We start from the raw sequence: 55,538 nt of genomic DNA, 5'->3' as shown, positions 1-55,538 counted from the left end.
CGAGCCGTCTCAGCCCTGGGCCGGGTTTTGCCGGGTTGCGGGCGATCGGATTGGGCAAGGTAACGGCAAGAAGTGCCGCCTGCCGGCGCGACAGTTGCTTAGCCGAAATGCCGAAATGGTGCTGCGCCGCCGCCTCGATGCCATAGATGCCCGGACCCCATTCGGCGATGTTGAGATAGATTTCCATGATGCGGCGTTTCGACATCACCGCGTCGAAATAGACCGCCAGCGGCAGTTCGACAACCTTGCGCACGGTCCCCAGCGGCCGTGACCAGAGAAAAAGGTTTTTCACCGTCTGCATGGTGATGGTCGAGGCACCGCGCGTCGCCTCGCCGGCCAGCGCATCGTCGACGACGCCGCGCAGTTCACCGAGATCGACGCCGCGATGGAAGCAGAATTGTCCATCCTCCGACATGATGACCGAATGGGCGAGCACCGGCGCGACATCGTCGATCGATACCCAGCGCCGGTCATAGCCGGAGAATGTCGCCAGGTCCTTCAGCATCAGCGTCGACACCGGATGCACGAAGGACGGCAGGTAAAGAAAGGTCAGCACTGTCGGGATCAACGCCAGCACGGCGGCCACGACAATGCAGCGCCGGACCCAGCGCCTGAGACTGCGGCGGTTCAAGCCGCGCGATCTCGTCGCCATGTCCAGCTTTTCGGTTTCATGATCGACGATCGGTTCCGCCAAGCCGCCCAACCCGTACATCTGCCTGCTCCGGCATAATGGCGCTTGCCTTCTTGCGCAACGTCTGAGTGTCGGCTACCGCTCCCGGCCATGACGAATGACGACGAAATGGCGTTCGAAATGGCGCTCATCCGGCGGGCGGCCGCCGTCGAGGTGCTGCTGCGGCGGTTGCTCGACGACCGCCCGCTTTCGGGCGAGATCGCGCGGCCCGAGCGGCTGATGGCGGCGATGCGCCACGGCGTGCTGAACGGCGGCAAGCGCCTTCGCCCCTTCCTGGTCATGGAAAGTGCGGCCTTGTTTTCCGCCGATGGCGAGGCCGCGCAGCGCGTCGCCGCCGCACTCGAATGCGTGCATTGCTATTCGTTGATCCACGACGATTTGCCGGCGATGGACGACGATGATCTGCGCCGCGGCCAGCCGACGGTGCACAAGGCCTTCGACGAGGCAACCGCCATCCTGGCCGGCGACGCCTTGCTGACGCTGGCCTTCGACATCATCGCCGATGAGGCGACCGTGCTGCCGGCGGAGCGGCGGGCTGCTCTGGTGCTGGCGCTTGCCCGGGCTGCCGGCGCCGGCGGCATGGTCGGCGGCCAGAAGCTCGACCTCGAAGCCGAACAGACGCCGCCGGATGAGTCCGGCATCATAAGGCTGCAGGCGATGAAGACCGGCGCACTGATCCGCTTCGCTTGCGAGGCGGGCGCCATCATTGCCGGCGCTCCGGCCGAGGACCGCGAAAGACTGGCCGAATTCGGCTCCGCGATCGGCCTTGCCTTCCAGCTTGCCGACGACCTGCTCGACCTGACAGCGGACGCCGGCCAGATGGGCAAGGCGACCGGCAAGGACGCCGCCGCCGGCAAGGGAACGCTGGTGGCGCTGCACGGCGCGAACTGGGCGCGCAGCCAGTTGCAAGGCCTTGTTGACCAGGCGCACGCGCTGCTTGAGCCCTTTGGCGACAAGGCGGCCCTGATGAAGGAAGCTGCGACCTTCGTCGCCGCGCGGAAGAGCTGACAGCCAAAACTGGCCGGTCCAAGCATCGGTTTCAGGCCAAGCGGGACTGGACAGCCCTCACGCGAAGGCGATCTGCACCTTCATCGCCTGGCTGCGGTTATTGGCGAGGTCGAAGCCGGTCAGGGCGCCATCCAGTGCCACTGTGTGGGTGATCAGCGGCTTCACGTCGATCAGCCCCTTGCGCATCAATTCCACCCCTACAGCGAATTCCGGATGAAAGCGGAACGACCCGTTGAGCGTCAGTTCCTTGGTGGTGATCGCCGTCATCGGCAGCGCCATCTCGGCACCGCCGAGACCGAGTTGGACGATCGTGCCGCGCGGACGCAGCGCGGCAATGCCTTGCGCCAGTGCCGCCGCCGCGCCCGAACATTCATAGAGGATATCGAACGTCCCCTTGTCGGCGAGATAGGGCGCCAGCCCCTGCGGGTCGGTCCGGCTGTTGATCGCCTTGTCGGCGCCGGCGCGCAGCGCCATCGACAGGGTGAAGTCGGTCAAGTCGACGGCGACGATCTCGGCCGCACCGGCGCGTCGCGCGCAGAGGATCGACAGCAGGCCGATCGGCCCGCAACCAGTCACCAGCACGCGCTTGCCCAGCATCTCGCCGACCCGCCTTGTGGCGTGGAGGCACACTGCCAGAGGCTCGGCCATCGCCGCTTCGCCTGATGTCAGACCATCAGCCGGTACGCATTGCGGGGCATCCGCCACCAGCATTTCGCGGAATGCGCCCTGGATGTGCGGGAACGGCATGGCGCTGCCATAGAAGCGCATGTTGAGGCATTGATTGTGCATGCCTTCGCGGCAATAGCGGCAGCTGTAGCAAGGCCGCGATGGCGAGACGGCGACCAGCTGGCCAGGCTCCAGGCCAGTGACCCCGGAGCCAACCTTCTCGATGTGGCCGGAGACCTCATGGCCGAGGATCATCGGCTCCTTCAGGCGCACCGTTCCGAAACCGCCATGATTGTAGTAGTGCAGGTCGCTGCCGCAAATGCCGCCGGTAGCGAGACGCAACAGCACCTGGCCCGTGCCCGGCTCCTCGACCGGACGGTCCTCGATGCGCAGGTCCCTGGCGGCATGGATGACGATCGACTTCATGGCAGGCGAACTCCTCGAGCAAGTCGACCAGCATATTCGGCGAGTTCGTCGTATACCAGCTTGCGTATCACCTTGCGTGCCTGCCCGATTTCGCTTCACTTCATGGCGTTCAGCAACGAGAGGCCGTCGGTAAAATGTCATCCACCTTGTTCGATCTCAGCGGGCGCCGGGCGCTCGTAACCGGCTCGTCGCAAGGCATCGGGCTCGGCCTGGCCAAAGGCCTGGCGCAAGCCGGCGCCACGGTGGTTCTCAATGGCCGCGACGCGGCAAAGCTTGCCGCAGCGGCGGCACAGATCCCCGCGGCGGAAACGCTCGCCTTCGACGCCACCGACCATGACGCGGTCCGTTCCGCGATCGACAATTTCGAGCTGACCAGTGGGCCGATCGACATATTGGTCAACAATGCCGGCATGCAGTTCCGCACGCCGCTCGAGGATTTTCCCGCCGACGCGTTCGAGCGCCTGTTGCAGACCAATGTCGCCAGCGTCTTCCATGTCGGCCAGGCGGTGGCGCGCCACATGATCCGACGGGGCCGCGGCAAGATCATCAACATAGCCTCCGTCCAGACCGCACTCGCCCGCCCGGCATCGCGCCCTATACAGCGACGAAAGGCGCGGTCGGCAACCTGACCAAGGGCATGGCGACGGACTGGGCCAGGTATGGCCTGCAATGCAACGCCATCGCGCCCGGCTATTTCGACACGCCGCTCAACGCAGCCCTTGTCGCCGACCCGACTTTCAGCGACTGGCTCGAAAAGCGCACGCCGGCCGGCCGCTGGGGCAAGGTGGAAGAGCTGGTCGGGGCCTGCGTGTTCCTGGCCTCCGATGCCTCGTCCTTTGTCAACGGCCATATCCTGTATGTCGACGGCGGCATCACCGCATCGATCTGACCTCCCGCGCCACCTCACGGACGAGCAATCGCGGTGGTCGCGCGAACGAAATCTTAATGTAAATGAAGCGTAATCCCGGTCGTTAAAATAATGCGTATGTGTTGGGGTTGCGCATGCCGGAATATTCTTCCTTCATCCGGTTTGTCCGGATTCGCTATCTTTCAGGATTGCTGATTTTCGCGCTGGCTTCCACGGCCGTCATGGTTGCGCTCAACCGCGTCAATTCCTTCCGTCATGAGATCGATGCGCTGAGCAGCAACCTCGTCGTCTTCACCCGCGACCTGCGCAACGCGACCAGCTTTGCCGAGACGACCGGCTCCGCCTGGCGCAACGAAACGCGCGATGCGCTGACCGCTTCGGCGCGCGACCATTCCGAACGTCTGACCGGCGAGATCGACACGCTGACCGCCCAGTTCGCCGCGATACGCTCACGCCTTTCGGCCAAGACCATCAACGAACTCGAAACCGCCTCGGTCAACGGCGACCTGTTCTGGTCGGCGCATGACATGGTGCGCAATTTCAACCTGATGTCGGTGGCGCATAAGGCCGATGAATGGAGCTACCGGGAAATCCGCAACCAGAACGACCTGTTCGTCCAGCCGATGCTGGTTCGCTTCCGCACCGCCATGGACGAAGAGCGCCATCTGGCCGACGCCTCCAGCGACCGGTTGCTGCTGTGGGCGAGCGGCCTGTTGTTCGCTGTGCTGGCCATCGTCGCCTTCTGGGTCTTCCGACCGATGGAACAGGCGATCCGCCGCGCCTTTGCCCAATCGGCCGAATCCCTGTTCAAGGCCGAGGCCGCCGACCGCGCCAAGTCCGAATTCCTGGCCAATATGAGCCACGAGATCCGCACGCCGATGAACGGCGTCCTCGGCATGGCCGAACTCTTGGCCAAGACCGATTTGACCCCACGCCAGAAGACCTTCACCGACGTCATCGTCAAATCCGGCAATGCGCTGCTCACCATCATCAACGACATCCTCGATTTCTCCAAGATCAATGCCGGCCAACTCACTCTGGACCCTGCCCCTTTCCGCCTCACCGAAGCGGTCGAGGATGTGGCGACGCTGGTCTCGGCGCGTGTTGCCGAAAAGAACCTCGAACTGATCGTACGTGTCGATCCGCGCCTGCCGACCCATGTCGTCGGCGACGCCGGCCGCTTCCGGCAGATCGTCACCAATCTGGTCGGCAATGCGGTGAAGTTCACCGAGAAAGGCCATGTGCTGATCGATGTCGGCGGCGAAACCGTCAATGACGTCGTCCAGCTCAAGCTGCGGGTCGAAGACACCGGCATCGGCATTCCGGCCGAAAAATTGCAGAACGTGTTCGAGAAATTCGCGCAGGTCGACGGCTCCTCGACCCGCCGCCACGAAGGCACCGGCCTTGGGCTTGCCATCGCCGCCCGCCTCGTCGATTTGATGGCCGGCAAGATCGGTGTCGAGAGCGAGATCGGGCGCGGCTCCGTCTTCTGGTTCGGAGTGCCGCTGCCCGTGCACCATGCCGAGGCGCGCGATGCGATCGTGCCGGTCGACGTCACCGGAGCGCGCGTGCTGGTCATCGACGACAATCCGGTCAACCGCGAGATCCTGCTCGAGCAGCTCAAGAGCTGGAGCTTCGACTGCGCCGCCGCCGAAAGCGGCGCCATGGGGCTGGCCTTCCTTGATCGCGCCTGCCAGTTGGGCGCCAGCGTCGACTGCATCATACTCGACTACCAGATGCCTGGCATGAACGGCGCCGATGTCGCCCGGGCCATCGCCGCCGACAGCCGGCTGTCGGCCATCCCGATCGTTATCCTGACCTCGGTCGACCAGGTCGATTTCGGCAAGATGATCATCGACTTCGGCATATCAGCCCATCTGACCAAGCCGGCGCGCTCGGCGGTCCTGCTCGGCACGGTCATCTCGGTCATCCAGAAGGCCCGCTCACAAGTCGGCAAGGCGCATTTCGTTCGCGAGCCGGTCCAGCCGATGCCGCAGCCGGCTCCGCCTGCCTTCACCGTCATCCGTGGTCCCGCAATACCGGTCGCGACAGCACCGGAATCGACCGCCACGCCAAACGGCCCGATCGATATCCTCATCGCCGAGGACAATGATGTGAACCAGTTGGTGTTCGGCCAGATCCTCAACGGGCTGGGCCTGAGCTACCGCATCGCCGGCAATGGCCGCACGGCGGTCGAGATGTACCGGTCGCTGCATCCGAAACTGATCCTGATGGACGTCTCGATGCCGGAGATGAACGGCTACGAGGCAACCCGCGCCATCCGTGCGATCGAGGCCTCGTCGGGTGGCCACATCCCGATCATCGGCGTCACCGCGCATGCGCTGAAGGGCGATCGCGACAAGTGCATCGAGGCCGGCATGGACGACTATCTGCCCAAGCCAGTCTCGCCCGATCGCCTCGGCGCCAAGATTGGCCCATGGCTCAGCGAAACGGTGATTGCCAAGACGGCCTGACCCGCCTCACTGCGTCAAGCGGGCTGCGTCCAGACGATAGCGGCGCCTCCAGTCGAGGCTTATCTCGTCAGCGAGCTTTGCAACGCCCGGCCGCACATCTTCGGCATTCGGGGGCGGAACGCCGAGGGCCTCGCAGATGCCCAGCAAGATCGCCGCCGGGTCGGCGGAAAGATGCTCGTAGCCAATGCGCAGCGGGGTCAGGCCTTGCGCTGCGAACCAGATGTTCCAGGCCGCATCATGGGCTTCGAGCTCGGCCAGCTCACCCTTGATCCGCCCGAAATCATAGTGCGGCACCTGCGGCGGTGCGACCCTTTCGATCTCCGAGCCATCGGGAGCGATGTGCCACAGACCGGTCTGCTCCGCCTTGATCAGGGAGACAGCCTGCGAGAGCTTGTTTTCACGCGACAGGTGGATGTAGAGGATACGGCCAAAGGCCTTTTCGAAACGCGCTGTGTCCGACGCAAGCCCGGGGAAAATCTGGTCGAGGATCGCCGAAAGCTCATCCAGGTTCTCGCGCATCAGGCGCAGGCCGAAGACATCCGTCCCGCCCTTGCCCGCAGTGATCGCCGCATCGAGATAGGCGGCGTCGAACTCAAGCGCGCCCATCGTGTCGCGACCGGGCAGTTTCCACTCCTGCGCCCACTCTGACACATCCTGCCGCCGATAGAATGAGTGAGGATCGCCGGAAGTCCCGGTGGATGCCAGGAGCTTGCACAGCAAAGTGCTGCCGGTTCTCGGCGTGCCGCAGATAATGTAGGCGTCGAACATCCCGCTCCCTTGTCGCCATGGAAGGCCCCCCAGTACACGGGGCGCTCCTATAACCCAAATTCCGGAACGGGGAAGCCGAACCCCGAAATGTCCTGCAAATCAGCCGCGCCGGAAGGGATAGAGGAATTGCCGCCAATATCCTTTCGGCACGGGGTGGCCGTGAATGCCATAGCCCTTCGGCCACCGTCCCTCAGGCAGATGGTAAGTGCCGAACAGCCGGTCGAGCAGCGGGAAATGGATGGCGAAGTTGACGTCGATCGCCTCTTTCTCGAGGCCGTGATGCCAATGATGATAGCGCGGCGACACCAGCAATTTTTCGGCCGGGCCAAAACTCGTGCCGATGTTGGAATGGATGAACGACGAATAGACGTAGACGATCAGGATATAGGTCTGGATCGCCGATTCATCGAACCCCAGCACGAACATCGGCGTGGCGGTCAGGCTGCGCAGCACGATGATTTCCAGGAAATGCATCCGCGCGCCGGCAATCCAGTCCATCGACTTGGCTGAATGATGCACGGCATGAAAATTCCACAGAAACGGAATGCGGTGGAAGGCCCTGTGCACCCAATATTGGGCAAGATCCGTCAGGAACATCACCGCCACCAACTGCACCAGCCAAGGCAGGTCATGGACCCAGGCGCGCACCGAACCAAGACCGCCCTGCGCGTTGACCAGATTGGACGGCGCGAGCGTCAGGTAGGTCAATATCTGCACCAGCAGCGACGAGACCAGATAGTAAAACAGGTCTTCGCGCCATTCGTCGCGGAACACCGTCTGGTCCTTGTTGCGGGCGAGAATGCGTTCGAGCGGAACGAACAGCACGCCCATGAAAAGGGCGTTCAGAATGAAGAAATCGAGGCCGAAGAAGACGCCGTCAATCTGCAGCTGATGACGAACCGGCAGCATGCCGAGCAGCGATGCCAGCAGCACGGTGAACATCGCCGCCGCGCCGAGCGTCTTTTCCCTGCGCAGCATCATGCTCAGTATGGCCAGGATATAGCCGGAGATTAGCACGAAATAGAGCACCGGCTTGAAGAACAGCATCTGATGGATAGGCGCCAGATCCGGCATCGAGGTCAGCGACGGGTAGCGCAACACGATGACCATCAGCAGGCCGGTTACCCCGGCAAGCAAAGCAATCGATCCGGACAGCCAGCCCGAACCGAATGGCCGCTTGGAGCGCGGCGTTTCGAGTTCGCCGACAATCTTTTTAAGGAAATTCGCCATCGGTATGATGCCCCCTGGCCAAAGGGCGCGAATATATCTGCGCCGGAAATACTGACCCTGCCTTTGCTATAGAATAACTTATTAAGATTTAATCGACGCCGCTCCGACCGACCGCGCTTGCTGCAACATCAGCTGTTGGCATTGTTGTTGAGTGGCGAAAGCTGTCGCCGCGATAAGAGATGCCGGCCGCTATAGATGGAACCTTTGCTGGATGCGCTGGGCGCATTCGAGCGGCGTAAGCCGACTGGTGTCGACTTCGAGATCGTAATTTATATCCTTGCGCACCCGGTCATATTGCCAACGCGCCAGCCCCGGCAGCCTGTCTGCTCGCCGGGCTTCGCGGGCCTCCAGGACCTCCAGCGGCGCCATGACGCCGACCAGATGGAGATCGAAGGCAGATAGCAGTCCGACATAGTCCGATATCTCGCCATTGCACAGAACCTCATCGACGATGAGATTGTTGCCTTGCCCGGCCATGGCGGCGACGGCGTGGCGCATGCCGCGCAGGGTTTTTTCGCCCACCGGTCCGGCCCTGATCACAACCGCGGGCTTGCCGTCCTGTTGAACGGTTTCGTAGGAGAAACCATCGGCATGGTCCTGCAAGGCATCGGGCAGCATCTCGAGAAAACTGTCCATCTGGACATGCAGGAACGGTGCGGCGGTTATTGTCTGCAACGCCCTGGCGATCGCGCTTTTGCCGGCACTGCCGACGCCATTGAGGACAATGATCCTGGCGGTCATGGTCAATCGAACTCCTGACTTCCCCGGACGCATCTAGCCCGTATTCCTGCCACTGCCCGCCAGCCCGAGGCAGTTCGAGATCGCTCATTGTCGATCCCACGACGCGACGGCAATCAGCAACCCGTTTTCGTGCAACCTTTCAAAATTGCCACACCCGATTAACTCTAGCTTCAACCAAGATGTGTAAGCGTCAGCGACGGATTTGGAGACTATCCATGCGAATTTTTCAATTGGTTCTCATAGTAATGTCGCTCTTTTTTTTAACGAATGGGCGCGCGGACGAGATAGCGGATCGCGAAGGCATCACCGATACTGTCAAATCCGCTTTTCTCGATGGCAATTTCAAGAAACTCGACGCGCTTGCCGACGAATACCGCAACAGCAAGGCGCGGACAGGCAGCGGATTGTGGAAACTTAGCCGCTTCTATTCTGCATTTGACACACTCGGAGAGTCTCCGGCCTATGGCGAGCGATCTCTCGATCGCCTTGAACAACAGGCAAAGAAATGGATCGATGAGGCGCCGGAGTCGAAATCCGCATATATCGCCTATGCCACTTTGCTGTACCAGCACGCCTTCTTTGTTCGAGGCAGCGACTACGCCTCCGCCGTTGCGCCGGGCAAATGGCCGGTGTTCCTGAAATATCTCGCCGAAGCGCGCAGGCAGCTCGAGGCCAGCAAGGCCTTTGCGTCATCGGATCCGCATTGGTATGCGACCATGCTGCACGTCGCGACGGGAGAAAATTGGCCGGAGCCGAAGTTCGATGCGCTCCTCGACGAAGCAACCGCTCGAGAGGCCTATTACTACGAAGTGTATTTCGCCGCCATCACACGCAAGTCTCCGATGTGGGGCGGCAGCATCGAGGACGTCAACAAGCTGATAGAGCACGCCGTGGCGCTAACCAAGCCTGAAGACGGCTCCGGCTTCTACGCGCGAGGTTATTGGTTCGCAATGGGTTGGACCCTGAGGCGCAAGATGTTCGAGAATTCGACCACCTATTGGCCGAGGATCAATGCCGGGTTCGAGAACCTGGTCAAGCAGTACCCAGATGACTGGAACCTCAACTCCTTTGCGCGATTCGCCTGTATCTCGCGTGATCCCAAAGTTGCCCATAGGGCTTTTCTTCAGCTTGACGGGAGAATTATTCCGCAGATGTGGGAGAGCGATACAATGGCCCGCACTTGCGAGGAATGGGCGACCGAAGAGGGCTCAAAATAGGTCGCCATATCCATGTCGTTCTTCCAAAACCGATGTCACTTCCGGGTGACATGTCCTACCGGTTGCGTACCACCACGCACGCCCCGCCGACACTTTGCAATTTCTGGCAGATGACATTGGCGGCGGCGCGGTCGTCGATCCCGATCCTGACCGCGTAGATACCGCGCCGGCCGATCGGCGTACGCACCCGGCTCACCACCGGATCATGGCCGGCGAGCAGGGCCGGAAAGCGGCTCCTCACCCGCAGCCACTGGCTGATCGCGGCACTGCGGCGGAAATTGCCGGCCACCTGGATGCCCCATGGTTTGACGTTGATCGAGGCCATCGCCACGGTCTGCGACATGATCACCGGCAGCTTGCGGCAGGCGACGGCAAAATCCGTCTTGGCGTCGAGCGGCTCGATTTTTCCGGCATAGGCGGGGTCGGTGAACTTGTCGACCGGCTCGCCCATGATATCGAAGACATAGCTCTCGGTCTCCATCGGCAGGAAGCCGCCCGAGCCCAGCCAGCGCGACACCCGGCTCTCGCCGGCATTGTAGGCAGCCGCCGCCAGGCCAAGATTGCCATAGCTGGTTTTCATTTCGGCGAGATACTTCGCCGAGGCCGGGATCGCCTGGTTGATGTCGAAGGAATTTTCGAGCCCGCGCATCTTCGCGGTGCCCGGCATGAACTGGGCGATGCCCTCGGCGCCGACGGGACTGACGGCGTTGGGGTCGAAACGGCTTTCCTTCCAGATCAGCCTTGCGAAGAAATCCCTGGGCAGGCCGTTCTGGTCGGCATGGGCCTGGATCAGGTTACAGACTTTGTCGATCAGCCGCTGCTTGGCCGATTGCGGCGGATCGGCCTCGGCAAAAGTCGACCAGGCCATACTGCACAGGACAATCAGCGCCGCCCAGAGGAAACGCTGCATCTGACCTACTCTGCCGCGGCTTTGCCGCCGCGACCGAACCTCTGATCGATATAGTCGGCGACCATCTTCTCGAAATCCGCCGCGATCGACGGTCCGCGCAGCGTCGCCGCCTTCTTGCCGTCGACGAAGACGGGCGCCGTCGGCGTCTCGCCGGTGCCGGGCAGCGAAATGCCGATATCGGCATGCTTGGACTCACCCGGGCCGTTGACGATGCAGCCCATCACCGCGACCTTGAGGTTCTCGACGCCTGGGTATTTTTCGCGCCACACCGGCATGTTCTTGCGCAAATCCGCCTGGATGTTCTGCGCGAGCTCCTGGAACACGGTCGAGGTGGTGCGGCCGCAGCCGGGGCAAGCGGCGACGATCGGCACGAACTGCCTGAAACCCATGGTCTGCAGCAATTCCTGCGACACCTGCACTTCGCGCGTGCGGTCACCGTTCGGCTCCGGCGTCAGCGAGATACGGATGGTGTCGCCAATGCCTTGCTGCAATAGGATACCCATGGCGGCGGACGAGGCGACGATGCCTTTCGAGCCCATGCCGGCCTCGGTGAGGCCGAGATGCAGCGCATGGTTTGAGCGGGTCGCGAGTTCGGTATAGACGGCGATCAGGTCCTGCACGCCGCTGACCTTGGCCGACAGGATGATCTTTTCGCGGCCAAGGCCGATCTCTTCGGCCATCTCGGCCGACAGGATCGCCGACTGCACGATCGCCTCGCGCGTCACCTCCTGCGCCGTCAGCGGAAAACCCTTGTCCTGGTTGTCGTCCATCAGCCGGGTCAAGAGCTCCTGGTCGAGCGAGCCCCAGTTGACGCCGATGCGCACCGGTTTGTCGTGCTTGATCGCCATTTCGACGATGGCCGCAAACTGCCGATCCTTCTTGTCCTTGAAGCCGACATTGCCCGGATTGATGCGGTATTTGGCCAATGCCTCGGCGCAGGCCGGATGATCGGCGAGCAGCTTGTGGCCGATATAGTGGAAGTCCCCGACCAGCGGCACGTTGATGCCGAGGCGCAAAAGCCGCTCGTGGATACGCGGCACGGCGGCGGCACTTTCGTCGCGGTCGACGGTGATGCGCACGATCTCGGAACCGGCGCGGTGAAGTGCCGCGACCTGCGCGACGGTCTGGTCGATATCGGCGGTGTCGGTGTTGGTCATCGACTGCACGACAACCGGGGCGCCACCGCCGACGACCACGCCGCCGACATCAACGCCGACCGAGGTGCGGCGGGGAAAAGGAAAGGAAAAATATCCGGTCATGCCGGCAGCCTTTTGTCTCTGAAGCTCCGTGCGTCCGCTTGGACGCACAAGCACTCCCAGGGCCGATGCGCTGAGGTTCGGGCATGAGGTGGAGGAGCAAAGATGGCTTGTCAATGGCGACAGGTCGCCACTGCCGCAATTGATCCCCGCCGGCGATCTAAAAACAGGGCGCGGCCCGGCGATGGCCAAGGCACAAAACAGGGGTCTGAAGGGATATTAGCTGCGGCTTATGGCTCGGTGCTGAAATCAAACCGACCACACCGGCGGCGATCGCCGCCGGCAAGGAAGACCGCAATAGTGGGCGGCTATGTCAGTCGGGCATCAATGCGTGGTCGGTTGCGCTTTCAGTTTCTCAATCGCATCCTTGAGTGCCAGCTTGCGTCGCTTGAGATTCACGATTTCGAGGTCGTCCACCGACGGGTGGTTCATCGCGTCATCGATTTCGCGTTCGATGTCGCCGTGTTTCCGCTGCAACTCATCAAGATGGGATGCAAGAGACATGATTGGTTCTCCCTTTCATGGTTTCCTCGATTGCAGCCGTCAAGGCGCGTCCACCGCAGGTCGCTTCTGTGACGGCACAATGACACTTTGCCACCTTCCGACTGCGATGTCGAATGCTGCGTGGTAGCATTCCACGACAATGTGAAATGTGATATGGGCTGCGCGCCGGTGGCAGAAATTGCCGCCCCCGCCCAATCAGGCCCAGTTTTGGGCGCCGCAGACGTGCAGACGGTAGAGAATGTCCGATCAGGAAAAGGCCGATATTCGCCTCGAATTTTCCCGGCTGAAGCAGGAACACGCCGATTTCGACGCCGCGATCAACGCGATGATCGCCACGAACTGCGATCCCCTGCAGATTCAGCGCATGAAAAAGAAAAAGCTGGCGCTCAAGGACCGGCTGATGACCCTGGAAGACAAGATCATCCCCGACATTATCGCCTGAACCGCGGGCGCCGCGCGCTCGACGTCACGTTTCGCTATCCGCCGATCGAAAGCCTGCCGGCGCGGTCGCGCAGCAGGCCGATGAGGCTGCCGGTCCGCTCATCGGACGTGTCGATCGGAACCACCAGGCACATCGTCGCCTCAACCTTGCCCGGCGCTGAAAAGACCGGCACGGCAAGGCATTTCGTATAGGCATCGACCAGGCCTGAGGTCACGCAGTAGCCGGTAACCCGCGCCTTGGCGATGTCGGCGATAAAATCGTCGAGCCGCAGCTTGCGGCCATCGGGCAGCACGAGATCGTCTTCCGACACCATGGCTTCGATCTCGGCCTTCTCAAGTCCCGCCAGCAGCAGCCGGCCCGATGCGGTCCAGGGCAGCGGTATCTGCAGACCGGTGGCGGAGCTGATGCGGAACGGCCTGGTGCCCGGGCTTGCGTGGACGATGGTGTAGCGGCCGCTCTGCAGCATGCACAATTCCGACGTCTCGCCGGTCTCGCGCGACAGATTGTCGACCTCCTGGCGCCCGCGCCGCAGCAAATCGTTGCCGCGCACATAATCCATTCCGTAGAGATAGAGCTTCTTGCCGAAATAGACGCGGTTGCCGTCGCCTTCCATCTCCAGCAGGCCTGCGTCGACCAGTGATCGTACCAATGTGTAGGTCGTCGAGCGGGGAGCGTTCACCCCCTTGGCAAGGTCGCCAATGCCGATCGCCCGCTGCGTCGTGTGCAGGAAATCCAGGATCTCGAGCACCCGGTTGAGCCCCTTCTCGCGGGAAGCCGTCGTCTTTTCGTCGGCTGAAACTGCCAAGGCATTGCCATCTTGCATTGTCGATTCCTGGTGCTAGTATTGTCTTGTACAGGATACATGCGTCTCTTGTAAGAGACAATCTTCTCATGATCACCGTCGCGTGTATTGCCTGTGCATAGGGGTTCACAACACGAAAGGAGGTCGCCGTGAACGACACATCCGGAAGACGTGATTTTCTGAAATTGGGAATGGCGGGACTGGCCACCGCCGGCGTGCTGGCAACCGTCGATGCCCAGAAGGCCGCTGCCCAGGCCGCATCCGACAGCCTGCTGCGCACCGTGCTCGACCGCGGCAAGCTGATCGTCGGCACCGGCAGCACCAACGCGCCCTGGCATTTCGAGAATGATGCCGGCGAGCTGGTCGGCATGGACATCACCATGGGACGCATCCTGGCCAAGGGTCTGTTCGACGATCCGACCAAGGTCGAGTTCGTCATGCAGGACCCGGCGCAGCGCATTCCCAACGTCACCACCAACAAGGTCGACATCACCATTCAGTTCATGACGATGAGCGCCCAGCGTTCGCAGTTGGTCAATTTCTCCCGGCCCTACTATGTCGAGGGCGTTGCCCTGCTGAGCCTTCCGACCGCCGAGAACAAGACCTTCGACAAGCTGCTCGCCGGCGGCGCCGCAACACGCATCTCCATTCTGCAGAATGTCGATGCCGAGGCACAGGTGCATTCGGTGCTGCCGCAGTGCCAGGTCATGCAGATCGACACCCAGGCCAACGTGCTTCAGGCGCTGGAATCGAAGCGCGTCGACGCAGCCGCCGTCGATCTGTCCACTGTGCGCTGGCTCGCCTCGCGCAACCCGGACAAATATTTCGACGCCGGCAAGAGCTGGCTGAGCATGCTGTACGGCGCAGCACTCCGGCAAGGCGACCTCGACTGGCTGGCCTTCGTCAACGCGACCTTCACCATCGCCATGTTCGGCCACGAAAACGCCCTCTACGACGCGGCATTCAAGGACTATTTCGGACAGGAGCCGCCGGCACGCCATCCCGGCTTCCCGGCCATCTGATCTGCATCAGGCGGGAGGGCGCCCCGGCGCCCTTCCGCCTCCCGACGGTCCGCTGTGTGCTAAGGCTTAGGCATGGGCTATGCCCTCAATTTCAACCTGATCTGGCGGCATTTCGACAAGCTCTGGGGCGGCCTGCTGCTCAGCCTTGAGCTTGCCGTGATCTCAATCGCCATCGGTGTCGTCATCGGCCTGGTGCTGGCGGTCTGGTATGTCTCCGCCGGGCGCACGGTGCGGGCGATCATCGCCGCCTATGTCGAATTCATCCGCAACGTGCCGCTGATCCTGCTGGTCTATCTCGTCTTCTACGGCCTGCCGACGGTGGTCGACCTGGCCTACAGCGCACCGACCTCGTTCGTCCTGACGCTGTCGGTCTATAGCGGCGCCTATCTGGTCGAGGTGTTCCGCTCGGGCCTCGAGGCCGTCCCGCGCGGCCAGCTCGATGCCGGCAAGGCGATCGGCCTGACGCCCTGGCAAAGGCTGATCCACGTGCGCCTGCCGACCATGCTGCGCATCACGCTGCCGGCGCTGTCCAACACCTTCATCTCGCTGTTCAAGGACACCTCGATCGCCTCGGTCATCTCGGTGCCGGAGCTCACCTTCGGCGCCCAGTGGATCAACTTCAACACCTTCCGCATCGTCGAGGTCTATCTGGTGACGACGGCGATGTATCTCATGACCGGCTACATCCTGCTTTTCGCGCTCAGGCTCATCGAACGCCGGTTCAGGGCGGCGCGCTGACATGCTGAGCCAGATCCTCTACGCCCTGCCCTTCCTCGCCAAAGGCTTCGCCCTGACCCTTTGGGTGTCGCTACTGGTCGTCACCCTGTCGCTTATCGCCGGCGTAGTGCTGGGTGTCGGCCTGGTCTATGGCCCCGCCCCGTTGCGGTGGGCGGTGCGCATCTTCTCCGACACTATCCGCGGCATTCCGATCCTGGTCTTGATGTTCTTCGTCTATTACGGCCTGCCCGCCATCGGCCTTCATCTGCCGTCGTTCTGGGCCGCCGTGCTGGCGCTGACCCTGTTCAAGACGGCGCAGGTCATCGAATATCTCAGGGGTGCGGTCGGCTCGATCCCGAAAGGCCAGTCCGAGGCCGCGATGGCGATCGGGCTGACCTTCCGCCAGCGGTTGACCTACGTCATCTTTCCCCAAGCCTTCAGGCGCTTCCTGCCGCCCTGGATCAACGGCGTCACCGATGCGGTCAAGGGCAGCGCGCTGGTGTCGCTGCTCGGCATCACCGATCTGATGCAGGCCATCAACCAGGTCATCGGCCGCACCTATGAGGCGATGCCGCTCTATATCCTCGGCGCGCTCATCTATTTCGCGGTCAACTACGCGCTCTCGCTTGCCAGCCGGCGGCTCGAGCGGCGTTTTTCTTTCATTCGGGAATAGCACGATGTCCGACGTCACAAACGCCAGTCCCGCGCTGCTCGACGTGCGCGATGTCTCCAAGGCCTTCGGTGCCGTCGAGGTGCTGCGCTCCGTCAGCCTTCAGGTGGAGCGTGGCGAGGTGGTGACCGTCATCGGCCCATCCGGCAGCGGCAAGACCACGCTGCTGCGCTGCGTCAACTTCCTCGAAAGCTACGACAGCGGCTCGATCCGCATCGACGGCAAAGAGGTCGGCTATCGCGAGGCCGGAACGCGTCAGCGCCGCAGCGAGCGCGACTTGGCCGCCATGCGTGCCGAGACCGGCATGGTGTTCCAGAGCTTCAACCTGTTTCCGCACCTCACCGCGGCCGGCAACATCATGCTCGGGCTCACCAAGGTGCGCGGAAAGAGCCAGGCCGAGGCGCGCCAGGCCGCCGAACACTGGCTCGGCCGCGTCGGCCTCGCCCACAAGGCCGACAGCCTGCCGGCGGAACTCTCCGGCGGCCAGCAGCAGCGCGTCGGCATCGCACGCGCCGTGGCCATGGAGCCGAAAATCCTTTTGCTCGACGAGATCACCTCGGCGCTCGACCCCGAACTGGTCGGCGAGGTGCTGGCGGTGGTGCGCAGCCTTGCCGAGGACGGCATGACCATGCTGATGGTGACGCACGAAATGGCCTTTGCCCGCGACGCTTCGAGCCGCATCGTCTTCATGGCCGATGGCGGCGTCAGCGCCGTCGGCCCGCCCAAGGAGATCCTCGCGGCGGAGACCAGCAACGAGCGCCTCCGCACCTTCCTGGCGCGCTTCCGCGCCTCGCATTTCTGACATTGGACGGCCGACGCCGCTCATTTTTTGAACATCGGATGGCTGAAGCCATCCAAGGGAGCCTTCTTCCATGACACCTTACATCCGGCTCGCCGAACTCGGCCTGACGCTGCCCGAGCCGCCGACCCCTATCGCCAACTTCGTCACCCATGCCGAGAGCGGGCGGCTGATCTTCCTGTCCGGCCAGGGGCCGCTGCGCGCCGACGGCACGCTTTGCACCGGCAAGGTCGGCGAGGACGTCACCATCGAGCAGGCCTATGAGCATGCCCGCCTGACCGGGCTCAACCTGCTGGCCGTCATGCATGCCGCCGCCGGCGATCTCGGCCGCATCGTGCGCGTCGTCAAGCTGCTCGGCTTCGTCAACGCGACGCCGACCTTCAGCGACCACCCGAAAGTGGTGAACGGCTGTTCCGATCTTTTCGCCGATGTGTTCGCTAATATTGGCGGCCACGCCCGCTCGGCGATCGGCGTCGGCTCGCTGCCTGGAAACATCACTGTCGAAATCGAAGCGGTCGTCGAGATCGCCGCCTGACCTGCCACCCACGGGATCTGCTCACATGAAAACCACTTCCGCCGCCGGCTCCAACACCACCATCCGCGAACGGCTCGGCCTTCGCCCGATCATCAATGTCTCCGGCACCATGACCGCGCTCGGCGCGTCGATCATTGTTCCCGAAGCGATCAGCGCCATGGCCGAAATGGCTTCGCAATGGGTGGAGATGGACGACCTGCAGCGCGCCGCCAGCACGGTCGTCGCGCGCCTCACCGGTGGCGAGGCCGGTTTCATCACCGCCTGCTGCGCCAGCGGTATCACCATGGCGATCGCCGGCGCGATGACGGGGACCAACCTGCTCGCCATCGAGCGCCTGCCTGATGACACCGGCGATCTCAAGTCGGAGGTCGTCATCCAGCTTGGCCACATCGTCAATTACGGCGCACCGATCGACCAGTCGGTCCGCGTCGCCGGCGCCAAGGTGGTGCCTGCCGGCACGGTCAGCGTGACGCAGGACTATCATGTGCGCGAAGCGATCAACGATCGCACGGCGGCCGGCCTCTATGTCGTTGCCCACCACACGGTGCAGTACGGCATGCTGTCGCTGGAGGAATTCTGCGAGATCTGCCACGCCAAGGGCGTGCCGGTGATCGTCGATGCCGCGTCCGAATACGATCTGCGCGGGTTCCTGGCGCGCGGCGCCGACGTCGTCATCTACAGCGGCCACAAATTCCTGAGCGGGCCGACCAGCGGGATCGTCACCGGCCGCAAGGATCTGGTGCGATCAGCCTATCTGCAAAACCGCGGCGTGGCCCGCGCTATGAAGGTCGGCAAGGAAAGCATCGCCGGCACCATGGCCGCGCTCGAAGCCTGGGAAAAGCGCGACCATGCCGGCATCCGCCGGCGCGAGGAGGCGGCGCTCAATCTCTGGAAGGACGCTTTGCAGGGACTGCCGGGCATCTTTGCCAAGATCATTCCCGACCCGACCGCCAATCCGCTTGACCGACTGCAGATCTTCGTATCGCCCGAGAGCCGCTTCAGCGCCGCCGGCCTCACCTCGGCGCTGGCCGCAGGCTCGCCGCCGATCATCGTGCGCAACCACGAGATCGAGCGCGGCCATTTCTTCCTCGACCCCTGCAATCTTCATCCCGGCGAGGCAGAGATCGTCGCCGAACGGCTGCGCGCCATATTGACCGCGAAAGACCGTCCCGCCGATGCGATGAAGGCCGCCCGCAAGGATTCGTCCGGCGTGTTGCGCTGGCCGGATTGAGCGCCAAACCGACCAACAATTCCAAAAGCCCCGGCTGATCACGCGACTGTGAACAGCCGGATTGGCACGCGGCGGGAATAAACTGGCGCCGCGACAAGTCTCCTCAGCATACGCCACGATTGGCGTTGAGGAGACCGGCATGCCGCATCATTGCAAAGACGGCGAACACGGCTGCGGCGTCGGCCGTGGCTATGCGCTGGGCAGCATGAGCGTCGTCAGGCTCTCCTTTGTAGCGCTTGACACCGGTGACGCAGATGAATTCAGTTTCAGCAAGGCAGGCGGCTCTGCCTGTTTCCGGGGGCTTTGCCCCTGCGAGCAGGGCAAGGTCGCCGTCGCATCTTGAGGCGGCACGGCCCGGAGTATCGGATCATGGTGCTGCTTTGAGCGAGAGGGCCCTGGCGGAACGCTTCAACCAGGTGGTGCTGCCGCATCTCGGCGACGCGTTGGCGCTTGCCCGCTGGCTGACCGGCAATGCCGCCGATGCCGAGGATGTCGTGCAGGACGCCTGCATCAAGGCGCATGCCGGCATAGCAGGCTATGCCGGCGGCAACGCCCGCGCCTGGCTGCTGACCATCGTGCGCAACACCTCCTACACCTGGATGGCGCGCAACCGGCCGCGCGCCATGATGGCCGTCGGCGACCTCGGCGATCTCGACGACATGGCGGCGGCACATGGCACCAGCTTGCCGGACGAGGATGGCCCGGAGGCGAGCCTGATCGCCAGAGCCGATACGGCGGCACTCGAGGCAGCGATCGCTGCCCTGCCGCAGCCATTTCGCGAAACGCTGGTGCTGCGCGATATCAATGGCCTCAGCTATCGCGAAATATCGACCATGCTTGCCGTGCCGATCGGCACGGTCATGTCGAGGCTGGCCCGCGCCCGTGGCCTGCTGGCGTCTGAACTGGGGAGAGCGTCATGACGCACGACGACGGACTGCCCAACGATCCCGAAGGTATCAAACTGATGATCCATGCCCTTGTTGATGGCGAGCTTGATGCGGCGGCCGCACTCGCGGTCGAGCGTCGCATCGCCGCCGACCCCAAGCTTGCCGCCGAACATGCCCGCATCGTCGCCTTGCAAGGCGCGGTCAGCCGCTTGCCGCGCCCCGATGTCAGCGACGCCTTTCGGGCCCGCATCGCGGCGATCGGCATGGCGACCACCGAGCCGCAGGAGTCGGCCGGGGCGACAGAGCCGCAGCGGGGCACGCCGTCGGCGCTGCCGGGATTGATTGCGGTCCCTGGTGGTGGCCAGAGGCGAGACGCCGGAACACGACCCTCCCAAACGCGTGCACAGCCAAGGGCGCGCCGCTTCGGCTCGTTCGACTGGCGCGCCATGGCGGCGTCGATCATGATCAGTGCGGTGTTGGCCAGCGGGGCGACGCAATGGGCGATGCAGAGCGGCGTCGATGACGGCTTTGCCGCCGCGGTCGCCAGCGGCCATCGCCGCAGCCTGCTTGCCGCAAGCCCGATCGACATCGTCTCGTCCGATCGCCACACCGTCAAGCCATGGCTTGATGCACGCATCGGCGTCTCGCCGCCGGCGCCCGACCTTGCCCAGGACGGTTTCGCGCTGATCGGCGGCCGGGTCGAGGTGATATCAGGCCGGCCGGTGCCGGCGCTGGTCTACCGCCACCGCGAGCACCTGATCACGCTGGTCGCCGAGCCGCAGCAGAACGGCAAGACCACCCAGCCGGACGACCTTTCATCCGGCGGCTTCTCGATGGTGCACTGGAGCGACGGCGCCTTCTCCTACTGGGCGATCTCCGACATGGAGCGGCCTGAGCTCGACGACTTCGTCGCCCGCTTCCGCAAGGCGGCAGTCTAGGCTGTATTGTGGCCGTCGGTCCCGCCGATGGGCTGCATATCCTTGCGGCCCCGCGCGAATTCCGCTAAGGCGCGCCTTTGTCGCCGGGGAGCACGAACTTGGACGATCAACGCGCCGACGTCGCCATCATCATGGGCAGCCAGTCTGACTGGGCAACGATGCGCCATGCGGCCGAAACGCTGGAGGCGCTGGGCGTCCCGCACAAGCGGCTGATCATCTCGGCGCACCGTACACCCGACCGGCTCTATGATTTCGCCAAGGGCGCCAAGGCCGCCGGCTACAAGGTCATCATCGCCGGTGCCGGCGGTGCGGCGCATCTGCCTGGCATGACGGCGGCGATGACGCCGCTGCCGGTGTTTGGCGTGCCGGTGGAATCGAAGGCGCTGTCGGGACAGGATTCGCTGCTTTCCATCGTCCAGATGCCGGCCGGCATCCCGGTCGGCACACTGGCCATCGGCAAGGCGGGTGCGGCCAATGCTGCCTTGCTGGCTGCCGCAGTGCTGGCGCTGAACGACGACAAGCTTGCCCAGCGCCTCGACGCCTGGCGTGCCGCGCAGACCGCCAAGGTTGCCACTGAACCGACGGATACGCCGTGAGCCTGCCCGCCGGATCGACCATCGGCATCATTGGCGGCGGCCAGCTCGGCCGCATGCTGGCGATGGCTGCCGCCCGCCTCGGCTACCGCACCATCGTGCTGGAGCCGCAGCCGGATTGCCCGGCGGCGCAGGTCGCCAACCGGCAGATAACGGCCGCCTATGACGATCCCGCCGCCCTTGCCGAGCTCGCGGCAGCAAGTGCCGTCATCACCTACGAGTTCGAGAACGTGCCCGTCTCAGCCGCCATTTCGCTTGCCGCCAAGGTGCCGGTCTATCCGCCGGCGCGCGCGCTTGACGTGGCGCAGGACCGGGTGAGCGAAAAGACCTTCCTCAACGGCATCGGCATCGCCACCGCGGATTTCCGTGCGGTCGACACCGACGAAGAGCTGACGGCAGCGCTGAAGGCATTCGGCGGCAGCGGCATCCTGAAGACGCGGCGCATGGGCTATGACGGCAAGGGCCAGCGCGTCTTCCGCAACATGGAAGCCGGCGGCTTTGCAGGCACCTGCGAGGCAATGGGCAATGTGCCGCTGATCCTGGAAAGCTTCGTGCCTTTCGAGCGCGAAATATCCGTGATCGCGGCACGGGGGCAAGATGGCTCGGTCGCCGCCTATGATCCGGCCGAGAATGTCCATCGCAATGGCATTCTCCACACCTCGACCTTGCCGGCCGCCATCAAGCCTGAAACGGCGGACGCGGCGCGCGCAGCGGCATCAAGAATCCTGTCGGCGCTCGACTATGTCGGCGTCATCGGTGTCGAGTTCTTCGTGCTGGCCGACGGTTCGCTGCTGGCCAATGAGATTGCGCCTCGCGTCCACAATTCCGGCCACTGGACCGAAGCCGCCTGCATCGTTTCGCAGTTCGAGCAGCATATCCGCGCCGTGGCCGGCCTGCCGCTCGGCAGCCCGGACCGCCACTCCGATAGCGTGATGGAAAACCTGATCGGCGACGACGTGTTGCGCGTGCCGGCCCTGCTCACTGAGCCCGATCTGATGCTGCATCTCTACGGCAAGGCCGAGGCGCGGTCTGGCCGCAAGATGGGCCATTTCACCCGCATCAGCCCGCGCACTTAATCCGCCGACAAGAGCCTATTGCACCTCGTCGCTGTCCTCGTCGGAATTGCCGCAGCTCGCATCGCCTGCCTCGCAATTGGCTGACGCGGCGAGCTGCCTGATGCGCTCATTGGTAAGCCTGGTCAGGCATTGCGAAACCTCCATCGCGTGGATGGAGCCGCCTGCGCTGGCGGCCGTGTTGTGCGCGCATTCGGCGTCGCGAAAGGCGATCCAGGCGCGCTGTGCCGCCTGCAGCAATCTCTTGGCATCGGCATCGTCGGAACTGATCAGGTTCTGATAGGCCGCATTGAGCTTGGCGTCGGCGGCCTGATAGTCCTCGCCGGCACAGATGCTCATCATCTGCTGGCTGTCGTCGGAGCGGTCGCATTCCTGCGCGCGGGCAACCGACGCTCCCGCAAGCAGGACGAGGCAAGCAGACAGCAATATTCGGCGCATCGTCGTCCCCAAATCACTTGAAATACACGGCATCATCCCAGCCGGCCCATGGCCGCGCAATGCCGCACGACCGACATGGCGGATATTTGATGATATGGGGGTGTGGAGCACGCTTGCGGTTGACAGGGACAAGGCTCCTCGTTTATGAGCCACCCACCGTTGAAAAGGCGCGTCTTCTGGCGCGCCTTAAAATTTCGACCCGGGACCGGGTCCACACCGACAGGCAAGACCATGAAGATCAAGAATTCGCTTAAGGCGCTGAAGGCGCGTCATCGCGACAACCAGCTGGTTCGCCGCAAGGGCCGCGTTTACATCATCAACAAGACCGCCCCGCGTTACAAGGCGCGCCAGGGCTGAGCTTTCGGCCGGAGGCTTTTTGCCTCCGCCCATTGATGTTTGTCGGCCTGCCGACCCTCTCACGCTAAAATCACTTTGCTGTTCCGCCGCCCGGGACTAGGATCGGGCGATGCGGATTCTTTTTGCATTTTTGACAGCTCTGCTTGTTTCCGGCGCCATAAGCTTGCCGGCCAGAGCCGCGGACGATCAGCCGGCAGCACCGGCCACCCCGGATGCTCCAACCGCGCCGATGACCAAACAGGCCCGGCTCGACAAGCTGTTCTCCGACCTCAAGCGCGAACGCAACGAAAAGGCCGCCGAACGCATTGCCGGCAACATCTGGAGCGAATGGTTCCAGTCCGGCAGCGCCTCGATCGACCTGATGATGCTGTGGTCGCAAAAGGCGATGGACAACCAGAAATTCGACGTCGCGCTCGATTTCCTCGACCAGGTGGTGACCTTGCAGCCAGGCTACGCCGAGGGCTGGAACCGTCGCGCCACCGTGCATTTCATGATGAAAAACTACGGTAAGTCGATGTCCGATATCGACCGCACGCTGCAACTCGAGCCGCGCCATTTCGGTGCGCTGTCGGGTCTGGCGCAGATCATGGCACTGACCGGCCACAAGCAGTCGGCGCTCGAAGCCTGGCAGAAGGTGCTGGCCATCTATCCCATGATGCGCAGCGCCCAGGACCAGGTCGCCACGCTGTCGGAAGAGCTTGCCGGCGAAGGCATTTGATGTCCTGAAGGGAGTAAGGGAATAGGGCAGTAAGGCAGTAGGGTATTGAGGAACACACCCCTACTGCCCTACTGCCCTACTGCCCTACTGCCCTACTGCCCTACTGCCCTACTGCCCTACTGCCCTACTGCCCATCCCCCACAACTTATCCCGTCCCACCCCCGTATCTCCCCGCATGAACCTGATCTACGCCGCGCTCGCCTTCCTTCTCGCACTTGTCTTTACCCTGGTCGGCGTCACCCGCGTCGGCTCGTGGTTGATCGAGCGCCGCTATCAGCCGATCGGTGAATTCGCCGACATCGGCGGCGCCCGCATCCACTATGTCCACATTCCCGCACCGGCCAATGCGGACCTGCCGCCGATCGTCTTCATCCATGGCGCCAGCGCCAACCTCCGGGATCAGATGCTGCCGCTGCGACCACTGCTCGAAGGCCGCGCCGAAATGCTGTTCTTCGACCGGCCGGGCTTTGGCTGGTCGGGGCGCGGGCCTGGCAACAATGAAAACCCGTCGGCGCAAGCCAAAACCATCGCCGCCCTGATGGACCGTCTCGGCATCAAGAAGGCAATCATCGTCGGTCATTCCTTCGGTGGCGTGGTGACGGCGGCTTTCGGCCGCGAGCATGCCGACAAGACGCTCGGTCTCGTCTTCCTGTCGCCTGCGACCCATCCCTGGCCGGGCGGCGCGACGTCCTGGTACTACGACCTGACCACCATTCCGGTGATCGGCCGGCTGTTTTCCGAGACACTGACCTACCCGGCCGGAACGCTGCAGATGGCCGATGCCACAACCTGCGTGTTCTCGCCCAACAAGGTGCCGGACAATTATCTCAACACAGCCTCGATCCCGCTGGTGCTGCGGCCGCCGGCCTTTCGCGCCAACGCCACCGACGTTGCCGGGCTCTATGCCTATGCGCTTGGCGCCGCACCGCACTACAACCAGATCACGGCGCCGACCGTGGTCATCTCCGGCGACCGCGACAAGGTCGTCTACGCGCATATCCATTCCGTTGGCCTGGTGCGCGACATAGCAGGCGCCGAACTCGTCTGGGTGCACAATCTCGGCCACAAGCCGGACTGGATCGCCGCCGACCTCGTCGTCGGTGCCATCGAGAAGGTCGCCGGCAAGGATGTCGATCTGGAGGCGATGGCCAGGGCAGTGGAAGCGCGGATTGCCGGCGACACCTATGGCGTCGGCATATGCGCCGACATCAAAGAGCCACAGGCCGAACTCGCGCCGACCTGACATGTATGTCCTCAAGCACGGCATAAAGAGAAATCCGGAGAGGCGCTGGGCGTTGCCGGATCGCATCTTTTTCGGTTACGGCGCATTCCACATTCTTGCAGGTGTTTTCCTCAAGCACCCCCCGCTTGAAGATTTCTACGCGGAACGGATCATCCCGGACGGAACCTTTTCGGGAAACCATGTCTATGTGACGAACGGCAGGATCGCCTTCGACTACCACGGATACTCCAGCCGCGAGCGGCTCCTGGATCATCATCGGAGGGGCTGGGCCTCTCACAGTGCCGGTTGGCACTGCACGATCGAGAAGGTCGATTTCGACTTGCTCGACACAACGGAATTGAATCGGCGAAAGATGCTAGGCCCGGATCAGTACCTCTATGGCGCAGTTCTACGTGCACGCCGGTTTCTTCAGCAAAAAGACCACGCTGAAGCGGCGGCAAGAGCGCTCAGGATCGCTACGGCTTGAAGCCCTTCGGGCCGCAATCCGCGACGCGGCACCATACACTAGATGACCAGCAGCGGTGTCTTGCCGGGAACGCGATCGTAGAGGTCCATGACGTCCTGATTGAACATGCGCACGCAGCCTGACGAAGCTGATTTGCCGATGGACTTCCAGTCCGGCGATCCATGGATTCGGTAGAGCGTATCGACGCCGTCCTTGAAGATGTACAGCGCGCGCGACCCGAGCGGGTTGCTGATGCTTGGCTGCATGCCCTGGCGCCATTTCTCCAGCTTCGGATCCCTGCGGATCATTGCCGAAGGCGGTGTCCAGGTCGGCCATTTGCGTTTCCACTGGACGATCGCCCGGCCCTTCCAGGAATAACCCTGGCGCCCGAGACCAACGCCTTGCCGTCCTCGAGCACCCAGTAAAGGTGTTTATCGGTCGTGTTGACCACGATCGTGCCGGGTTTTTCGCCAGTTGGATCGTCGACGATCTGCCACAGGAACCGCTCGTCGACCTTGCTGAAGGGGATCGCCGGCAGCGCATGGCCGCCATCTTCGACCGCGCTGTACATGCTCGCATAGTCCGGCGACGCCGTGGTTTCGGGTGCGGCATCTTCAATGGGCGCCCTTTCTGGCACCGGCTCGAGCGGTGCCGGATTCAACGGAGCGGCCACGCTGATCGACTGTCTGGGCATTTGGGCACAGGCCGAAATCGCCGAAACGCCAACAAGCGACAGCCCGGTCAGAAGCGACCGGCGTGAAACGAAAAATGACATTCAATACTTTCAAACGATGGGAAATGCCGACAGGAAGGAAGGCGGCCATTGATGCCGCGTCACCGGTGTCTTGTAGAGGCGATCAGGGCGACCCTGTGTCGAGACAAAGGCTGGGATCATTGTCCGAGCCTTTGTTGCATTATGGCCACAGCGAGATGCGCACGAAACCGTGCGACACGCTTCGGTCAGGAAAACAACAGCTTACCGGCTGCCCTGCGCTTCAGAGCCGACATAGGCGATGCGCAGCATGTTGGTCGAGCCGGGTGTCCTCAGCGGCACACCGGCCGTGATGATGACGCGGTCGCCCGGCTTGCCGAAGCCTTCTTCCAGCGCGATGCGGCACGCGCGGTTGACCATGTCGTCGAGGTCGCTGGCATCGGGCGAGACGACGCAATGCGTGCCCCACAAAAGCGACAGCCGCCGCGCGGTGTTGAGGATCGGCGACAGCGCGATGATCGGCACTTGCGGCCGTTCGCGCGCGGCGCGCAGGCCAGTGGTGCCGGACGCCGTGTAGGTGATGATCGCCGCCAGCCTCAGCGTTTCGGCGATCTCGCGGGCGGCCAGCGAAATGGCGTCGGCGCCGGTCGCTTCCGGCTCGGAGCGCTGGGCGTTGATGATGCCGGCATAGGTCGGGTCGGTTTCGACCTTGGCGGCGATGCGGTCCATCATCGCCACGGCCTCGACCGGATAGGCGCCGGCAGCCGATTCCGCCGACAGCATGATGGCGTCGGCGCCCTCGAAGACGGCGATTGAGACGTCGGAGACTTCGGCGCGGGTCGGCACCGGTGCGGTGATCATCGATTCCAGCATCTGCGTGGCGACCACCACCGGCTTGCCGGCGCGGCGCGCGGCGCGCGTGATCTGCTTCTGGATGCCGGGCACGGCTTCGAGCGGCATTTCGACACCGAGATCGCCGCGGGCGACCATCAGCGCGTCGGACAGTTCGATGATCTCGGCCAGCCGGGCAACGGCCTGCGGCTTTTCGATCTTGGCCATGATCAGCGCTCGGCCGCGCGCGATCTTGCGCGCCTCGGCCAGATCTTCCGGCCGCTGCACGAAGGACAGCGCGACCCAGTCGACGCCCGTGGCGAGCACCGCGTCGAGGTCCTTGCGGTCCTTCTCGGTCAGCGCGCCGACCGGCAGGTCGGTATCGGGCAGGCTGACGCCCTTCTTGTCGGAAATCGTCGTGCCGGCGACAACCGTGCAGACGATCGACTTGCCGTCGCTCTTGACTGCCTTCAGCTCGAGCTTGCCGTCATCGATCAAAAGACGGTGACCGGCCTCGACCGAGCTCAGGATCTCCGGATGCGGCAGATAGACCCTGGTCGACGTGCCGGGCTCGGGATTGTCGTCGAGCGTGAAGGTCTGGCCCTGCGTCAGCACTTCCTTGCCATTGGCGAACTTGCCGACGCGCAGCTTGGGACCCTGCAGATCGGCGAGGATGCCGATCGGCCGGCCAACCTTTTCCTCGACCGAACGGATGCGGCCGACCAGCGTGCGCATCAGCTCGTGGTCGGTATGGCTCATATTGATGCGGAACACATCGGCGCCCGCCTCGAACAATTTCTTCAGCATCTCCTCGGAGGAGGAGGCCGGACCGATTGTGGCTAGGATCTTGACCTTGCGGCTGCGTCTCATTGACTGTTGGTTCCCGGGGCGGCGGCTGGAGCGCCTCCCGTTGCGGGCTCATCGGTCAGCTGGACCATCCAGCTTGCCTGTTCGCCCGTGTCATATTCCTGAAATCCGGCGCGCTGAAAGCCCCGGGCGACGCAGTCGTTTACGCCGGCGATCTTGAACTCTTTTTCAGCCACGCACATGTTGATCGGGCCGTCCCAGCGTCCACCGCGCTCAGCGTCTTCTGCATAAAGATAGTAAAACCTTGATGACAGCGGCCCTTCGATCAACGTCTTGCAGCTCGATCCTTCGATGTGCCACCAGCCCTCGGTGATCCAGCCGGCCTTGGCGCGATAGCCGATGCCGACACCGACCAGGTTCTGCGTGGCGTTGCAGACGCGGAAATCGGCGCGCGCCGGCGAGGCCGTGACCATCGCCGAAACGCCAACGGTCAGGATCAGGAACGGCATGGCACAAGCAGAGCGCATGCGCTGCCTGCCGGCGGAACCCATCCCAAAACCCCTCAAGAACCACATCAGCATCTCTCTGCGCCCCTTTTCGGAAAAGTCCGGGCGCATGTCAACGCGCCGTTTTGATCAATTCCAATCGATTTAGGAAGGCTCCCGGCGCACTATCCGTCGCCCTGCGCCAGATTTCCCGGGAAACCTTGGCCAAACAACGGCATTGCACACGCGTCGTCTTCGTGGAATGACGATAGCACCCTCCCCGGAAGCCAGCGAACAGACCATTTCCCGCCAATGACCCGATCCACAGTTTTCGCGCCTTTCGACATTGTCGAGGGCGACCGCAAGCGGGGCATCGTGCTTCTGGGCGATCATGCCCGCCGCGACCTGCCCGACGACTATGGCAGCCTCGGCCTGCCTGCGGCGGAGTTCGACCGCCACATCGCTTATGATATCGGCGTCGAGGCGGTGACACGCGAACTCGCCGCCTCGCTCGGCGTGCCGGCGCTGATCGCCAATTTTTCGCGGCTGTTGATCGACCCCAATCGCGGCGAGGACGATCCGACACTCATTCGCCAGCTCTATGACGGCACCGTCGTGCCGGGAAACTATCCCATGGCGCCGGAGGAACGCGAAAGGCGGCTCGACCGCTTCTACCGGCCCTACCACGACGCCGTCGGCGCCATGATCGCTTCGGTCGCGCAGGCTTCCGGCCAGGCGCCCTTCATCTTCTCAGTGCATTCCTTCACGCCGGTCATGCAGGGCAGGCAGCGTCCCTGGCATGTCGGCATTCTCTGGGATCTGGACGATCGGGTGGCGCGGCCGCTGATCGATATGCTGGCCGAGGACAAAGACCTCGTCGTCGGCGACAATGAGCCCTATGACGGCGCACTGCGCGGCGACACCATGTTCAAACACGCCATCGTCAATGGCTATGCCCACGCACTGATCGAGATCCGCCAGGACCTGATAGCGGACCAGAAGGGTGCGGTCGCCTGGGCCGAGCGTCTGGCGCCGATCGTTGACGCGATCGACCGCCATCCCGATATACATGTCGTAAAGATGTTCGGCTCGCGCACCGGGCCGTTATGACGGAGGTTTCGATGACTGAACTCAGCGACGAGCAGAAGCGCGACTTCGAAGCCGCCGCCTTTCGCCGGCTGGTCGAGCATCTCAGAGAACGCAACGACGTGCAGAACATCGACCTGATGAACCTCGCCGGCTTCTGCCGCAACTGCCTGTCGAACTGGTATCGCGAAGCGGCCAATGCCGAGGGCGTCGATCTTTCCAAGGACCAGTCGCGTGAGATCGTCTACGGCATGCCCTATGCTGAATGGCAGGCGCTCAACCAGACGGAAGCCTCCGATGCCAAGAAGGCCGAATTCGAGGCCAGGCGTCCGAAGGACCATTAGCCACTTTGATAGGGCGAGCGGTCTCCAGCCACGCTCGTCCGGCGTCTCGGATGGGCCAGGTTTCCGCAGCTTCGTCATCCTAGGGTGGAGCAGTCGCGAAGCGACGTCGCGGAAACCCTAGGATCCATGCAGCGACGCTCGCCAAGAGCACAGCGGCTCAGAATGAGGGTCGCGCTCACCGGAGCTGGTTCTGCACCGAAGCAGCGCACGCAAGTCGCGGCATGGATCCTCGGGTCTGCGCCGCGTCGCTACGCTCCTTGCTCCGCCCGTGGATGACGAAGGGAGGGCGTTTCCGCTAATCTCCAACGCAGTTAAGTCCGTCAAGAACGATGCTTGTCCCATTTCCTCTTTGGTCCAAGCACTTCCTCGATCCCGGTTCTTGACTACAAATTGAATCGATCTAATTTGCCGCGCAAAGCCATTTTCTGACCGGATTCGCCTTATGAACGCGCAAAGCGCCATGCAGACTGCCATTCGCGGGCGATGGGCCGTGGCGGCCATTTTCCTTGCCAATGGCTTCCTGACCGGCAGCTGGGCGCCGCAAATCCCGGTGTTCCTGACCCGGCTCGACATTACGAAATTCACCCTTGGCCTGCTGATCCTTTTGTTCGGCGCCGGCGCGGTCACCGCCATGACCTGGTGCGGCCACCTGATCTCGAAGCACGGCTCGCGCACCGTGCTGCGCTGGTTCGGCCTTTGCGGCAGTCTCGGCCTGCTTGTGGTGGCGCTAGCGCCCAACGTACCGCTGGCGGCCATCGCCATGTTCATCTTCGGCGGTTCGATCGGCGGCATGGATGTCGCCATGAATGCCAATGCAGTGGTGGTCGAGCGAAAATTGTCCCGCGCGATCATGTCGTCCTCGCATGGCTTCTGGAGTCTCGGCGGCTTCGCCGGCGGCGCGCTTGGCGGCTTCGCCATCCAGCACTACGGCCACCTCGCCCATGCCGCGGTCGTGACGGTGCTTGCCTTCGCGGCGATCGTGATGGCGGTCGGGTATCTCGTCGCCGAGGACAGGCCGCAGGCGGCCGAGCATCATAAATTCACGCTGCCGGCAAACCCGCTGGTCTACCTGATCGGCCTGATGGCGCTGCTGACGATGGTCTCCGAAGGCGCGGTGCTCGACTGGGCGGCACTGTATCTCAGGCAGGAACTTGGCGCCGACCTCGCCGTCGCCGGACTTGCCTATGCCGCGTTTTCAGGCGTCATGGCGATCATGCGCTTCTTCGGCGACGGCGTGCGCAACCGTTTTGGCGCTGTGACGACGCTGCGCGGCTCGGCCGTTGTCGCCGCCGCCGGCATGCTGGTCGCCGGCCTGTCGCCGTCGCCCTGGCTTGCCATCGCGGCCTTTGCGCTTTGCGGCTTCGGCATCGCCAACATGGTGCCGATCCTCTTTTCGGCCGGCGGCAACCAGGAAGGCATGTCGTCGGGCACCGGCATGAGCGTCGTCACCACCATGGGCTATTCCGGCATTCTGGTGGCGCCGTCGGCGATCGGCTTCGTCGCCGAACATTCCAGCTTCGGGCCGATCTTCATCGCCATGTCGGTGCTGCTGATCGTCGTCTTGCTGATGGCGGGCCTCGCTCACCGCGCCGAATTCGCCGCCGCCCCCGCCGAATAGCGTTTCAGCTCCTCGTGGAGAAAATCCGCCACACGGCGGATGCGCACGCTGCTGCGCACATCGCGATGCATGGCCAGCCACACCGGCAGGTTTGGCAGCGGCAGGCCAGGCAGAACCTTCTCCACCAGCGGATCGCGATCGGCCAGCGGCTCCTGGCCAAGGCCGATGCCGTTTCCCGCCCGCACCGCCTCCCACAGGACGATCTGGTTGTCGGCCCTGAAGCGGAAACTGCCGCGGGTGACAGGGATGCCATGCTGAACAAAGCCCCTGATCATCTCGTCGCTGCGGTCGAAGCCGATCAGGGCGTGGTCAACGAGGTCGGCCGGCCCGAGCGGGCGGCCGCGCCTCTCGAGATAGGAAATGGCCGCACAGGCGCAGAGCGGGATATCGCAGACCTTGCGCGCCACCAGTTCGTTCTGTGCCGGCTTGACCTTGCGGATGGCGATGTCGGCGTCCCGGCGCAGCAGGTTCTCGACCTGGTTCGAGGCAACGATCTCGACCTCGACGCCGGGCTCCTCAATGCCGAGCCGCGCCATCATGTCGGGTAGCACATAGGCCGCCACCACTTCGCTGGCGGCAATGCGCACCGTGCCTTCGATTGCCTCGACCGAACCAAGCGCCAGCCGTGAAAACGCACTCGCCTGTTCGCTGACCGCCTTGCCGCGCTCAAACAGCGTGGCGCCGGCTTCGGTCAGCGCATAGCCGCTCCGCCCACGCCTAAACAGTGTGACGCCGAGCGCCTGTTCCAACTCCCCGATGTGACGGCCAAGCGTCGGCTGGCTGGCCGACAGTTTTCGCGCGGCGGCCGACAGGCTGCCGGTTTCCGCCACGGTGACGAAGCTCTTGATCAGGTTCCAATCAATGTCTTCCATTCAATAATGAATATCAAAACTGCATCCATGGTCAATTTCAATTCATCGATGAGGCAATCATATTCGCCCTGCAAACACCGAAACGGATTTCAACCAGGAGAACTCAAATGACCAAGATCGCAATTCTCGGCGCCAATGGCCGCCTCGGCCGCGTCGTTGCCAAAGCCTTCATCGACGCCGGCTTCGACGTCCGCGCCATCACCCGCAGCGGCAAGGTGCCGGCCGAACTCGAAGGCGCCACGGCGGTTGCCGGCGATGCGCTGGACCGTCAGTCGCTGATCCGCGCCACCGAAGGTGTCGATATCATCTTCAACGGCCTCAACCCGATCTACACCGACTGGGGCAAATGCCTGCCGATGGCTGAGAATGTCATGGCCGCCTGCCGTGCCAACGGCACGCTGCATCTGTTCCCCGGTACCGTCTACAATTACGGCTCGCCGATGCCGGCGGTGATCACGGAAGACACGCCGTTCCATCCGACGACGGAAAAAGGCCGCATCCGCTGCGCCATGGAAGACTTGTTTCGCAGCGAGGCCGACGCAGGCCGGGTGCGCACCATTCTTCTGCGCGCCGGCGACTTCTTCGGCGGCACCGGCAGCGGCTCATGGTTCGACCTGGTCGTCGCCGAGAAGATGGGCAAGGGCATCTACACGGCGCCCGGCCCAGTCGACCTCGTGCATGAATGGGCTTATTTGCCGGACTTCGCCGTAGGCTTTGTCGCGTTGGCCAGGAATCTCGACAAGCTCGGCTCCTATGAGGCGCTGAATTTTCCGGGTCACGCCATCACCGATCTGCAGATCAAGGCCGCTGCCGAAAAGGCGCTCGGCCGTCGCCTGAAGATGACCTCGATGCCCTGGTGGGTGCTGCGTGCCGGTAGCCCGTTCGTGGCGATGTGGCGCGAGATCGTCTCGATGTCCTATCTGCGCTTCGAACCGCACCAACTGGCCTCGACGCGGCTGGAAGGCATCATCGGCGAAATCCCGCACACGCCGCTGGATCAGGCGGTCGCCCAGGCCCTCGAGGACATCGGCATCGCCACTGTGAAGGGCTCGTCGAAAGCTGCCTGAGCCACGTCGGCGGGCCATGCCGGCCCCGTCCACCCACATCGAAGGCGGTTCAGAGCCGCCCCATCAGCAACAACACCAGAACCACCACCAGCACCACGCCAAGAATGCCCGACGGTCCATAACCCCAGGAGCGCGAATGCGGCCAGGCCGGCACCGCGCCGATTAGGATAAGGATCAGGACAATGATGACGATGGTGGTGATTGGCATGAGACTTCCCCGCGCATTGTTTCGGGGACAATGCAAAGGCCGCCCGGTTGTTCCGGACGGCCTTTGCCATTCAAATCATGCAGTGTGTCTATTCGGCGGCTTTTGGAAAGGCGATGGCGGGTTCCGCGCCGGCATCCACCGTCGGCGCATCCGATGAAATCTCGCCCTTGCCACGCCGGAACAGCCGGCTGAACAGACCGCGCCGCGCACCGGGTTTGACCTTGGCGCGGGTGAACACCATCAGCATCGACGGCGTCACCACGAGCGTCAGCACGGTCGCGAAGGACAGGCCGAAGACGATCGCCGAGGACAGCGAAATCCACCATTGCGTCGACGGCGCGTTGATCGTCGTCTCGTGATGGAAGATTTCCAGCCCCAGGCCGAAGGCGATCGGCAGCACGCCGAGAATGGCCGACACCGCCGTCAGCACCACCGGTCGCGCACGCTCGCGGCAGGTCTGCAGCACGGCCTCCATCTTGTCCCAGCCCTCTTCGCGCAACCGGTCATAGGTGTCGATCAGCACGATGTTGTTGTTGACCACCACGCCGGCCAGCGCGATAACGCCAATGCCGGACATGACGATGCCGAACGTCTCGCCTGTTATCAGCAGTCCGAGGAACACGCCGATCGTCGCCATGACCACGCAGGACAGCACCAGCCAGACGCTGGTGAACTTGTTGAACTGCGCCAACAGCACCAGGAAGATCAGGAAGATCGCCGCACCGAAGGCCTTGCTGAGGAAGGCGCTGGCCTCGGCGCTGTCCTCGTTCGAGCCGGCCAGCTTCCAGCGGATGCCGCTGCCGAGATTCATATCGGTGACGGCCTGGGTGACCTCCTGCTGCACGGCGGCGACCTGGGCGCCGGCAGCGACGTTGGCCTGCACCACCACGGTGCGGGCGCCGTCGATGCGGTTGAGGATGCCGACGCTCGGCTTCGCCTTGCGGACGACGAAGTTCGAGATCGGCACCGATCCTTGCGAGGTCTGCACCCTGAGCTCGTCGAGCGTCGACAGCGTGCGCCGGTCCTCCGGCAGACGCAGGCGGATGTCGACGGCCTTGTCGGCACCGGCGGGCCGGTATTCCGACAGCTTCAAACCGTTGGTGACAAGCTGCACCACCGTCCCGACCGAAGTCGGACTGATGCCATATTGCGCGGCCTTGGCGCGGTCGACCTCAATCGCCCAGTCGACGCCGGGCGGCGGCAAGCCGTCGGAAATGTCGATGACTCCGGGCACCTTGGCGATCCGCGCCGCCACCGCTCGCGCCTTCTCGTCCAGTCCCTTGGGGTCGACGGCCGAAAGCCTGATCTGGATCGGCTTGCCTGTCGGCGGACCAGCCTCCGGCACGCGAACCTCGACATCGACGCCGGGAATCCCGGCCATGACGCCACGCAGATCGTTCAGGATATCGTTCGCCGATTTGCGCTCGCGCCAGTCGATGAACTCGTACTGGATGACGCCGACGACGTCTTCGGGCACATCCTGGCCGCCGCCGTCGGATTTGCCGACGCGGGTATAGACCGACTTCACGCCTGGCCAGCCAAGCAGCCGGTTTTCGGCAATCTTGGTCGCCGTGTCCATTTCGGCCAGCGAAAGGTTGCCGCGGGCGTGCACGTAGAGCAGGCCGTAGTCGGGCTCGACACTCGGGAAGAACTCGACGCCGGCGCCATATTTCGAATAGCCAACGAAGATGCCGGCCAGCAGGACGACGGTAAGCACCATCACGGTGATGGGGAAGCGCACCGCCTGTTTGACGACCGCCATGTACCAGCCGTCGCGATTGTCATCCTCGTGATGCTCCGGCGCCTTGGCGAAGATCGCGCCCAGCGTCGGCGCGAAGACCAGCGCGTAGAGCATCGAGGCCGACAGCGTGACGATCAGCGTGATCGGCATGTACTTCATGAAGTCGCCGATGATGCCGGGCCAGAACAGCAGCGGCGAGAAGGCGGCGATGCGCGTCATCGTCGCCGCGATGACCGGACCGGCCATGCGCTTGGCGGCAAGCGCGAAGGCTTCCTGCTTGGGCATGCCCTCGCTCATCCGTCGTTCGGCGAACTCGGTGACGATGATGGCGTCATCGACCAGCATGCCGACGGCCAGGATGAGGCTGAACAGCACGATCATGTTGATCGTGTAGCCCATCATGGCGAGCAACAGGATGCCGATCAGGAAGGACGACGGGATGGCGAGGCCAATGAGCAGCGAGGCGCGGCCCGACAAAGCGTACAGAATGACGATGAACACCAGGATGACGGCGATCATCACATGGTTCTGCAGGTCGCCCAGCAACTGGTTGACGAAGACCGACTTGTCCTGCGTGTAGGTGACGTGCATCCCTTCGGGCATCGTCTTGACGAAGGTATCGGACACCTCCCTGACCTTCGTCAGCGTGTCGATCAGATTGGCGCCGATGCGCTTCTTGACTTCGATAGCGATGGCCGGCTTGCCGTTCAGCCGCGTGATCGTCGTGGCGTCGGCAAAGGTCGAGCGGATCGTCGCGATGTCCTTGGCCTGCACCACGGCATTGGGGCCGGCGACCACGGGGAGTGCAGCCACGTCTTCGGGCGTCTCGATCAGTGACGGCACCTTGACGGCGTATTTGCCTTCCGAGCCCTCGATGTTGCCGGCGGCGACAAGGCTGTTGGAAGCGCCGACGGCGCCGATCAGCTGGTCGAGCTGCAAGCCGTAGGACGACAGCTTCATCGGATCGATGACGACTTCGACGAGATCGTCGCGCGAGCCCTGCAGCGAGCCTTCGAGAACGCCGGGCACCTCTTCGATACGGTCGCGCAGTTCGCGTGCGGCGGCGGCCAGCACGCGTTCGGGCAATTCGCCGGACAAGGTGACGACGAGCACCGGGAATTCGGAAATATTGACCTCGGTGACGACAGGCTCCTCGGCCGCCTGCGGCAGGTCGGCCTTGCCGTCCTGCACCTTGGAGCGCGTATCCTGCAGTGCCGTCGCCAGGTTCGTCTGCGGCTGGAACTCGACCAGCACATAGCCGCCACCCTGGAAGGCGGCCGAGCGCATCTCCTTGAGGCCTTTGAGGCTCTTCAGCTTGCTTTCCATCGGCCGCAGCAGAAGGCGCTCGGAATCCTCAGGCGAAATGCCTTGATAGATCAGGCTGACATACATCATCGGAATCGGAACGTCGGGTTCCGCTTCCTTCGGCGTCGACTGATAGGCGACCCAGCCTGCAATCAGCAGGAAGACCAGGACCGAGATGGTCAGGCGGGCATTGTTGATTGCGAGTCTGACGATATCCATGACTTGTGCCTGCTGTTGCTTTCGGGAGTGGCGAACGGACTGACGTCGCCGGGCAGAGCCCGGCGCCGGCGCCCTTGCGCTACTGCGTGCCGGCGGTGGCTTCGCCAATCAGCTTGTTGATGGTCGCCTGGTCGGCCTCGACCGGCTTGACCTCATCGCCTTCCTTCACCAGTTCCTGGCCGGCAACGATGATGCGCGCATCGGCCGGGATGCCGCCAAGCACGAGCCCGGTCGGCGTGTCATCGACAAGATCGATCGGGAAGAACGCCACCTTGTTGTCCTTGCCGACGGCGCGGATGCCGAGATCGCCCTTGTCGCCGAGCGTCACCACTGAACGCGGCAGCAGGACCGCGTCGGTCGGCAGCGCGCTGAGCTGGATTTCCGCTGTCATGCCGGCCGGCACCGAGCCGTCGGCATTGGGGATGGCAACCTCGATACGGAAGGTACGGGTCGCTGACGACGCGTCGCGGCTGATATAGCGCACGGTGCCTTGGACGGTCTGGCCGCTGACCAGCCGAACGCTGGCCTTGTCACCGATCTTGAGATAGCCGAGGTCGCGCTCGCTGATCTCGCCGCGCGCGATCACCGGATCGAGCTTGAGGATGGTCGCCACCTCACCGCCCTGCATGACGGAGCTGCCGAGTTCCACCGGCACCCGGTCGATGACGCCGTCGAAAGGCGCCTTGACCTCATTGCGGTCGAGTTCGGCCTGCGCGGTATCCAGCTGCGATTGCGCCAGGGTCAGATTGGAGCGGGCGGTGTCGAGCTGCAGCTTGGGCAGATTGCCTGATTTCATCAGCCGCAGCGACGCGTCCAGCTCTGCCTGACGCTGCGCGACAAGCTGCTTGGCATTGTCGACCATCGAGATCTTTTCCTCGGCGGCCAGCATCAGCACCAGATCGCCGGTCTTGACGTGATCGCCTTGCTTGACCGGCAGCTTGTCGATGACGCCGGCAACGCGGGTTGCGAGCACGGCGCGCTTGTCGGCCTCGGTCAGCCCGGAAATGCGGATGGCGCGCGCATAGGTCTTGCGTGGCGGCATCACCACCGCGACGGTGCGCAGCGGCGCCTTCGGTTCGGCTTCCGCCGTCTTCGGCTTGTTCGCGTCCGGCGCCTTGCCCTGCTCGACTTCGGCTGCCTTGGCCTTGTTGGCCGCTACGCTACCGACCGACGAGAATTCGCCTGTCGCCATCCACGCCGCGAAACCAATGAGCACAACAATGGCTGCAAGCTTGTGAAACCTGATTCTCGGCATCGTCGTTTTTTCCGTTGCGGGTTCGGCCAGCACCGCGCCTTCATGACGCGGGCGCGTCGCCGATATGGGTGCGCGCCTGACCGTGTTCAATTTGCCGTGATCGGCGTGCGCGCTTCTACATCAAAGTTGCACCGCAATATAGTCCGAAAGTTGCAGCAGCATTGCGTAGCCGGGCAAGGTGTGGCCGCCGCGAAACTCTTTTCGATCTGCTAAAATACCGGTTCAGCAGACTTGCAGTCGGCTCACGATCTGCCCTCCCAAGACCAGTCCCGAACGACCGATCCGTCATTGCCGACAAGCAGCGCGATGCTCATCGAAACACAGGCGCCATCGCCCGCCGGATTGTTTACCTCGATGCGGATTTTGACCGACGGGCCAGATCATTTTCGGTCAACGAATGACATCAAACTTCAGCAACGTGGCGTTTGACCAATGCATTGGAATTGCACGGGAAATGGCACTACACGCCAATCAGGCGGAGATTGCCCGAGGCCGGTTCGTTGACATGAAACCCGGCATCGAGAACGTCGGTACCCACAGCACTGGAACATCTGGGATCGGCGTGGTCCACCGGTTCGCGAGGTGACGCGAGCACGGTGTAGCTGCGAAACTCAGGCCATTTTCCGTGTCAATTCGCAGGGCTGGTGCCGATCGTTCCGCTCGTGATTTTCCAGCAACACGAAGCCACAGCGCACGGCATCGTGAGGATGTCGGTGGCAGCAGGCGTCAGCATGATGAAGCATCCGCCACACGCGAAGGTTGCCGCCTTGCCGGATCGCCCTATCCGCTATTCCGATTTCCGGAAGACTTCGCTGATGGTCTTGATCGATCCGAGGATAGCCGGACAGTGCCTGATGCAGATCGGCTGTTGCTCCTTCGGCGCCGACGGGCTCAGGCCCGCCGGCGCTCCGCCTCGGGGTTCTTGCGCGCTGCAAGAAACTCCTTGACCCGGCGACCGGGCGCCGGTCCGCGCACCGGCTTGAAACCGTCGTCGAGTTCGCCGGAGAGATCGAGCGTGGGCCGTTTGCCAACGGCATCGTAATTCTCTTCCAGCCAGTCGCTGGCCGCCGTGCGGCCGAGATCTCTGAGATAGCTCAGGAAGGCCCATTCGGCGTTGACCTTGGATGATGCCGACAGGTCCTTGAACGCCTCGTCGGCATCGATGCGGTGCATGCGGATGTCGCGATATTCACCATGCGGCAGCCGGCCGGCGGCGATCAGTTCCTTGACGAAGGCGATCGAACGAAATTCGTTCAACAGCCCGGCATTGAAGGTGATCTCGTCGATGCGGTTCTGGATCTCGTTGGCGCTCTTTGGCGTGCCTTCGCGCACCACCGGATTGATCTGCACCAACAGCACATCCTCCGTTGCCGCCGTCTTGAAGAACGGGAACAGCGCCGGATTGCCACCATAGCCGCCATCCCAATAGGGCACGCCCTTGATCTCGACGGCACGGAACAATTGCGGCAGGCAGGCCGAGGCCATCACCGTGTCGAGATCGATCTCACCATCGGAAAACACCCGCAACTGGCCGGTCTCGACATTGGTGGCGGAGATGAACAGTTCCATCGACTTGCAGGCGCGGACATTCCTGAAATCGATCTCCTGCGCAACCACGTCGCGCAGCGGATTGAGGCCGAGCGGATTGGCGACATAGGGCGAAAACACCCGCGACATGGTGTCGAAGAAGACATAGCCCGGCGTGTTCTCGATCGACCAGTTGCCCCAGGCGACATCCCACGGCATGCGCTGCACCGGGCTGAACCGGCCCTTCGCCGCCACCGCGCGCCAGAAATCGTCGAGCTTCTTGCGTGCGCCCTCGACCCCGCCGCGCACAAATCCATCGGCCAGCGCCACCGCGTTCATGGCGCCGGCGCTGGTGCCGGACACTGCCGATATTTCCAGCCGTCCGTCCTCCAGCAGCCGGTCGAGCACGCCCCAGGAAAAGGCGCCATGCGAGCCGCCGCCCTGAAGCGCGATGTTGATCTTCTTGTTTTCCTCCGCCTTGCCGTTTTTCGTCATGGCGTTCCTGTCATCCTGATGCGCCGGCCTGCCCCAACGTCATTGGAAGAAGCAGTTATCGCCGGTCTATGTTGCAGTGCAGCATATAAGGACGGACCAAGGCAAGAACACGAACACGGTCGCGTGATCACATGAAATTTCGGTCATGCGGAAAAGCCCCTCCGGTTCAGCGGAGAGGCCCCGAGTGTTTCGAGACAGGCAAGGAAGCCTAAGCGACCAGATCCGGCACCGGGCCGACATAGCGCGATTGCGGACGGATCAGCCGTCCGGTCGTCTGCTGCTCGCGCGCATGCGCGATCCAGCCGGCAACGCGCCCAGCGGCGAAGACATTGCTGAAGGCTTGCGGCGGAAAGCCCGCCGCTTCCAGCACCAGCGCGGTGTAGAACTCGACATTGGTCTGCAGCGCGCGCTGTGGCTTGGCGATCCGCAGCACCTCGAGCGCCGTCTGTTCGACCTTTTCGGCGAAGGCCAGCCGGCGGCCGGTTTCGCCTTCGCTGCCGAGTTGCCGCACCACCGATTTCAACACGTCGGCGCGCGGATCGCGCACGCGGTAGATGCGATGGCCGAAGCCCATGATGCGCCTGCCCTCAGCGATCTCGTCGCGCAGCCAGCCGGCCGCATCGCCATGCGCCTGGATGGCATCCAGCATCTCGATCACCGGGCCGGGCGCGCCGCCATGCAGCGGCCCCTTGAGCGCGCCAAGGCCTGCCAGCACCGACGATGTCAGCCCGGCCAATGTCGAAGCAACGACACGGGTGGCGAAAGTCGAGGCGTTGAGGCCGTGATCGCAGACGGTCACCAGATAGGTGTCGAGCGCTTTTGCCAATGCCGGCGACGGGACGAAACCCTTGAGCATCCGCAACATGTCGGCGGCATGACCGGCCTTGCCGTCCGGCGCCATCGGCTGCTCGCCACGCTGCAGGCGCAGCAGAGCCGGCGTCAGCACCGCCGGCGCCGCAATCAGCCGCAAGGCATCCGTCAGCGTCTCGCCATCCGGCAGCAGCGCCATGCCGGCGCGCATGGCGCTGTAGATTTCGAGCGGCGCCAGCAAGGGCAGCGAAGGCAGCAGGCGGTCGAACACCTCGACGCGCGCCTCGCCCAGTTTCGCCGCCAGTTCGGCGTCGCCAGGCAGATCCTCGAAGAAGCCATCGAGCAACAGGTGAACCACTTGTGGATAGCTCCATCGTCCAGCCAGCTCCGGCAGTGAATAACCTCGGATCGTCAGGTGGCCGCCCAGACCATCCACGTCGGACAGCACGGTTTCGGCCGCCACCACATCATCGAGCCCATTCGCCATAGCCTTGTCTCCTTGAAGCTTTTCCGGATCGGAGATAAGGCTGGGCGACACAAGCATCAATCTTGATCAATAGAATCAATATCAGAGCCAAAAATGTCCGAATGGTTGTCGCGGGAAGAGGCGGTGGAGAGGCTCAAGGTGAGGCCGCAGACGCTCTATGCCTATGTCAGCCGAGGACGCATCGGCATGCGCCCGGACCGGGCCGATCCGCGCCGCAGCGAGTATCGCGCCGACGATATCGCAGCACTCGCAACGCGGAGGGCGCGCGGACGCAGCCCCTCGGCCATCGCCGAAAGCGCCATTGCCTGGGGCGAGCCGTCGATCGTCACGGCGGTTTCGACCGTCTGGCACGGTCACCTCATCTATCGAGGCCGGGACGCCGCTGCGCTGTCCGACCATGCCACGCTGGAAGAAACCGCCGCTCTGCTTTGGGCCTTGTCTGAACCGGTGCGTTTCGAAGCGCCGCAGCCAGATGCGCCGCGCCAGTTCGGCCGTGCCCCGGCCTTTGCGCAGCTTGCTTTGCTGGCCGGCCAGGGCCGGCCTTCGCTTGGCCGCAACGCCGCCTCGCTGTGCGCCGACGCCGCGCATGCTATCGGCGTGCTGGCCGGTGCTCTCGGCGCCGAGGCGGGACCGGATCCGGTGCATCGGCGATTGGCGCGGGGCTGGTCGGTCGAAGATGGCGGCGCGGACGCGATCCGGCGTGCGCTTGTGCTGCTCGCCGATCACGAGCTCAACGCATCGACCTTCGCGGCCCGCGTCGCGGCCTCGACTGGAGCCTCACCCGCCGCTTGCCTGCTGGCGGGTCTGGCGACGCTGTCCGGTCCACGCCACGGCGGTGCCGGCGAAGCGGTGATGCAGCTCGCCGAGGATGCGGCGCGGCATGGCGCCGATGCCGCGATCCGGCGCTGGCTCGGCCATGATCGGCCTTTGCCGGGCTTCGGCCACCAGCTCTATCCCGAGGGTGATCCCCGCGCCACGGCGCTTCTGGCGGCCATCGGCAACCCCGACGAGACCTTACGGTCGCTGGAAACCGCGGCCATTGCCGCGACCGGCGCCCAGCCGAACATCGATTTTGCCCTGGCCGTGCTGACGCGCAGTCTTGGCTTGCCGCGCGATGCACCGTTCCATCTGTTCGCACTTGGGCGCAGCGTCGGCTGGGCCGCGCATATGGTCGAACAGATTGTCAGCGGCAGCATCATCCGGCCGCGCGGACGCTATGAGGGACTGTTGCCCTGACAGCGTACGAAGTCGCCAGCCATCAGGCGGGGTTGGCACTGGTCCCGAACCGCGCCCGGTACGCGGCCGGCGTCGTGGCGAACTGCTGACGGAAGTGATGCCGCAACGTCGCTGCCGCGCCAAATCCGGCGGTCTCGGCAATCCGCTCGATCGGCATGCTTGTGTCTTCCAGAAGCGTGCGCGCCCGCGAAAGCCGTTCCGACAGTAGCCAGCGTGCCGGCGTAACGCCGGTTGCGGCCGCGAACCGGCGTAGAAATGTCCGCTCGCTCATCCCGGCCAGGTCAGCCAGGATGGCAACGGGATAGTCGGCGGAAATATCGGCGCGCATCCTGTCGATCAAAGGCCCGAGCCGGCTGCGTTCGTGCGGCTCGGGAACGGAACTCTCGACATACTGCGCCTGGCCGCCGTCGCGGTGCGGCGGCACGACCAGCCGCCGCGCCACCATGTTGGCCGCCTTGGTGCCGAAATCGCGCCGCACTAGGTGCAGGCAAAGATCGATGCCGGCCGCGCTGCCGGCCGATGTCAGGACATTTCCCTCATCGATGTACAAAACGTCAGGAACCACGGTGATGTCGGGATAGAGCTCCTTAAGTCTGTCGCCGTAGCGCCAATGCGTGGTTGCCTTTTTGCCTGAGAGCAGGCCGGCCGCGGCAAGCACGAACACGCCCGAGCAAATGGACAGAATGCGTGCGCCCCGCGCATTGGCCTTGCGAAGCGTCTCGATCAGCACTGGCGGCACCGGACACTCCACACCGCGCCACCCCGGCACGATCACCGTGCCGGCCTCGCCGATCAGGTCGGGGCCACCATCGGCGACGATGCGCACGCCGCCCATCGCCCGCATTTCACCGGCGTCTATGCCGGCTACGGCAAAACGGTACCAATCCGCACCCATCTCCGGTCTGGGCAAGGCGAACACTTCGGCCGCCACGCCAAATTCGAACGTGCACAGCCCGTCATAGGCGACGGCAACAACCAGCGGATTGGCAAGGGGCCGATTGGCAGGGGGCACATTTGGCATGATCTTGACGATATATGGCAAATCCGCCAGCTGCAATCGCTCGGCGTGGTGCGCTACCTCAACTCCATCAGCGATGGAGACCAGCTCCATCAGCGAATGGAGAAGCTTGATGAGCTACGTGACAGACACTCCGGTGGCATCGCCGGAAATCGCCCGGGACCACTTTTGCACCGGCTTTCCGTCGAGACCGACTGTTCCGACGTTGCCGCGACACTGCGTACCGGAGAGCCGGATTTTGTCCTTCTGCATGTCGTCGGTTCGCCGGAAGCCTATGAACGCCGCCATGTGCCGGGCGCGCTGCATCTGCCGCACCGCGACATCTCGGCCGAGCGGATGGAAGAATGGCCGACAGGCACGCTGTTCGTCGTCTATTGCGCCGGACCGCATTGCAATGGCGCGGATCGGGCGGCCTTCAAACTGGCCAGCCTCGGCCTGCCGGTGAAGATCATGATCGGTGGCATAACCGGCTGGCAGGATGAGGGAGTCCCCTTCGCGTCAGGCAAGGAGCCCGGTGTTTTGCACGCATGATCGTTGGCTGGCGCGGAAGCGTTTGCACGATATGGTCGACATTGAAGACACGGGAAAGCATGCGGATGGCGGCGATTACGGTTCGGCAGTTCGAGCAGCAGGATGTCGCCGCGGTGCTCGCGCTTATGCGGGCGCTGGCCGTCTTCGAGGGCTATGATGACAAGTTCCACCTCACCGAGGCAGACCTCATCACACACGGGTTGGGACCATCGCCCCGGTTCGGCGTGTTTGTGGCGGAGCTAGAGGGCGTGGTCGTCGGCATCGCCGTCCACTACCTCATCCCCTGGACCTACGACCTGAAGCCGGTTGTGTGGCTGAAGGAACTCTACGTGGCCGAGGCGGCGCGCGGCATGTCGGTCGGCCATGCCCTTGTGAAACGGCTGCGCGACCATGCCGTCGGCATTGGCGCATCCGCCATCAAGTGGACGGTGCTGCGATCCAACATGCCGGCCAAGGCTTTCTATCGCTCGCTTGACGGGCGGGCCGACGAGATCTGGGAATTGTGGCAGATGCCGATCGACCCATGAAGGCAAGGCATCCATAAGTCGAGGTGGTCAGTATATGCTCTGGCCGCCTCTACGACATCGTGTCGAGTTTGCGCTGCATGGCCGCGATCTGGCTCTTCAGCTCCTGAAGGTCGTCGGACTTTTCCGGCGCTTCCTTCTTGGCCGGCTCGGTCGGAGCCGCGGCTGGCGCGGAGCCAACTGGCGGGAACGGCGTGAACAGCCGCATCGCGTTCTGGAACATTTCCATGTTGCGGCGCGTCTGTTCTTCCAGCGCCTTGATCGGCGTCGCGATCTTCATCACGTCCAGCGGCGACTTACCGATGGCGCCCTTCATCTGCTCGCGGAAGCGCTCCTGCTCCTTGGAGAAGGCCAGCATCGACTGTTCGAGGAAGCTCGGCACGATCATCTGCATCTGGTCGCCATAATAGGCGATCAACTGGCGCAGGAACGGGATCGGCAGCATGTTCTGCCCATCCTTGTTCTCCAGCTCGAAAATGATCTGAGTCAGCACCGGATGCGTGATGTCGTCACCGGTCTTGGCGTCCTGGACGGTGAACTCCTCGCCCTTCTTGACCATTTCGGCCAGATCCTCGAGCGTCACATAGGTGCTCGTCCCCGTATTATAGAGGCGGCGATTGGCGTATTTCTTGATAATGATCGGGTCGTCTTTTGCGGCCATCTGCATCCTCCCCGGACACCGGCACGCCTGAGTAAGCAGCCGGTAACGATTGTGCCCTTTTCGAGGATATGCGCAAAAGCCTCATAATTCCAAGCAGTTTGTGCAGTGCGGGATCACATAATGCTGCATAGCAGGCAAAATATGCTGCGCAGCAGCGGCCTGCCTGCCGGCACTGCGACGCGCGACCTGCTTGCGGCGCATGGGCGCCATGCCGATTTCCGGTTTGACTTGAGATTGGGAAAGGGCAAGAAAAGTCCTCAACGACAGAACAACACCCTTGAAGTCTGGAGAAGAAAATGTCCGATTCCATCGTCATTGCCAGCGCCGCGCGCACGGCCGTCGGCTCCTTCAACGGCGCGTTTGCTGCCACCCCGGCGCATGAACTCGGCGCCGTCGTGATCAAGGAGCTTTTGTCACGCGCCGGTGTCGAGGCCGCCGAAGTCGACGAGGTCATCCTCGGTCAGGTGCTGACCGCCGCCCAGGGCCAGAACCCCGCCCGCCAGGCCTCGATCATCGCCGGCCTGCCCAAGGAAACCACCGCCTGGGGCCTCAACCAGGTTTGCGGTTCGGGCCTGCGCGCCATCGCGCTCGGCATGCAGCAGATCGCCACGGGTGACGCCAAGGTGATCATCGCCGGCGGCCAGGAATCGATGTCGCTGTCGCCGCACGCCGAGCATCTGCGCGCCGGCGTCAAGATGGGCGACTACAAGATGATCGACACCATGATCAAGGACGGGCTGTGGGATGCCTTCAACGGCTATCACATGGGCAACACGGCTGAAAATGTCGCCCGCCAGTTCCAGATCACCCGTGACGACCAGGACCAGTTCGCGCTGGCCTCGCAGAACAAGGCGGAGGCCGCGCAGAAGGCCGGCAAGTTCAAGGACGAGATCGTCGCCTTCACAATCAAGGGCAAGAAGGGCGACACCGTTGTCGACCAGGACGAATACATCCGCCACGGCGCCACGATCGATGCCATGACCAAGCTGAAGCCGGCCTTCGACAAGGACGGCACGGTGACCGCCGCCAACGCTTCCGGCATCAATGACGGCGCCGCCGGCGCACTGCTGATGAGCGAAGCGGAAGCCGTAAGGCGCGGCATCACCCCGCTGGCGCGCATCGCGTCCTGGGCAACCGCCGGCGTCGATCCGGCGATCATGGGCACCGGACCCATTCCCGCCTCGCGCAAGGCTTTGGAAAGGGCCGGCTGGTCGGTCGGCGATCTCGACCTGGTCGAAGCCAACGAAGCCTTTGCCGCCCAAGCCTGCGCCGTCAACAAGGACATGGGCTGGGATCCCTCGATCGTCAACGTCAACGGCGGCGCCATCGCCATCGGCCATCCGATCGGCGCCTCGGGCGCCCGCATCTTCAACACGCTGGTCTTCGAGATGCGCCGCCGCGGCGCCAAGAAGGGCCTCGCCACCCTGTGTATCGGCGGCGGCATGGGCGTTGCGCTCTGCGTGGAAGCACTCTGACAAAAGAAGTGAATAGCCAATAGGGAGTAGCGAATAGGGAAGAATGGCTTCAGCGCGGCGGGACACCAAACCCCTACTCGCTATTGGCTACTCCCTATTCACTCTTCCGACCAAAGGGAGGACATATGACCAAGGTTGCAATCGTCACGGGCGGATCGCGCGGCATCGGCGCGGCGATCTCGATCGCTTTGAAGACTGCCGGCTATTCTGTTGCCGCGAACTACGCCGGCAACGACGAGGCGGCTGCGAAGTTCAAGGCCGAAACCGGCATTCCGGTCTACAAATGGTCGGTCGCCGATTATGACGCTTGCGCCGCCGGCCTCAAACAGGTCGAGGCCGACCTCGGCCCGGTCTCGGTGCTGGTCAACAATGCCGGCATCACCCGCGACGCCATGTTCCACAAGATCACGCGCGACCAGTGGAAAGAGGTCATCGACACCAATCTGTCTGGCGTTTTCAACATGACGCATCCACTGTGGAACGGCATGCGCGAGCGCAAGTTCGGCCGCGTCATCACCATCTCCTCGATCAACGGCCAGAAGGGCCAGGCCGGCCAGGTCAACTACTCCGCCGCCAAGGCCGGCGACATCGGCTTCTCGAAGGCGCTTGCGCAAGAGGGTGCTCGCGCGGGCATCACCGTCAACGTCATCTGCCCCGGCTACATCGCCACCGAGATGGTCAAGGCGATCGACGAGAAGGTGCTCAACGAACGCATCATCCCGCAGATCCCGGTCGGCCGCCTCGGCGAGCCGGAAGAGATCGCGCGCTGCGTCGTCTTCCTTGCTTCGGAGGATGCCGGCTTCATCACCGGCTCGACCATCACGGCCAATGGCGGCCAGTACTTCGTCTGAGGCGTCCAACGGCCTCAGCCTGTGACAAACGGACCGGTTTTCCGGTCCGTTTTCATTTGGATGCCTTGGCGCCTCAAACACCTCACAGCGACGCAATGCCCCAATCCGGCACGCAAAGGTTAATGGCAGCAGCGCCGCCTGTGCGAACCCTGTGGGCAAGCCTGTGAATTCTCGGTGGATAAGCTGTTCACAACACAAGATATTGGCGGAACAAAAGGGAAAATACCGCTGGCGCTGTTTTGTCGCCGATTCGTTCCGGCTTTGAGCGGAAGTTAACGTTAATGGCCCAGAATCGGCTGTAGTTCCTTAGACCCCCGGTTCAGAAAGATTAACAATTTCATAATGTTGACCGTCCACCTCGAGCCGCCTCTCTGGTTTTCCCGGCAAAGATTAATGGCAAAGCCCTCCCTGCATAAAACGGGCCAGTTCGGCGATTCAGCATGTGGTGAGACTCATGGTCACGAAATCCACATGTAGCCGTGAACAAAAGCTGAATCTGTCGGAGTCACTGATTCGTCGCCGATTCGTTCCAGACTCGTTCCAACTCTTAATCAGCAACCACTTAAAGGGCTTGACAGAGAGGCCTTCGAGCCGCTGGCGGAACATTCCGCTTTCGCTTCGCGCCCGAAATCCCTATGTGTCGGCTGTCATACGCGCCAGTTGAGGCACGCTCCCGACAACCAGAGGCCAGAAAGCCTTATTTCCGAGCCGATGAACATCCAGCCGAAACACACCCAACCGCTGATCCTGTCGGGCCGCGACGTGACCGCCGTGCTTGGCCCGACCAACACCGGCAAGACCCATCTCGCCATCGAGCGCATGGTGGCGCACGAAACTGGCGTCATCGGCCTGCCGCTCAGGCTGCTGGCCAGGGAGGTCTACAGCCGCGTCTGCGAAAAGGTCGGCGCCCACAAGGTCGCGCTGATCACCGGCGAGGAGAAGATCCAGCCGCCGGGCGCCAAATATTCTGTCTGCACCGTCGAGGCCATGCCGCGCGAGACCGACGCCGCCTTCGTCGCCATCGACGAGGTGCAGCTTGCCGGCGACCTCGAGCGCGGCCACATCTTCACCGATCGCATCCTGCATCTGCGCGGCCGCCAGGAAACGCTGCTGCTTGGTGCCGCCACCATGCATGGCATTCTGCAGCGCCTGCTGAAGGGCGTCTCGGTGGTAACGCGGCCGCGGCTGTCGCATCTTGCCTATGCCGGTTCGAAGAAACTGACCCGCCTGCCACGCCGCACCGCGATCGTCGCCTTCTCCGCCGACGAGGTCTACGCCATCGCCGAGCTGATCCGCCGCCAGCAGGGCGGAGCGGCCGTCGTGCTCGGGGCGCTCTCGCCCCGCACCCGCAACGCCCAGGTGGCCTTGTTCCAGTCGGGCGATGTCGACTATCTCATTGCCACCGACGCCATCGGCATGGGCCTCAACCTCGATCTCGACCATGTCGCCTTCGCCCAGAACCGCAAGTTCGACGGCTACCAGTATCGCAATCTGACGGCGGCCGAGCTTGGCCAGATCGCCGGCCGTGCCGGCCGGCATCTGCGCGACGGCACCTTCGGCGTCACCGGCCAGGTCGACCCGCTCGACGAAGAGCTGGTCAAGAAGATCGAAGGCCATGATTTCGAGCCGGTGAAGGTGCTGCAGTGGCGCACCGCCCATTTCGACTTCGCCAGCCTCGATGCATTGAAACGCTCGATCGAGACCAACGCGCCGGTCGAGGGCCTGACGCGCGCGCTGCCGGCGGTGGACGCGCAGGCGCTCGAATATCTCTCCCGCGACGAGGACATCCGCGCCCTCGCCACCGATGCCAAGCGCGTGGCGCTGCTGTGGGAAGCCTGCGCGCTGCCCGACTACCGAAAGATCGCGCCCGCCCAGCATGCCGACCTCATCGCCTCGATCTATATGGACCTCGCCCGGCATGGCCATGTCGACGAAAACTACATGGCCGAGCAGGTGCGCCGCGCCGACACCACCGAGGGTGACATCGACACGCTGTCGCACCGCATTGCCCAGATCCGCACCTGGACATTCGTGTCGAACCGGCCCGGCTGGCTGGCCGATCAGGCACACTGGCAGGAAAAGACGCGCGAAATCGAAGACAGATTGTCGGATGCGCTGCATGAGCGGTTGACGAAACGCTTCGTAGACCGCAGGACTTCCGTCCTCATGCGGCGCCTTAGAGAAAATACCATGCCTGAAGCCGAAATTAGTCCTACCGGAACCGTCCTTGTCGAAGGCCACCATGTCGGCGAGTTGCAAGGGTTCCGCTTCACCGCCGACCAGACCGCCGGCGGCGAAGACGCCAAGGCCGTGCGCACGGCCGCGCAAAAAGCTCTGGCCGCCGAATTCGAGGCGCGCGCCGAACGTTTCGGCGCCTGCGCCAATGGCGACCTCGCACTTGGCTCGGACGGCACGCTGCGCTGGATCGGCGCGCCGATCGGCACGCTGGTTTCCGGCGAAGACGCGCTGAAGCCGCGCCTTGTGCTGCTGGCCGACGAACAACTGACCGGCCCGGCGCGCGACAAGGTCGCCGCGCGCGCCGAACGTTTCGTCAACTTCCAGATCGAAAGTCTGCTGAAGCCGCTGGTCGACCTGAAGAACGCCGAGCAGATTTCCGGCATCGGCCGTGGCATCGCCTTCCAGCTGGTCGAGAATTTCGGCCTCATCAATCGCCGCGACATCGCCGAGGAGATGAAGTCGCTCGATCAGGAAGGTCGCGCTGCGCTTCGCCGGCTTGGCGTGCGCTTTGGCGCCTATCATGTCTTCGTGCCGGCGCTGATCAAGCCGGCGCCCGCCGGACTGGTGACCTTGCTGTGGGCGCTGACGAACGACGGCAAGGACAAGCCTGGTTTTGGCGACGTCGTCCACGCGCTGGCGTCGGGCCGCACGTCCGTGGTCATCGATCCGACCTTCGACAAGGCCTTCTACAAGCTTGCCGGCTACCGCAATCTCGGTCGCCGCGCCGTGCGCATCGACATATTGGAACGGCTGGCGGATCTCATCCGTCCGGCGACCAACTGGAAGCCCGGCCTCGGCCAGCGTCCGGACGGCGCCTATGACGGCCAGTCCTTCATGGTGACGCCGCCGATGATGTCGATCCTCGGCGCCACCGCCGATGACATGGAAGAGATCCTGAAGGGCCTGGGCTATCGCGCCGAGCCGAAGCCGGCGGCGGAAGTCAAGGCGCGGCTCGAAGCGCAGGACACTGCCGCACGCGAAGCCGTGGCTGCGAAACTCGCAGCGGAAGAGGCTGCGCGCGCCGAGCAGGCCAAGGCTGCGGAGGCTGCCGCAACAGATGCGGTCGCGGAGGCAGCAGTCGAGGGTTCGGAACCGGCTTCCGCCGAGGCCGCTGTCGAAGCGCCGGCCGAGGTCATCGCTGAAACGGCAGCAGAGCCCGTCGCTGAAGAGCCAACCGAAGCTCCGGCCGAAGTCACGGAAGAGCCCGCAACAGAGACTGTCGCCGAAGCGGCTGCTGAACCTGCTGCCGAGCCAGAAGCGGAAGCCGAAACTGACGTCATCGTCGCCGAAAGCGCCGACGCCCTCACCTCCCCCTTGATGGGGGAGGTCGCGGCGCGAAGCGACGCGGGTGGGGGTGATGGCGCTGACGATGCGGGTGGTGCTGACGGTACCGCCGCTCCCCCCACCCCGGCGCTGCGCGCCGACCCTCCCCACAAGGGGGAGGGTGAGACCAGCGAACCCGCCGAGGCGGCCGCCGACGCGCCTGCCGAACCCGAAGCGCCCAAGCCGATCCTGTTGTGGCGTCAGGGCCGTTTCGAACAGCGCCCCCGCCATCACGAAGGCCGCAACAACCGCCAGCGCAACGGACAGGCGCGTGGCCGAAACAATGCGCCGGCCGATGCCTCCGGCGCACCGGCTGCGGCCACGCCGGGCGAACGCCCGGCCCATGAAGGGCGGCGCGACGGTGCCGGCAAGCCGCGCTTCGACCGCTCGAAGTTCAAGCCCAAGCCGCAGGCCGAAGGTGAACAGCGCCGCGACGGTCGCCCGCAAGGCGAGCGTCCCGAGCGTCGTGACGGCCGGCCGGACTGGAAGGGCGGCAGGCCCGAAGGCAAGGGCGGTCGCCCCGACCAGGGGGGCGCAAAGCCCGCCTTCCAGCCAAAGCCGCGCGAGGAGCGCCCGGTGCGCTTCGATCCGGACTCTCCCTTCGCCAAGCTCGCCGCCTTGCGCGACCAGCTGAAGAAGTAGGCCAGAGCCGGATGATTTCAGGTCGAATCGACCTGAAATCTGAATCCGCCTCTAAACTAAGAGATGGAGCATGATGTCGTCCGAAAACCGCTGCACACTTTCCGGCATCATGCTCTAGGCGGTTCGATGGTTGCTGAAGGCCGCCAGCGTATCGATAAATGGCTGTTCTTCTCGCGCGCGGTGAAATCGCGCTCGCTGGCGGCGAAGCTGGTCGTCGGCGGACGGGTGCGCATCAATCGCGACAAAGCAGCGCAGGCCTCCGATCTGGTCAAGCCGGGCGACGTCCTGACCATCACGCTTGACCGGCGCATCTTCGTCTGGAAGGTGCTCGCCACCGGTGTCCGGCGCGGCCCGGCGGAAGAAGCCCGCACCCTCTATGAGGACATGTCGCCGCCACCCGCGCCGAAGGGCGAGGCGCTTCCCGATGCTATCCCGGCGCTGCGCGAGGCCGGCAGCGGCCGTCCGACCAAGAGAGAGCGCCGCCAGACCGACCGCTTGCTTGGCGAAGATTGAGGCTCGCCGACCAGAACGGAGGCCGCGATCTCAGGCCAAGGGCGGACGCGCGACAGAACCGAACCCGGCAAACAAGACGCTCAACGCGACATCGCACGCCCCTGGCGCGCTTGCTGCCTAGAATTCCATTCCGGAAACGCCGAAGCCGTCGGGCATGGCAACCCTTGCAAGCGACGGGCAAAGGCGTTACCTCACGGAAAAAGCCCAAGAAAACTGGCCCATTAAGCTGGGACGTCCCGGAGCCGATCGATGACCTATGTCGTGACCGACAATTGCATCAAATGCAAATATATGGACTGCATCGAGGTCTGTCCGGTCGACTGTTTCTATGAAGGCGAGAACATGCTCGTCATCCATCCCGACGAGTGCATCGACTGCGGCGTCTGCGAGCCCGAATGCCCCGCCGACGCGATCAAGCCCGACACCGAGCCAGGTCTCGACAAATGGCTGCAGATCAACACCGAATATGCCGACAAATGGCCCAACATCACCGCCAAGAAGGAGCCGCCGGCAGACGCCAAGACCTTCGACGGCGAGGCCGGCAAGTTCGAGAAATACTTCTCCGCCGAACCCGGCGAAGGCGATTGACAATACGGCCGTAAAGGCTTGTATGACGTTGCGTAACAGGCAGGCTGGATTAACCGCCTTGACAGGCGGCGATTGGTTGTGGCCTTCGCGAATGCAGCAAAACCTTGATTCTTCCGACTTTTTGTGTTATATCAGCGAAACATGCCGGTGACACAACGTCGATTTATGGCGCAGACGCCCCAAATCACTGAAAGGTGAAAATCCCACTCCGGACCAGAGCGATCTGGGCCAGGCGGTCGCAGTTCGTGCGGTTTGCCGGTCCCGGCCTTTCCGGTGGGTTCATCTGTTGTGCGGCTAACGATCGGTTTCCCCGGTCGCACGAGTTCGGGCCGGCAGGACGCCGGTACCACAACAAGGAGTTCAGGGCGTAATGGCAACGATCACCCCCCAGAAGAAGTCCACTGGTGCGCGTCATGGTTTCAAGACCGGCGAGTACATCGTCTACCCGGCGCACGGCGTTGGCCAGATCGTGTCGATCGACGAGCAGGAAGTGGCTGGCCACAAGCTTGAACTGTTCGTCATCGACTTCCAGAAGGACAAGATGCGCCTGAAGGTGCCGGTCTCCAAGGCGACCTCCATCGGCATGCGCAAGCTGTCGGAAGAGGATTATGTCGAGCGCGCGCTGAAGGTCGTGCAGGGCCGCGCCCGCGTCAAGCGCACCATGTGGTCGCGCCGCGCCCAGGAATATGATGCCAAGATCAATTCGGGCGACCTGATCTCGATCTCGGAAGTCGTGCGTGACCTCTATCGCGCCGACAACCAGCCGGAGCAGTCCTATTCCGAGCGTCAGCTCTATGAGGCGGCACTCGACCGCATGGCCCGCGAGATCGCGGCCGTCAACCGCATGTCGGAAACCGAAGCCGTGCGCCTGATCGAGGTGAACCTCAACAAGGGCCCTAAGCGTGGCGCCAAGGCCGACAATGAGGAAGCCGAGCAGGAAGAAGCTGCCTGATCTCTTTCGCCTCTGGATTTGAAAAACCCGGCCTCGCGCCGGGTTTTTTGTTTTTTGGACAGGCGAAACAAGGGCCGCGCCTACGCCTGCCCCCGCCCTCCTTCTCCGCCTCCTGCTTCAGCGTCGCGATGAACCGCTTCGTCCGTTGTTGCTCCGGATTGCCGAACAGCACGGCGGACGGCCCCTTCTCGACGATGACGCCGGCATCGAGGAACACCGCTTCCTGCGCGATCTTGGAGGCAAGCCGCAGATCATGCGTCGCCATCACCATGGTCGTGCCCTCGCTGGCGAGCTTGCCAAGCACGTCGACCACTTCTTGCGCCAGTTCCGGGTCGAGCGCCGAAGTCGGCTCGTCGCACAGCAGCACTTTTGGCGACGGCGCGAGCGCACGGGCGATCGCCACGCGCTGCTGCTGGCCGCCCGACAGCGTCGCCGGCCAGGCATCAGCCTTGTGCGCCATGCCGACCTTTTCCAGCAAGGCGAGCGCCCGCTCGCGCGCCTTCTCCGTCGGCCATTTCAGCACCGTCACCAGCCCCTCCATGACATTCTCGATCGCCGTGCGATGCGGGAACAGCTGGAAGTTCTGGAACACCATGCCGGTCTGCAGGCGCAGGCGCTGGATGTCGCGGGCCGAGACCTTGCCACCGGGACGGAATTCGAGCGTCTCGTCACCGATTCGCACCGTGCCCGAGGTCGGAATCTCGAGCAGGTTGATGCAGCGCAACAGCGTGCTCTTGCCGCCGCCCGAAGGGCCGACAAGGGCCGTGACACTGCCTTCAGCGATGGTGACCGTCACGCCCTTCAGCACGAGATTATCGCCGAAGCGTTTTTCGATGTTGCTGAGACCGATCATGAGCGCGCCTCCAGGAAGCCGCCATAGCGGTTGAGCCGGGTTTCCAGCCGGGTCTGCAAGGCCGACAGCACCGAGCTCAGCGCCAGATAGAGGATCGCCGCCTCGACATAGAGGATCAGCGGCTCATAGGTGGTGGCGACGATGCGCTGCGCCGCCTGGAACATCTCCGGCACGGTGATGGCGGCGGCCAGCGACGTATCCTTGACCAGCGAGATGAAGGTGTTGGAGAGCGGCGGCACCGCGACGCGGCCGGCTTGCGGCAGGATGGTGCGCCGCATCGCCTGGCTCCAGGTCATGCCGATCGAATAGGCGGCTTCCCACTGGCCTTTCGGCACCGAGCCGATGGCCGCGCGGATGATCTCCGACGTGTAGGCGCCGATATTGAGCGTGAAGCCGATCAGCGCGGCCGTGAAAGCGTCGAGCAGTATGCCGACCGAGGGCAGGCCATAGAAGATCAGAAACAGCTGCACCAGAAGCGGCGTGCCGCGAAAGATCCAGACATAGAAGCGCACCAGCGCGACCAACGGCTTCGGTCCAAACAGCCTGCCGAGTGCTGCCCCCAGGCCAACGGTCAGGCCAAGGACGAAGGACAACA

At 63.5% G+C, this 55,538-nt stretch carries 54 protein-coding genes and 3 pseudogenes (2 of these 57 cut by a window edge); 34 read left to right on the top strand and 23 right to left on the bottom strand.

Going from position 1 to position 55,538, the window contains the following annotated elements:
- On the bottom strand, window positions 1-703 hold the 5' portion of the coding sequence (locus AC0V7N_RS08540) for a biosynthetic peptidoglycan transglycosylase (RefSeq protein WP_475460247.1). The gene continues 59 nt to the left of window position 1, outside the view; 703 of the gene's 762 nt are visible here — the first part of the coding sequence; its start codon is at window positions 701-703; its stop codon lies beyond the left edge, outside the window.
- A 78-nt stretch (window positions 704-781) separates the two neighbouring features.
- Here AC0V7N_RS08540 and AC0V7N_RS08535 point away from each other — a divergent pair, with 78 nt between their 5' ends.
- Window positions 782-1,699 carry a polyprenyl synthetase family protein gene (locus tag AC0V7N_RS08535; RefSeq protein ID WP_475456436.1) on the top strand — a complete coding sequence of 306 codons (918 nt, stop codon included), beginning with the start codon at window positions 782-784 and terminating at the stop codon, window positions 1,697-1,699.
- 57 nt (window positions 1,700-1,756) lie between these two features.
- On the opposite strand, the gene AC0V7N_RS08530 is transcribed toward AC0V7N_RS08535, so the two are convergent.
- Complete coding sequence (locus AC0V7N_RS08530; protein ID WP_475456434.1) at window positions 1,757-2,791, bottom strand: L-idonate 5-dehydrogenase; 1,035 nt, start codon at window positions 2,789-2,791, stop codon at window positions 1,757-1,759.
- Between the two features lie 134 nt (window positions 2,792-2,925).
- On the opposite strand from AC0V7N_RS08530, the pseudogene AC0V7N_RS08525 reads away from it, so the two are divergent.
- Both AC0V7N_RS08525 and AC0V7N_RS08520 read left to right on the top strand, forming a co-directional pair.
- A pseudogene (locus AC0V7N_RS08525) lies at window positions 2,926-3,680 on the top strand (SDR family oxidoreductase).
- A gap of 113 nt (window positions 3,681-3,793) precedes the next feature.
- Window positions 3,794-6,133 (top strand): response regulator, encoded by a 2,340-nt coding sequence (locus AC0V7N_RS08520; protein ID WP_496627791.1) that lies wholly within the window; start codon window positions 3,794-3,796, stop codon window positions 6,131-6,133.
- A gap of 6 nt (window positions 6,134-6,139) precedes the next feature.
- Here the strand turns inward: AC0V7N_RS08520 and AC0V7N_RS08515 are convergent, their stop codons facing one another.
- The 3 genes from AC0V7N_RS08515 to AC0V7N_RS08505 form a co-directional block, all read right to left on the bottom strand.
- Entirely contained in the window at window positions 6,140-6,901 is a 762-nt protein-coding gene (locus tag AC0V7N_RS08515; protein WP_475456430.1) for a Stf0 family sulfotransferase, read from the bottom strand.
- A 99-nt stretch (window positions 6,902-7,000) separates the two neighbouring features.
- Window positions 7,001-8,131 carry a sterol desaturase family protein gene (locus AC0V7N_RS08510; protein ID WP_475456428.1) on the bottom strand — a complete coding sequence of 377 codons (1,131 nt, stop codon included), beginning with the start codon at window positions 8,129-8,131 and terminating at the stop codon, window positions 7,001-7,003.
- A 189-nt stretch (window positions 8,132-8,320) separates the two neighbouring features.
- A complete protein-coding gene (locus AC0V7N_RS08505; protein WP_475456426.1) occupies window positions 8,321-8,872 on the bottom strand; it encodes a phosphotransferase-like protein in 552 nt (183 codons plus the stop codon).
- 215 nt (window positions 8,873-9,087) lie between these two features.
- Between AC0V7N_RS08505 and AC0V7N_RS08500 the strand changes: the two genes are divergently transcribed.
- Window positions 9,088-10,089 (top strand): hypothetical protein, encoded by a 1,002-nt coding sequence (locus AC0V7N_RS08500; RefSeq protein WP_475456424.1) that lies wholly within the window; start codon window positions 9,088-9,090, stop codon window positions 10,087-10,089.
- A gap of 55 nt (window positions 10,090-10,144) precedes the next feature.
- Here AC0V7N_RS08500 and AC0V7N_RS08495 read toward each other — a convergent pair whose 3' ends face one another.
- The 3 genes from AC0V7N_RS08495 to AC0V7N_RS08485 all read right to left on the bottom strand — a co-directional run bounded on the left by AC0V7N_RS08495 (window position 10,145) and on the right by AC0V7N_RS08485 (window position 12,759).
- Complete coding sequence (locus AC0V7N_RS08495) at window positions 10,145-10,999, bottom strand: transglycosylase SLT domain-containing protein (RefSeq protein ID WP_475456422.1); 855 nt, start codon at window positions 10,997-10,999, stop codon at window positions 10,145-10,147.
- Window positions 11,000-11,004: 5 nt separating this feature from the next.
- Window positions 11,005-12,258, bottom strand: coding sequence for a flavodoxin-dependent (E)-4-hydroxy-3-methylbut-2-enyl-diphosphate synthase (ispG, locus tag AC0V7N_RS08490; protein WP_172223009.1), 1,254 nt, complete (start codon window positions 12,256-12,258; stop codon window positions 11,005-11,007).
- Between the two features lie 321 nt (window positions 12,259-12,579).
- On the bottom strand, window positions 12,580-12,759 hold the full coding sequence (locus tag AC0V7N_RS08485) for a YdcH family protein (RefSeq protein ID WP_010911953.1): 180 nt from the start codon (window positions 12,757-12,759) through the stop codon (window positions 12,580-12,582).
- 238 nt (window positions 12,760-12,997) lie between these two features.
- Between AC0V7N_RS08485 and AC0V7N_RS08480 the strand changes: the two genes are divergently transcribed.
- Window positions 12,998-13,201 (top strand): YdcH family protein, encoded by a 204-nt coding sequence (locus AC0V7N_RS08480; protein WP_477221778.1) that lies wholly within the window; start codon window positions 12,998-13,000, stop codon window positions 13,199-13,201.
- Window positions 13,202-13,235: 34 nt separating this feature from the next.
- Here AC0V7N_RS08480 and AC0V7N_RS08475 read toward each other — a convergent pair whose 3' ends face one another.
- Window positions 13,236-14,024, bottom strand: a complete 789-nt coding sequence (locus AC0V7N_RS08475) for an IclR family transcriptional regulator (protein ID WP_475456419.1) — start codon at window positions 14,022-14,024, stop codon at window positions 13,236-13,238.
- 128 nt (window positions 14,025-14,152) lie between these two features.
- Between AC0V7N_RS08475 and AC0V7N_RS08470 the strand changes: the two genes are divergently transcribed.
- From AC0V7N_RS08470 to AC0V7N_RS08420, 11 genes are all read left to right on the top strand, one after another.
- Complete coding sequence (locus tag AC0V7N_RS08470; RefSeq protein ID WP_475456416.1) at window positions 14,153-15,025, top strand: transporter substrate-binding protein; 873 nt, start codon at window positions 14,153-14,155, stop codon at window positions 15,023-15,025.
- A 72-nt stretch (window positions 15,026-15,097) separates the two neighbouring features.
- Window positions 15,098-15,763 carry an amino acid ABC transporter permease gene (locus AC0V7N_RS08465; RefSeq protein WP_475456414.1) on the top strand — a complete coding sequence of 222 codons (666 nt, stop codon included), beginning with the start codon at window positions 15,098-15,100 and terminating at the stop codon, window positions 15,761-15,763.
- A 1-nt stretch (window position 15,764) separates the two neighbouring features.
- Window positions 15,765-16,415: an amino acid ABC transporter permease gene (locus tag AC0V7N_RS08460; protein ID WP_027041938.1), complete on the top strand. Its 651-nt coding sequence runs from the start codon at window positions 15,765-15,767 to the stop codon at window positions 16,413-16,415.
- 4 nt (window positions 16,416-16,419) lie between these two features.
- Window positions 16,420-17,214 carry an amino acid ABC transporter ATP-binding protein gene (locus AC0V7N_RS08455; protein WP_475456412.1) on the top strand — a complete coding sequence of 265 codons (795 nt, stop codon included), beginning with the start codon at window positions 16,420-16,422 and terminating at the stop codon, window positions 17,212-17,214.
- Between the two features lie 70 nt (window positions 17,215-17,284).
- Window positions 17,285-17,746, top strand: a complete 462-nt coding sequence (locus AC0V7N_RS08450; RefSeq protein ID WP_475456410.1) for a RidA family protein — start codon at window positions 17,285-17,287, stop codon at window positions 17,744-17,746.
- A 25-nt stretch (window positions 17,747-17,771) separates the two neighbouring features.
- A complete protein-coding gene (locus tag AC0V7N_RS08445) occupies window positions 17,772-18,977 on the top strand; it encodes an aminotransferase class V-fold PLP-dependent enzyme (protein ID WP_475456408.1) in 1,206 nt (401 codons plus the stop codon).
- Between the two features lie 139 nt (window positions 18,978-19,116).
- Entirely contained in the window at window positions 19,117-19,320 is a 204-nt protein-coding gene (locus AC0V7N_RS08440) for a hypothetical protein (RefSeq protein WP_475456406.1), read from the top strand.
- 37 nt (window positions 19,321-19,357) lie between these two features.
- Window positions 19,358-19,897, top strand: coding sequence for a sigma-70 family RNA polymerase sigma factor (locus AC0V7N_RS08435; protein WP_475456404.1), 540 nt, complete (start codon window positions 19,358-19,360; stop codon window positions 19,895-19,897).
- Complete coding sequence (locus tag AC0V7N_RS08430; RefSeq protein WP_475456402.1) at window positions 19,894-20,802, top strand: anti-sigma factor family protein; 909 nt, start codon at window positions 19,894-19,896, stop codon at window positions 20,800-20,802. Before AC0V7N_RS08435 ends, AC0V7N_RS08430 begins: the two co-directional genes overlap by 4 nt.
- Before the next feature lie 98 nt (window positions 20,803-20,900).
- Complete coding sequence (purE, locus tag AC0V7N_RS08425; protein ID WP_475456400.1) at window positions 20,901-21,398, top strand: 5-(carboxyamino)imidazole ribonucleotide mutase; 498 nt, start codon at window positions 20,901-20,903, stop codon at window positions 21,396-21,398.
- The gene (locus AC0V7N_RS08420; RefSeq protein ID WP_475456398.1) at window positions 21,395-22,471 is read left to right on the top strand and encodes a 5-(carboxyamino)imidazole ribonucleotide synthase; all 1,077 of its coding nucleotides are present in this window, start codon (window positions 21,395-21,397) and stop codon (window positions 22,469-22,471) included. The genes purE and AC0V7N_RS08420 overlap by 4 nt, the downstream gene beginning before the upstream one ends.
- Window positions 22,472-22,486: 15 nt before the next feature.
- On the opposite strand, the gene AC0V7N_RS08415 is transcribed toward AC0V7N_RS08420, so the two are convergent.
- A complete protein-coding gene (locus tag AC0V7N_RS08415) occupies window positions 22,487-22,906 on the bottom strand; it encodes a lysozyme inhibitor LprI family protein (RefSeq protein WP_475456396.1) in 420 nt (139 codons plus the stop codon).
- A 231-nt stretch (window positions 22,907-23,137) separates the two neighbouring features.
- Between AC0V7N_RS08415 and ykgO the strand changes: the two genes are divergently transcribed.
- The 4 genes from ykgO to AC0V7N_RS08395 all read left to right on the top strand — a co-directional run bounded on the left by ykgO (window position 23,138) and on the right by AC0V7N_RS08395 (window position 25,690).
- Complete coding sequence (gene ykgO / locus AC0V7N_RS08410) at window positions 23,138-23,263, top strand: type B 50S ribosomal protein L36 (RefSeq protein ID WP_006327841.1); 126 nt, start codon at window positions 23,138-23,140, stop codon at window positions 23,261-23,263.
- A 109-nt stretch (window positions 23,264-23,372) separates the two neighbouring features.
- Window positions 23,373-23,981: a tetratricopeptide repeat protein gene (locus AC0V7N_RS08405; protein WP_475456394.1), complete on the top strand. Its 609-nt coding sequence runs from the start codon at window positions 23,373-23,375 to the stop codon at window positions 23,979-23,981.
- Between the two features lie 175 nt (window positions 23,982-24,156).
- Window positions 24,157-25,224 carry an alpha/beta fold hydrolase gene (locus AC0V7N_RS08400; protein WP_475456392.1) on the top strand — a complete coding sequence of 356 codons (1,068 nt, stop codon included), beginning with the start codon at window positions 24,157-24,159 and terminating at the stop codon, window positions 25,222-25,224.
- 1 nt (window position 25,225) lies between these two features.
- Window positions 25,226-25,690: a hypothetical protein gene (locus tag AC0V7N_RS08395; RefSeq protein ID WP_475456390.1), complete on the top strand. Its 465-nt coding sequence runs from the start codon at window positions 25,226-25,228 to the stop codon at window positions 25,688-25,690.
- A gap of 38 nt (window positions 25,691-25,728) precedes the next feature.
- Here the strand turns inward: AC0V7N_RS08395 and AC0V7N_RS08390 are convergent.
- Window positions 25,729-26,363: pseudogene (locus AC0V7N_RS08390) on the bottom strand (L,D-transpeptidase).
- On the opposite strand from AC0V7N_RS08390, the gene AC0V7N_RS08385 reads away from it, so the two are divergent.
- Window positions 26,287-26,496 (top strand): hypothetical protein, encoded by a 210-nt coding sequence (locus AC0V7N_RS08385; RefSeq protein ID WP_475460693.1) that lies wholly within the window; start codon window positions 26,287-26,289, stop codon window positions 26,494-26,496. The pseudogene AC0V7N_RS08390 and the gene AC0V7N_RS08385 overlap by 77 nt on opposite strands.
- A gap of 149 nt (window positions 26,497-26,645) precedes the next feature.
- Here AC0V7N_RS08385 and pyk read toward each other — a convergent pair whose 3' ends face one another.
- Together pyk and AC0V7N_RS08375 are read right to left on the bottom strand one after the other, a co-directional pair.
- Window positions 26,646-28,082 carry a pyruvate kinase gene (gene pyk, locus AC0V7N_RS08380; RefSeq protein WP_496627789.1) on the bottom strand — a complete coding sequence of 479 codons (1,437 nt, stop codon included), beginning with the start codon at window positions 28,080-28,082 and terminating at the stop codon, window positions 26,646-26,648.
- A complete protein-coding gene (locus AC0V7N_RS08375) occupies window positions 28,079-28,546 on the bottom strand; it encodes a DUF1036 domain-containing protein (protein ID WP_475460245.1) in 468 nt (155 codons plus the stop codon). Before AC0V7N_RS08375 ends, pyk begins: the two co-directional genes overlap by 4 nt.
- Window positions 28,547-28,816: 270 nt before the next feature.
- On the opposite strand from AC0V7N_RS08375, the gene AC0V7N_RS08370 reads away from it, so the two are divergent.
- From AC0V7N_RS08370 to AC0V7N_RS08360, 3 genes are all read left to right on the top strand, one after another.
- Window positions 28,817-29,614 carry an N-formylglutamate amidohydrolase gene (locus AC0V7N_RS08370; protein WP_475456387.1) on the top strand — a complete coding sequence of 266 codons (798 nt, stop codon included), beginning with the start codon at window positions 28,817-28,819 and terminating at the stop codon, window positions 29,612-29,614.
- An 11-nt stretch (window positions 29,615-29,625) separates the two neighbouring features.
- Window positions 29,626-29,934 (top strand): DUF1244 domain-containing protein, encoded by a 309-nt coding sequence (locus AC0V7N_RS08365; RefSeq protein WP_475456385.1) that lies wholly within the window; start codon window positions 29,626-29,628, stop codon window positions 29,932-29,934.
- A gap of 442 nt (window positions 29,935-30,376) precedes the next feature.
- The gene (locus AC0V7N_RS08360) at window positions 30,377-31,552 is read left to right on the top strand and encodes an MFS transporter (protein ID WP_496627788.1); all 1,176 of its coding nucleotides are present in this window, start codon (window positions 30,377-30,379) and stop codon (window positions 31,550-31,552) included.
- Here AC0V7N_RS08360 and AC0V7N_RS08355 read toward each other — a convergent pair.
- Window positions 31,516-32,424: a LysR family transcriptional regulator gene (locus AC0V7N_RS08355; protein ID WP_475456383.1), complete on the bottom strand. Its 909-nt coding sequence runs from the start codon at window positions 32,422-32,424 to the stop codon at window positions 31,516-31,518. The genes AC0V7N_RS08360 and AC0V7N_RS08355 overlap by 37 nt on opposite strands.
- A gap of 107 nt (window positions 32,425-32,531) precedes the next feature.
- Here AC0V7N_RS08355 and AC0V7N_RS08350 point away from each other — a divergent pair, with 107 nt between their 5' ends.
- On the top strand, window positions 32,532-33,491 hold the full coding sequence (locus AC0V7N_RS08350) for an SDR family oxidoreductase (protein WP_475456381.1): 960 nt from the start codon (window positions 32,532-32,534) through the stop codon (window positions 33,489-33,491).
- A 49-nt stretch (window positions 33,492-33,540) separates the two neighbouring features.
- Here AC0V7N_RS08350 and AC0V7N_RS08345 read toward each other — a convergent pair whose 3' ends face one another.
- The 5 genes from AC0V7N_RS08345 to AC0V7N_RS08325 all read right to left on the bottom strand — a co-directional run bounded on the left by AC0V7N_RS08345 (window position 33,541) and on the right by AC0V7N_RS08325 (window position 41,538).
- Window positions 33,541-33,699 carry a DUF3309 family protein gene (locus AC0V7N_RS08345; RefSeq protein ID WP_172222942.1) on the bottom strand — a complete coding sequence of 53 codons (159 nt, stop codon included), beginning with the start codon at window positions 33,697-33,699 and terminating at the stop codon, window positions 33,541-33,543.
- Window positions 33,700-33,787: 88 nt separating this feature from the next.
- Entirely contained in the window at window positions 33,788-36,964 is a 3,177-nt protein-coding gene (locus tag AC0V7N_RS08340; protein WP_475456379.1) for an efflux RND transporter permease subunit, read from the bottom strand.
- A 79-nt stretch (window positions 36,965-37,043) separates the two neighbouring features.
- On the bottom strand, window positions 37,044-38,219 hold the full coding sequence (locus tag AC0V7N_RS08335) for an efflux RND transporter periplasmic adaptor subunit (RefSeq protein WP_475456377.1): 1,176 nt from the start codon (window positions 38,217-38,219) through the stop codon (window positions 37,044-37,046).
- Window positions 38,220-39,110: 891 nt separating this feature from the next.
- A complete protein-coding gene (locus AC0V7N_RS08330) occupies window positions 39,111-40,241 on the bottom strand; it encodes a patatin-like phospholipase family protein (RefSeq protein WP_475456375.1) in 1,131 nt (376 codons plus the stop codon).
- Window positions 40,242-40,449: 208 nt separating this feature from the next.
- Window positions 40,450-41,538, bottom strand: coding sequence for a citrate synthase/methylcitrate synthase (locus AC0V7N_RS08325; protein ID WP_475456373.1), 1,089 nt, complete (start codon window positions 41,536-41,538; stop codon window positions 40,450-40,452).
- Window positions 41,539-41,631: 93 nt separating this feature from the next.
- Here AC0V7N_RS08325 and AC0V7N_RS08320 point away from each other — a divergent pair, with 93 nt between their 5' ends.
- Entirely contained in the window at window positions 41,632-42,774 is a 1,143-nt protein-coding gene (locus AC0V7N_RS08320) for a citrate/2-methylcitrate synthase (protein WP_475456371.1), read from the top strand.
- Between the two features lie 22 nt (window positions 42,775-42,796).
- Here the strand turns inward: AC0V7N_RS08320 and ftrA are convergent, their stop codons facing one another.
- Complete coding sequence (gene ftrA, locus AC0V7N_RS08315) at window positions 42,797-43,795, bottom strand: transcriptional regulator FtrA (protein ID WP_475456369.1); 999 nt, start codon at window positions 43,793-43,795, stop codon at window positions 42,797-42,799.
- 165 nt (window positions 43,796-43,960) lie between these two features.
- Here ftrA and AC0V7N_RS08310 point away from each other — a divergent pair, with 165 nt between their 5' ends.
- Together AC0V7N_RS08310 and AC0V7N_RS08305 are read left to right on the top strand one after the other, a co-directional pair.
- The gene (locus AC0V7N_RS08310) at window positions 43,961-44,323 is read left to right on the top strand and encodes a rhodanese-like domain-containing protein (RefSeq protein WP_475456367.1); all 363 of its coding nucleotides are present in this window, start codon (window positions 43,961-43,963) and stop codon (window positions 44,321-44,323) included.
- A 65-nt stretch (window positions 44,324-44,388) separates the two neighbouring features.
- Window positions 44,389-44,850 (top strand): GNAT family N-acetyltransferase, encoded by a 462-nt coding sequence (locus AC0V7N_RS08305; RefSeq protein ID WP_475456365.1) that lies wholly within the window; start codon window positions 44,389-44,391, stop codon window positions 44,848-44,850.
- Window positions 44,851-44,899: 49 nt separating this feature from the next.
- Here AC0V7N_RS08305 and phaR read toward each other — a convergent pair whose 3' ends face one another.
- Window positions 44,900-45,508 carry a polyhydroxyalkanoate synthesis repressor PhaR gene (gene phaR / locus AC0V7N_RS08300; RefSeq protein ID WP_027041971.1) on the bottom strand — a complete coding sequence of 203 codons (609 nt, stop codon included), beginning with the start codon at window positions 45,506-45,508 and terminating at the stop codon, window positions 44,900-44,902.
- 296 nt (window positions 45,509-45,804) lie between these two features.
- Between phaR and AC0V7N_RS08295 the strand changes: the two genes are divergently transcribed.
- The 6 genes from AC0V7N_RS08295 (at window position 45,805) to AC0V7N_RS08270 (ending at window position 54,090) form a co-directional block, all read left to right on the top strand.
- Window positions 45,805-46,983: an acetyl-CoA C-acetyltransferase gene (locus AC0V7N_RS08295; protein ID WP_475456363.1), complete on the top strand. Its 1,179-nt coding sequence runs from the start codon at window positions 45,805-45,807 to the stop codon at window positions 46,981-46,983.
- Window positions 46,984-47,108: 125 nt separating this feature from the next.
- Window positions 47,109-47,834 carry an acetoacetyl-CoA reductase gene (gene phbB, locus AC0V7N_RS08290; RefSeq protein WP_475456361.1) on the top strand — a complete coding sequence of 242 codons (726 nt, stop codon included), beginning with the start codon at window positions 47,109-47,111 and terminating at the stop codon, window positions 47,832-47,834.
- A 711-nt stretch (window positions 47,835-48,545) separates the two neighbouring features.
- Window positions 48,546-52,037 (top strand): helicase-related protein, encoded by a 3,492-nt coding sequence (locus tag AC0V7N_RS08285; RefSeq protein ID WP_496627786.1) that lies wholly within the window; start codon window positions 48,546-48,548, stop codon window positions 52,035-52,037.
- A 126-nt stretch (window positions 52,038-52,163) separates the two neighbouring features.
- Window positions 52,164-52,550: an RNA-binding S4 domain-containing protein gene (locus AC0V7N_RS08280; RefSeq protein ID WP_475456358.1), complete on the top strand. Its 387-nt coding sequence runs from the start codon at window positions 52,164-52,166 to the stop codon at window positions 52,548-52,550.
- 249 nt (window positions 52,551-52,799) lie between these two features.
- Window positions 52,800-53,138, top strand: coding sequence for a ferredoxin FdxA (fdxA, locus tag AC0V7N_RS08275; RefSeq protein WP_095201183.1), 339 nt, complete (start codon window positions 52,800-52,802; stop codon window positions 53,136-53,138).
- Window positions 53,139-53,508: 370 nt separating this feature from the next.
- Entirely contained in the window at window positions 53,509-54,090 is a 582-nt protein-coding gene (locus tag AC0V7N_RS08270; protein ID WP_475456356.1) for a CarD family transcriptional regulator, read from the top strand.
- A gap of 118 nt (window positions 54,091-54,208) precedes the next feature.
- On the opposite strand, the pseudogene AC0V7N_RS08265 reads toward AC0V7N_RS08270, so the two are convergent.
- Window positions 54,209-54,943 (bottom strand): annotated as a pseudogene (locus AC0V7N_RS08265) (amino acid ABC transporter ATP-binding protein); the annotation flags it as partial.
- On the bottom strand, window positions 54,940-55,538 hold the 3' portion of the coding sequence (locus tag AC0V7N_RS08260; protein WP_027041978.1) for an amino acid ABC transporter permease. 82 nt of this gene lie beyond the right edge of the window; the window shows 599 of its 681 coding nt (coding positions 83-681); its start codon lies off the right edge, out of view — the gene reads right to left on this strand; the stop codon is at window positions 54,940-54,942. The pseudogene AC0V7N_RS08265 and the gene AC0V7N_RS08260, both read right to left, overlap by 4 nt.

Source organism: Mesorhizobium kamtschaticum (assembly GCF_056174585.1).
This window is presented reverse-complemented; position numbering and strand designations above follow the sequence as displayed.

Coding starts and splice junctions, on each gene's coding strand:
- AC0V7N_RS08535 (WP_475456436.1), top strand. CDS start 782: ATGACGAATGACGACGAAATGGCGTTCGAAATGGCGCTCATCCGGCGG.
- AC0V7N_RS08530 (WP_475456434.1), bottom strand. CDS start 2,791: ATGAAGTCGATCGTCATCCATGCCGCCAGGGACCTGCGCATCGAGGAC.
- AC0V7N_RS08520 (WP_496627791.1), top strand. CDS start 3,794: ATGCCGGAATATTCTTCCTTCATCCGGTTTGTCCGGATTCGCTATCTT.
- AC0V7N_RS08515 (WP_475456430.1), bottom strand. CDS start 6,901: ATGTTCGACGCCTACATTATCTGCGGCACGCCGAGAACCGGCAGCACT.
- AC0V7N_RS08510 (WP_475456428.1), bottom strand. CDS start 8,131: ATGGCGAATTTCCTTAAAAAGATTGTCGGCGAACTCGAAACGCCGCGC.
- AC0V7N_RS08505 (WP_475456426.1), bottom strand. CDS start 8,872: ATGACCGCCAGGATCATTGTCCTCAATGGCGTCGGCAGTGCCGGCAAA.
- AC0V7N_RS08500 (WP_475456424.1), top strand. CDS start 9,088: ATGCGAATTTTTCAATTGGTTCTCATAGTAATGTCGCTCTTTTTTTTA.
- AC0V7N_RS08495 (WP_475456422.1), bottom strand. CDS start 10,999: ATGCAGCGTTTCCTCTGGGCGGCGCTGATTGTCCTGTGCAGTATGGCC.
- ispG (WP_172223009.1), bottom strand. CDS start 12,258: ATGACCGGATATTTTTCCTTTCCTTTTCCCCGCCGCACCTCGGTCGGC.
- AC0V7N_RS08485 (WP_010911953.1), bottom strand. CDS start 12,759: ATGTCTCTTGCATCCCATCTTGATGAGTTGCAGCGGAAACACGGCGAC.
- AC0V7N_RS08480 (WP_477221778.1), top strand. CDS start 12,998: ATGTCCGATCAGGAAAAGGCCGATATTCGCCTCGAATTTTCCCGGCTG.
- AC0V7N_RS08475 (WP_475456419.1), bottom strand. CDS start 14,024: ATGCAAGATGGCAATGCCTTGGCAGTTTCAGCCGACGAAAAGACGACG.
- AC0V7N_RS08465 (WP_475456414.1), top strand. CDS start 15,098: ATGGGCTATGCCCTCAATTTCAACCTGATCTGGCGGCATTTCGACAAG.
- AC0V7N_RS08460 (WP_027041938.1), top strand. CDS start 15,765: ATGCTGAGCCAGATCCTCTACGCCCTGCCCTTCCTCGCCAAAGGCTTC.
- AC0V7N_RS08455 (WP_475456412.1), top strand. CDS start 16,420: ATGTCCGACGTCACAAACGCCAGTCCCGCGCTGCTCGACGTGCGCGAT.
- AC0V7N_RS08450 (WP_475456410.1), top strand. CDS start 17,285: ATGACACCTTACATCCGGCTCGCCGAACTCGGCCTGACGCTGCCCGAG.
- AC0V7N_RS08445 (WP_475456408.1), top strand. CDS start 17,772: ATGAAAACCACTTCCGCCGCCGGCTCCAACACCACCATCCGCGAACGG.
- AC0V7N_RS08440 (WP_475456406.1), top strand. CDS start 19,117: ATGCCGCATCATTGCAAAGACGGCGAACACGGCTGCGGCGTCGGCCGT.
- AC0V7N_RS08430 (WP_475456402.1), top strand. CDS start 19,894: ATGACGCACGACGACGGACTGCCCAACGATCCCGAAGGTATCAAACTG.
- AC0V7N_RS08415 (WP_475456396.1), bottom strand. CDS start 22,906: ATGCGCCGAATATTGCTGTCTGCTTGCCTCGTCCTGCTTGCGGGAGCG.
- ykgO (WP_006327841.1), top strand. CDS start 23,138: ATGAAGATCAAGAATTCGCTTAAGGCGCTGAAGGCGCGTCATCGCGAC.
- AC0V7N_RS08405 (WP_475456394.1), top strand. CDS start 23,373: ATGCGGATTCTTTTTGCATTTTTGACAGCTCTGCTTGTTTCCGGCGCC.
- AC0V7N_RS08400 (WP_475456392.1), top strand. CDS start 24,157: ATGAACCTGATCTACGCCGCGCTCGCCTTCCTTCTCGCACTTGTCTTT.
- AC0V7N_RS08395 (WP_475456390.1), top strand. CDS start 25,226: ATGTATGTCCTCAAGCACGGCATAAAGAGAAATCCGGAGAGGCGCTGG.
- AC0V7N_RS08385 (WP_475460693.1), top strand. CDS start 26,287: ATGGGCGCCCTTTCTGGCACCGGCTCGAGCGGTGCCGGATTCAACGGA.
- pyk (WP_496627789.1), bottom strand. CDS start 28,082: ATGAGACGCAGCCGCAAGGTCAAGATCCTAGCCACAATCGGTCCGGCC.
- AC0V7N_RS08375 (WP_475460245.1), bottom strand. CDS start 28,546: ATGCGCTCTGCTTGTGCCATGCCGTTCCTGATCCTGACCGTTGGCGTT.
- AC0V7N_RS08370 (WP_475456387.1), top strand. CDS start 28,817: ATGACCCGATCCACAGTTTTCGCGCCTTTCGACATTGTCGAGGGCGAC.
- AC0V7N_RS08365 (WP_475456385.1), top strand. CDS start 29,626: ATGACTGAACTCAGCGACGAGCAGAAGCGCGACTTCGAAGCCGCCGCC.
- AC0V7N_RS08360 (WP_496627788.1), top strand. CDS start 30,377: ATGAACGCGCAAAGCGCCATGCAGACTGCCATTCGCGGGCGATGGGCC.
- AC0V7N_RS08355 (WP_475456383.1), bottom strand. CDS start 32,424: ATGGAAGACATTGATTGGAACCTGATCAAGAGCTTCGTCACCGTGGCG.
- AC0V7N_RS08350 (WP_475456381.1), top strand. CDS start 32,532: ATGACCAAGATCGCAATTCTCGGCGCCAATGGCCGCCTCGGCCGCGTC.
- AC0V7N_RS08345 (WP_172222942.1), bottom strand. CDS start 33,699: ATGCCAATCACCACCATCGTCATCATTGTCCTGATCCTTATCCTAATC.
- AC0V7N_RS08340 (WP_475456379.1), bottom strand. CDS start 36,964: ATGGATATCGTCAGACTCGCAATCAACAATGCCCGCCTGACCATCTCG.
- AC0V7N_RS08335 (WP_475456377.1), bottom strand. CDS start 38,219: ATGCCGAGAATCAGGTTTCACAAGCTTGCAGCCATTGTTGTGCTCATT.
- AC0V7N_RS08330 (WP_475456375.1), bottom strand. CDS start 40,241: ATGACGAAAAACGGCAAGGCGGAGGAAAACAAGAAGATCAACATCGCG.
- AC0V7N_RS08325 (WP_475456373.1), bottom strand. CDS start 41,538: ATGGCGAATGGGCTCGATGATGTGGTGGCGGCCGAAACCGTGCTGTCC.
- AC0V7N_RS08320 (WP_475456371.1), top strand. CDS start 41,632: ATGTCCGAATGGTTGTCGCGGGAAGAGGCGGTGGAGAGGCTCAAGGTG.
- ftrA (WP_475456369.1), bottom strand. CDS start 43,795: ATGCCAAATGTGCCCCCTGCCAATCGGCCCCTTGCCAATCCGCTGGTT.
- AC0V7N_RS08305 (WP_475456365.1), top strand. CDS start 44,389: ATGGCGGCGATTACGGTTCGGCAGTTCGAGCAGCAGGATGTCGCCGCG.
- phaR (WP_027041971.1), bottom strand. CDS start 45,508: ATGGCCGCAAAAGACGACCCGATCATTATCAAGAAATACGCCAATCGC.
- AC0V7N_RS08295 (WP_475456363.1), top strand. CDS start 45,805: ATGTCCGATTCCATCGTCATTGCCAGCGCCGCGCGCACGGCCGTCGGC.
- phbB (WP_475456361.1), top strand. CDS start 47,109: ATGACCAAGGTTGCAATCGTCACGGGCGGATCGCGCGGCATCGGCGCG.
- AC0V7N_RS08285 (WP_496627786.1), top strand. CDS start 48,546: ATGAACATCCAGCCGAAACACACCCAACCGCTGATCCTGTCGGGCCGC.
- AC0V7N_RS08280 (WP_475456358.1), top strand. CDS start 52,164: ATGGTTGCTGAAGGCCGCCAGCGTATCGATAAATGGCTGTTCTTCTCG.
- fdxA (WP_095201183.1), top strand. CDS start 52,800: ATGACCTATGTCGTGACCGACAATTGCATCAAATGCAAATATATGGAC.
- AC0V7N_RS08270 (WP_475456356.1), top strand. CDS start 53,509: ATGGCAACGATCACCCCCCAGAAGAAGTCCACTGGTGCGCGTCATGGT.